Source organism: Alteromonas sp. W12 (genome assembly GCF_001924945.1).
GTDB lineage: Bacteria > Pseudomonadota > Gammaproteobacteria > Enterobacterales > Alteromonadaceae > Alteromonas > Alteromonas macleodii.
Map to the genome: position 1 here is coordinate 1 of NZ_LQXH01000012.1, position 57,671 is coordinate 57,671.

Sequence of the window (57,671 nt, forward strand, 5' to 3'; positions counted from 1 at the left end):
GTCTTTACTGGCCTATAAAGGTAGTAGAGACTTACTTCAGGAGGCTTGCTGTTTTGCTTTTCCCCCGAAGCGGATGCGCATTTTAGGGAAATGAGCGCTCACGTCAACACTTATTTTGAAAAAGTTGAAAAAACTGAACTAACCGTCTATTTTTCGCTCAAATGTGATAATTAGTAGACAATATGGACTAATTACTAATAGGATAGGAATTCAGATCCTATAAAGTAGTAGTTCTTAAAGTAGTATTTGATCCTGCCGTTATTATATTAATGCTTAATATTAGCGATAGATATTAAGGCTTGCGTAAAGGAATACGTATAAGAATGTATATAAGCGTAAATGACCTATGCTTTGTGTTCTTTATAAATGTATTAATACTGGTGGTGTCAGAAATTGACTACGCAATAATTATAAAGGTGGGTTTATGTTACGAACTCTTACACTGCTGTCTGCGGCAATACTAGCAACTCATGTTAGTCATACAGCAATGGCACAAGAAGTATCCTCAAATGATGCTGTTCAGCCACCCGCGTCAGCGAATGTAGAAAGCGCTGACCAGTCAAATCATTTTCAAACCGCCTTCTTAAGACGTCAAGTAAACCAAACTATGTCGGTTGGCCGAGCAATCAGTTCAATCGCTGGTCATTATCCGCAAGAGATTGTGTCTATTGTGGATATTGCTTTAGATACCTATCCAGACAAATACAGAGAGATCATTTTTGCTGCTATCTCTGCTCAACCTGCGTCTACTGAAGAGATTGTACAGCTGGCTATTGAGAAAGAAGTAAGTAGCTGCCCTAACATTGTTCAGTTAGCGATAAAAGCAGAGCCGACTTATGTCGACTTTGTTGTGCAGGCTGCTGCGGTTTCAACACCTGAAGAGCTAGATGAGATTGTACGCGTTGCCGTGCTTACTCAACCTGACGCAGCAGACAGTATTGTTCAGACATTGTCGCAAGAACATCCAAATAAGATTGTCGATATCATGACAAGCGCATTGAATGCTGTTCCTTTTGTTGGTGAGTATGTAGTGGATGCGCTTCTGGCCGTGTTTCCTAACGAAGCAGAAACGGTAGTTGAAACGGCGGTGAGAGAATCTGCCCAGCAGCGTGAACAAGTAATGCGTATTTTAAATACTGCGCAACACGCGGGTGTATCTCAGGATAAGTTAAAAGAATACGCTATGTCTGCCGGACTAAGCGAAGACGACTTTAATAGTGCACTGGGCAATTAACCGCCTACTAATTGATTTTTAAAAAAACGGCGTATTGATTTACTCAATACGCCGTTTTTGTTTATAGCTGTACTAGTTTCTTCAACCCTTACCTGCTTTTTAACAACAAGCAGCAAGCGATAGCAATCAAGCCTACTTCACAATTAAACTCGATGTTTTCAAAAAAGCTCAGTTGTTAAGAGAGTGCAACATAGCGGCTTCTTTATAAAGGGTTAGTTCTGCCTTTAGTAAGTCCACTTTCGCTTTTATCTCTTTTATTTGGGCCTTAATTTCATTTTGTGCGCGCGCATTTAACACGAACATATCACTGTCACCTGCATCGAAACGTGTTTTTTCTACTTGAGAAAGGGTTTTCGCTAGCGCCGCATTTTCACTTTGAAGAGCAACAATGTCTTTCGCCTGCCCCCAATAAACTAGCGCTTGTTCAAAACGCTGAGTTATCGCTTGCTCAGTAGAGGTTAGCTTGTGCTCTAGCTCTCTTTGCTTTGACTGTAATTGGGCTTGTTCAGCTTTCGCCTTCCTGTTTCCTAAAGGGTAGGAAAACGACAGACCTACTTTTGTTTCGGTACCGTCTAAATTTGACGGACCAGAACCTATATCTCTTGCAACCGATGCTTTTAAATCTAGCTTCGGCAATAACGCGTTACTAGCCAGCGCAGCCTTGTTATTTACCACCTGCTGTTCTAATTTCATCACATCAAGTTCAGGGTGATTACGAAGGGCATTGCGAAGAGTCATAAGCTGACCGTTACCAACCCAGAAAGGCCAGTTGATATCTTTCGGCGGGTTCGCTTCATCTACTATCAACATATCTCCCTTAGGTGAACGCCAATAAAAAGAGAGCATTTGAGCATGTGCGTCTCGCTTTTGCTTAAGCTCGGCAAGCAAAAGGCGCTGTTGCAAAATGTTGGCTTTAAATTCTGTCAGCACGACATTGGCTAAATCTCCTTTCTCTACGCGGGTCACCAACGCTCTTTCACGTTCTGTTGCGGTGTTTAGCAATTCTGTAACGGCATTAACCTGCAATGCGCTTTCGTACCACGCAACATATTCACTAATCCCCTTGTAAACAAAGTCATTAATTAAACTTGTCGCTAACGCTTGCCATTGTGAAGTCGCTAGCCCTGCATTGGCTAACTCCGTTCTACGCTTATCCAGTTCTCTATTTTTAAGTAGAGAGATGGCAATGCCCACACTAGCCTCGCCGCCAGACAAGGTTTCGTAATCGGCTTCGTACACCGGGAAATCACCGTCTGATATACGGTACTCGGTATAAACTGAGCCATTAAAGTCTTCGAACGGATTAGAAAAGCGCTGCGTTAAATTAGTACCATCGTAATATCCGCTAACGCGGCTACTGGTTTTCTGCTCTATAAACGGATCAAAACTGCTTCTTGCTATTTCTAACTCGGCTGCAGCTTGATAGTTTCCTTCATTTATCGCCCTAACGTAGGGATGATAGTTCACCATACTCTGGATAAGTGCATCGATTGATGGTGCTTGCCTAGTATTTTTGTTTTGCGCTACTGCATCAGAAACATGAGTGCTAATAACCGCAACAGTTGCAAGCACTGCTAATGTAAACCTTCGAATTACCATATTGATGCCCCAGCCCCCTTGGCTCCACCGGTAGTAGGCTCTTGCGTTGGCAATGGCGGGAAGTTGTTCAACTGTCGCCACATCTCGTAACCTAGACGCACCTCTTCTAATAGCACCCACGCTTTAACCCGGCTACCCAAACGCGCAGAACTTTCAGCTGGCCAAGGAATATCAGACTCGTCAGGTCTAATCCACACGTTAAAATCGCCAGTAGCATTAGCAACAGGCTCTACATACACAACTTCACCACCAAAGGTACCTATTGCACTACCCGGCCATCCGCTAAACTGAAAAACAGGCCAGCCATCAAACTGCAAACGCGCCTTTGCACCAGGCTTAACCAGCGGTGCGTCTAACCCTCTCACGGTAACGCGAACGCTGCGTTTTGCATCTGCTGGAATAAACTGCCCAAGAATATCGCCCGACTTTACGAACGTAGACACACCACCTGATAGCAACCGAACAACCGTACCGTCAACGGGTGCATATTTAGTTTGCGTCGACTGACGAGATAAAATCATGCTTACTTCATTAATTTCCGAAACAGAGGCGGCAGCTTTTGCTCGCAGTTCCTGCACTTTTATCTCGGCCTGCTCTACTTCTTTACGTGATACCAGCCCTTGCTCTTGCAGAGACTGTTGACGCGCCAGGTTGTTCTCAGCATTTCTTACTGCTGTTTCATTAGCTTGATTCTTTAAGTTCGCTGCTGAAAGCTGAGATCGCAGCTTCTCAAGTCGCTGCGCATCAATATCGATTAACGTAACGATTGGCTCGCCGGCTTTTATTTGTTGGCCTTCCCTTACGTGCCACTGCTTTACTTGTCCATCAACTAACGCATTTATTGGTTGGGTTCTGTCTTTAGGATCGAGCGAGTCGACCATACCGGTGCCGTAAGCCGTTTGGATCCATGGTGTGAAATACAAAATTAATCCAGCTGCCAACACCAAGAAGATGATAACTCCGGTAATTACACGATGAAGCTTTGGCACTTTCAATGAAGGCAATGAAGTGATGTTATCTAAAAAGCGACGTTCTGCGTGATTCACTTACTCACCCTCCTTATTGTTCTTTGAAGCCGTGCTGCTCTCACTTGCGTTAGCAGCACTAATCGGTGACTCACCATTTGAATACTCATTTAACATTGCCGTTGCGTTATCGTGCAGATGCAACACACCTTCGAAACAATCTGGCAGTGGCATATTGGTAAAATACATGACGGTAAAATCATATTTACTTAAGCGTCGCAGAAGTCGCGCCCTCAACTCTACCGGTATTGCGTCGAAGTGCTGATTCAAAATGAGCAGCTTAGGTTTACCAATAATTGCGGCGGCAAGTTTAAGCAACAAAAACTCCAATGGCTGCAGCGGTGCCCCTAATACGGATACTTTAGTCTGCAAACCCTCTGGTAAGCTATCTATCACTTTGGTCATTTCTACTTCCTCAAGCGCAGCGCGAATATCCGCGATGGTTGCCTGAGGATGTGCCAACTTTAAGTAGCGCTCTACAGAAACTTCGATAATTAAAGAACGATCTAAAATGGTGACGGCCTGCCGTAACTCATGGGTGTCGTAATCGTTTAGGCTAAGCTCTCCTAACAAGATGTCGCCCGATTTAACGCGGTCATATTGCTTCAGCAATCCTAGCAGTTGCTTCTGCACCCAACTTTTATCAGTAGTAACAAAATACTTAGTGCCAGGTTCGAAGATAACATTGAGGTGGCACGCATCATTACCATGTTTAAGTTCAACATCGTTAAACACCAATTTAGAAGAAGCTGGTATATGTTCCGAGGTATTGAGCTCTTCCTGCGGCATGTCAAGAGCGCCACCCAGCTTCTCGGCAGCGCCATATAACTCATAGTAAAGTTTTAAATATTGGGTAAAGCGAGACAACCCAAAGAAAACAGCAGACATCACAAGCTCAGCAGCCACTAGCTGACCGATAGAAAGCTCACCTTGTACAACCAGAACACCACCGATACCAAGTAGCGATGCACTCGCCACGGCATACATCAATAGAAACATAACCACTTGCGAAAAGGTGTAGTGAAAGTGGCTTTTGTGCTTTTTCACATAGTTACTGATATAACCTTCAGTGCTGCGCCCTGCGTATTCAACATGATCAGCTGACTTAAAGAATTCGTGAGCAATTGCAATATCGTGTAGCCACTTTGCAGAATCGTATTTCGCGTTAGACAATTCAATAGCCGTGCGCTTAGCACCACGCCCCCAAATTTTCCAAACCGCATACATGGTAAGTAAAAGCACCACATTAAACGCGAAAAGCGCTGGGTGGTAGAATGATACTAGAGTGAAACCTACCAGCATCTGTAGTACTAGCGCGAAACCATCAATCATTAAAGACGGCATATTCTTTTGAAAAGTCATTATGTCGAAGTAACGCTGTGTAATGCTAACGTTTTGTCGACCTTCAAAAAAACTGTGGGGCGCAAGAATAGTTTTTAGCCCTAAGTCTGCGGTGAGGCGGGCGTAAACTTTACGCTCGTAGAACTCCATCACTCGCATACGCAGCGCGCTAAATACGCCAGATATAAATAAAGTAAGAAATAGAATGACGGCCAATATGATAACTGCCCGAGTTGAACCGATATTGGCGATACTATTAATCAGCGTTTGAACCGCTATAGGTACCGCAAGGGTCATTAAACTAATTGCTACGCCGTATGCGATAGCAACCCAAAAAAAGCCAGCCTCTGGTTTCAATAGCGAAAATAAGGTCTTTCGCGTTTTACGTAAATCAATTGGTTTAGCCATAGTTATGTCTTCAATATACCGCTAGCTTAAAAATCAGTGACGCGCCGTTTTTAATCGTACAAAAACAACGCTAAATAGTGTATTGCAATAGTCAGTTAGAATAAATCTGTTATATTCTTAATAGTTCATCGAAAAAAATGGGGTCAGAGTACATTTCTTGCCCCTAATACCTTAATAATCGAGTAGCTTGTTGAAGTATGCATCACCTAAACTACCATCATTTATATTATTTCTATCTTGTTGCCCGTGAGGGTAGCATTGCGAAAGCCGCTAAATTACTCCACGTTACCCCGCAAACCGTAAGTGGGCAACTAAGCACCTTCGAAAATCAGCTAGGTTACTCTCTCTTTGATAGAATAAATAAGCGCCTATACCTAAACGCGAGAGGTAAAGTAAGTTATCAGTATGCCAGCGAAATATTTCATAAAGGTAATCAACTAGCTGAAATACTTAACAATAGCGATGAAGTGAATACGAAAGAATTTGTGATAGGTATTACTAATGGTATTCCGAAAGTGCTTTTTTACGACTTTGTTCATGCCACCATGCGTAGGTTTTCACAGGTTAAATACGTGATAAAAGAGGATAGCTTCGACGGTTTGTTGAAAGAGCTCGCCATTAACGCAATCGATTTCATTCTAGCAGACAGAGGCATAGCCCCTGGTACACAAATAAGCGCCAATAGTTTTTTCTTGGGCGAAAGTTCGTTGAGCTTCTTTGCTAAAGCACCGCTTACTGAAGAACAGACTTTTCCAGAGTGTTTAAATAAAATGCCGTTGCTAATTCAGGGGAATACTTCAGGAATACGGCAAGCACTTACAAGTTGGCTTGAGACAGAACAGCTGTACCCCAAAGTGGTAGCCGAATTTGACGATACTGCTTTGCTTAAACTTTTTGGCAGCGAAGACTTCGGTGTTTTCTGCGCACCATCGGCAATTTCAAAGCACGTAGAAGAGCAATATGACGTGCACTGTATTGGTAACGCAAGCACACTAAATGAGAGATACTATGCCATTACTGGCAAAAGCCGTGCTGACTACACTATTAGTGAGGCAATAGTAGAAGCCGCTCGCGGAATTCTAACGTAGTGCACTTAATGGTGGGGTCAGAGTACATTTTCTGCCCCCACTTAATTTAAGCAGCAACACCACCATCTATATCTTGAGCATAAAAACTCAGTGTTAGAATTTTTTCTAACACAAAACGTAGTGCGTCATTTATAGGCATAAGCCTTTCCCCCAATTCATAATCTAATTGAGCAAGTTTTTGTCTGCCTTCTGCGATCATTGGCGGCTTTGTCGATGTAACTCGAACCTCACTATTTGCGGCAATATCATCCACTAATCGCTTTTCTAAGATATCTAAATGCTGAGGCTGTATAGCAATCAGCGCGGCCGCATACTTCTCTGGTACAGCTTGCTTAATTGGTTTACACACCGAAAGTGTGGCTTCGCCAGATTTGGTTTTATAACCTGCTGCACCGAACATACGGCAAATGGCAGGTCGGTATTCGTAAATTCCGCAGTAGCCTTCTTTACCGTCCAAACTTAAGCGTTGATATTGTTTACAGGCGAAGCCGCTGTAGTTGTCTAGCTCGTCAAACTCCTGTTCAGCCCGTCCTGTATCAAACAGATGAAGTGCTAAAGGCAGCATCTCCAATGGCGACACTTCAATGTCGGGGTTATTGCAACATGCACCACATTTCTCAACGCAGTTTAGTGACTGGCTAGATTGATATGCACTGAATTCTTGGGAAAGAGATTGGTAAACATCCATCACTTGGCTGGACAGCTCACGCAGCCTATTCATAACGACTCCGCTAATAAAAGCAAACTAAAACAAATACATGTTCATGCTGGTGTAATGTAATAGGTAGCATGAACTCAACATTCTGATTATTGATTTTGGTAACCAAATTGACAGATCGTACTGGAGGAAGAAATGTACTCTGACCCCAATATTTTATCCCCACCGGGTGTGCGTAAGCTTGAGGCTTAATGGCAGGGGTTGAATTGATGCGGATTCTATTTTGAATTTTGGGATTTGGGAAGTTTTTTGTACTGTGATCTATGTAATGAGTCGAACCGCACCATAAAATCCTTTACTCATTTAAATCTCTTAATAACTCAGTATACTAACTCTCTTATAGTCACTCTAAAATTCAAGGAATGCTAATGAAGCCAGTCATTCTTGCAGGCGGAACAGGAAGCCGCTTGTGGCCAAAATCTCGCGCCGCTTTACCTAAACAGTTTTTGTCACTCACTTCTGACAAAACTATGATTCAAGACACTGTACTGAGACTCAATGGCATAGAGTCTTTGCCACCTTCTATTATCTGCAACGAAGAACATCGATTTCTTGTTGCCGAGCAAATGCGACAGATAGGTGTCGCTAACAGCGACATTCTTTTAGAGCCAGTTGGGCGCAATACTGCTCCAGCGATTGCATTGGCGGCTTTTCAAGCTATGGAAGGGGGCGAAGATCCCATTCTACTAGTTTTAGCTGCAGACCACTTGATCAAAGACAGCAAAACATTTCAGTCTAAGATTAGGGAAGCGCAAGTATTAGCTGAACAAGGTAAGTTAGTTACTTTCGGTATTGTCCCCACTCAGCCTCATACTGGTTACGGCTATATAAAAGCCGGAAACAAACTGAATATTGGCTTCGATGTAAGTGAATTTGTTGAAAAGCCAGATATGCCTACCGCAACACAATACGTAAGTTCAGGCGAGTATTTTTGGAATAGCGGCATGTTTATGTTTAAAGCCAGTGCATTTTTAAAGGCGCTGGAAGTGCACGCACCTGACATATATTCGGTATGTAAAAAGGCGATTGAAAAAACCGAAAAAGATCTCGACTTTGTTCGTATAGACAAAGACATATTTGCTTCATGCCCAAGTGATTCTATCGACTATGCAGTGATGGAAAAAACATCCGAAGCCGCGATGGTAACACTAGATGCAGGTTGGTCTGATGTAGGCAGTTGGTCGTCTCTCTGGGAGACGGGAGAGAAGGACGCGAATGGCAATGTAACTAGTGGCGACACCTTATTAGAAGGCACCACCAACAGCTATGTGAACGCCGAGCACAGCTTGGTTGCAGTTATTGGTCTGGAAGACGTGGTTGTAGTTGAAACCAAAGATGCTGTTATGGTGGCGAATAAGAAAAACGCAGAACACATCAAAACCGTTGTGAACCGTTTGAAAGCTGAAAAGCGCCCTGAATTTGAGTTTCACCGCGAAGTTTACAGACCTTGGGGAAGTTACGATTCAATAGACAATGGTGGACGCTTTAAAGTTAAGCGTATTACCGTGAAGCCAGGTGAAAAACTATCAGTTCAAATGCATCATCATAGAGCTGAACACTGGGTTGTAGTATCAGGTACAGCGAATGTGACAATAGGCGATGAAACGCAAATGCTAACGGAAAATGAGTCTATTTATATTCCTATTGGGGCGGTTCATGCATTAGAAAACCCAGGAAAGATTCCACTAGAATTAATTGAAGTACAATCTGGAGCTTACCTAGGGGAAGACGATATCGTTCGTTTCTCAGATAGATATGGGCGTTCTGATATATAAACGCAGTGTAAGGCAGTTTGTCTAACTAAGAAGAGCCAGGTTATGAACCTGGCTTTTTTGATTTACATGGAAAAATGTACTCTGACCCCAAACTTGGGTTAATCAGCGTTGAACAAGTCGCGGCTGTATACTTTATCTAGTACATCTTCGATATCGCCCGTAACACGGTTTGCTACGATTACGTCAGAAATTTTCTTAAACTCCTCTAAATCGTTTACCACACGAGAGCGGAAGAACTCTTCTTCCTTAAGTACTGGCTCATAGACTACGACTTCAATACCTTTCGCTTTTATACGCTTCATGATGCCTTGAATAGCACTTGCTCGGAAGTTATCAGAACCAGACTTCATGATAAGGCGATAGATACCCACAATTTTGGGGCCACGGCTTACAATTGAATCAGCGATAAAATCTTTACGCGTACGGTTAGCATCTACAATGGCCTGAATCATATTGTTAGGTACTTCACTGTAGTTAGCTAGTAACTGTTTGGTATCTTTTGGTAAGCAATAACCACCGTAACCAAAACTTGGGTTGTTGTAGTGATTACCAATACGAGGGTCTAAACCGACACCTTCGATGATTTGTTTAGTGTCTAAGCCATTACGCTCTGCATAGCTATCTAGTTCGTTAAAGTACGCTACACGCATTGCCAAGTAAGTGTTGGCGAAAAGTTTGATAGCTTCTGCCTCTGTACTGTCGGTGAATAAAACATCGATGTTCTCTTTTATTGCACCTTGCTGAAGCAGCTTTGCGAAAACTTCCGCGCGCTCACTACGCTCACCTACGATAATACGGCTTGGGTAAAGGTTGTCGTAAAGTGCTTTCCCTTCACGCAAAAATTCAGGCGAAAAGATAATATTGTCAGAACCAAAACGGGCTTTTGCGTCTTTGGTAAACCCTACCGGTACGGTCGATTTTACAACCATTACCGCATCAGGGTTAACTTCCATCACGGTTTTGATTACCGCTTCTACACTACCAGTATTGAAGTAATTCGTTTGCGGGTCGTAGTCTGTTGGTGTTGCAATTACCACATAGTCAGCATCTTTATATGCTTCTTGCGCATCAAGCGTTGCTACAAGGTTCAACTCTTTCGTTGTTAAATACTCGGCTATTTCTTTGTCATCAATTGGAGACTTTTTGTTGTTAAGCATCTCGACTTTTTCAGGTACTAAGTCGACCGCTTTCACTTCATTGTGTTGTGCTAACAACACCGCATTTGATAAGCCAACGTATCCAGTACCTGCTACCGCTATTTTATAATTGCTCATTGTTGATTCCATTTAATTGTTCAGTTCCAACTTTTAAATAAACTTAAAATTAGGTCTAATTGGAAAACTCTTCCTTCGCTTTAATGGAAAAATTTTCTCTTAAAAGTGTAAGGTTCGGGCTGTATGCAGGGTCATGTTCAATGTATTTACCCCACTGTGCTTTTAGATATTCTAACTCTCGATTAAATCGTGCTGCTTTTGCTGGGGCATGGTCTAACCCTCTACTCACTGATTCATGATGATATAGTTCAGCCTCTGCACAATAAATATTCCGCACTCCCAACTCTTTCACCCTTAGGCAGAAATCTACATCGTTGAAAGCCACTGTGAGATCTTTTTCATTTAAACCACCTACCTCCACAAATAGCGACTTCTTCACCAATAAACAAGCTGCTGTCACTGCAGAATAATTTTGCGTTGCAATTAAACGCTTCATATACCCTGGGTGGTATCTAGGGAAGTATTTATGTGCATGGCCTGCACCACCACCGTACCCTAAAACCACTCCAGCATGTTGAATTCTTCCATCGGAGTACAACAATTTAGCTCCCACACACCCCACATCGCTGCGCATGGCATGCCCCACCATGCTTGTTAGCCAATGAGGGTTTATCACTTCAATGTCATTATTGATAAGCCCTATTACCGTACTATCATTGCAAGCATGTTGTACGCCAAAATTGTTAATTGCTGAATAATTAAATTCACCAGGGTAACGAAGAACACGGATCTTGGTATGTTTGTCTAACTCTGAAAAATAGTCGAGACTTTCTTTTTCATCAGAACCATTATCAATGAGTAATATTTCATAATTTTGATATATGGTTTTTTCTAAAATGGACTCTATACACGCTTTAACAAGTGCTTTGCCATTTTTAGTAGGAATGATAAGAGAAACTAAAGGTTCAGATTCAACGGGCCATTGAATAGTATTTACAGCGAGCTCTTCATTGTAGGATGGAATTGCAGGCGTGCAGCTCTCTATCACTGTTCTGACATCAGCTAGGCTTTCAATTTTTTTCTTTTTACTAGAGAAACGATGAACCAGTGTATAGGGAATGTGCGCAACTGACAGTTTTGATTGCTTCAACCATAGCTCTGTAACGAGTCCGGCGATTGTCGAAGCGCTTACCAAGGTCTTTTTGAGCAAAGCCGCTCTACACATTACGCCCGTATACACATAACTTGTAGAGAGCTGTAAATCAGGATTCCAATCAGGCAAAAAATGCGGAGAGGCTCTTCGTTCTTTAGCGTCAATCTTATCGGTATCACAGTAAACAACATCGGCGCCACTGTCGCATGTAAGAAACACGTCAAACGATACTTTTGATATTGCATCTCCGCTATTTAAAAGCAGAAGCCTCGTCGATTCAGGTAAATCATTCACTGCTTCAGAAACTGTCGAGGTACACCGCACCGATTCGCCCATGCTATTTTCACCCACCACACAGATGCTTTCATGTTTTACACCTGCTTGGTTGAGCGAGTCTAATGTTAAAGATAGACTTTTTGCCCCAAAGATAACAACCTGTATTTTGAAGTCGCTTTTATCAACAGGAGCTAGGCTTTGAAAATATTGCGCCTGTTGTTTGAGATAAGCGCTATACAAAGCCATACGTTTTTTTTCAGATGGAAAGCCATAAAAAAGTCCTGAACGTTGTAAAGAGCGGCTGTAAAACTCGGTAAGTTTATGGTTGCTTTTCAGCTTGTTTCTTACTGCTTTTGGTACTAAACCAACAGCGCCTTTAACCGTTAACATGGCCAATTTCTTCATACAGCTAACTCAATCCCTAACAGCGATGTCTAACAACACTAAAAAACAAAAAAGCCGCAATTTTGCGGCTTTTCTATCATATCACGATTTATAGTGATAGGTATTAGCTTCCAGTACCTAAACGCTCACCTTGATAACTACCATCAAGAACCGCTTTCCACCAACCTTCGTTCGCTAAATACCACTCAACAGTTTTACGAATACCGCTTTCAAACGTTTCTTGCGGCTTCCATCCAAGCTCGCGCTCAATTTTGCTAGCATCAATTGCATAACGCATATCGTGCCCTGGGCGGTCTTGAACGTAAGTAATCTGCTCAGTGTATTTGCTATCTTTTGGCTTAACTTCATCCAAAATTGAACAGATAGTTTGCACTACTTCAATATTCTGCTTTTCGTTGTGGCCACCAATGTTGTAGGTTTCACCGATTTCACCATTAAGCGCAACCACTACCAATGCGCGGGCATGGTCTTCAACATACAACCAATCACGAATTTGATTACCTTTACCATATACAGGCAGCGGCTTTCCAGCTAGTGCGTTTAGAATAACTAGTGGAATAAGCTTTTCTGGAAAGTGGTACGGGCCGTAATTATTTGAGCAGTTAGTTACAAGCGTTGGTAGCTTGTATGTGCGAAGCCACGAACGCACTAGCTGATCAGAGCTTGCTTTACTTGCTGAATAAGGTGAACTTGGTGCATACGGGGTAGTTTCCGTAAAGAGCGGTAGCTCTGTGCCCGGCTCAACTTCATCTGGGTGAGGAAGGTCGCCGTATACTTCGTCAGTAGAAATATGATGGAACTTAAACCCTGCTTTTTTATCGCCTTCAAGTGCTGACCAATACGCTCTTGCTTGCTCAAGCAATGTGTATGTACCTACAACGTTGGTCTGGATAAACTCACCTGGCCCGTCAATTGAACGGTCTACGTGAGACTCTGCCGCAAGGTGCATAATAATATCTGGCTGGTGCGTGTTGAACACGCGCTTTACTTCTTCAGCATCACAAATATCAACTTGCTCGAAGCTGTAGCGGTCGCTGCTTGAAACCGAAGTTAATGACTCTAAATTACCCGCGTAAGTTAGCTTATCTAAATTAACCACTGCGTGGTCAGTGTCGTTTATAAGATGGCGAACTACTGCAGATCCAATGAAGCCTGCGCCACCTGTTACTAAAATCGTTTTACTCATTTTCTTTTTACCAAAAATAATTCTGTTCTTGCCATTTAGGCTTTCAATTCATCTAGCATGCTAGCTAACTGCTTACGCCAGTGTGCAGGCTTACACGACGCAAATGCTTCACGCGCAGTTTGTTTATCAAGCACACTGTAGTGAGGACGTTTTGCAGGCGTTGGATATTGGCTTGAAGGGATAGGCAAAACCGGAATAGCCTTATCCAGTAAACCTTTATCAATGCCAAGTTCTTGTATAGCTAACGCAAAATCGTACCAGCTTGCTACACCTTCATCGGTCCAGTGGTAAACACCGGCTGTTTTGTTTTCAGCGGCAGAAACACAAGCTTCAGCTAGACCCTTCGCCCACGTTGGTGTACCAATTTGATCATCTATTACAGCTAACTGAGGTTTATCAGCCATCAAGCGCAGCATGGTTTTCACAAAGTTATTGCCATGCGACGAGTAAACCCAAGCAGTACGAATTAGACAGCTAGCATCTGGCAGTATTTCAAGCAGCGCTTTTTCGCCTTCAGCTTTGGATGCGCCGTAAGCACCTTGCGGCTCGATAGGATCATCCGTTAAATAAGGCGAACCTTTGTGGCCGTTAAAGACATAGTCGGTAGACACATGCACCATGAAGGCATCGTTATCTTTACAGTAGTTTGCTAAGTTCTTCACAGCAAACGTATTGATAGCATTGCACGCGTCGGTATCTTCTTCTGCTTTATCTACCGCAGTATATGCCGATGCATTTATTAAAACATCGGCTTTTAAAGGCGATAGTTTCTCTTCAATATCAGTAGAGCTAGTAATATCAATATCATCGCGACCTAAAAACGTGACTTGATGCTCGCTATTTTCTAGTTCACGAGAAAGCTCAAATGCTAGCTGCCCAGACTTACCTATAATTACAATATTCATTTATCGCTAGTACCCAATGACAATTAAAATGTAGGTGCGTCTACAAATGCCACCCCAGCTTCGTCTTTCCCAGATAGCGAAGGTTTTTCTCCATTCACCAGAGGCCAGTCAATATTCAACGTTGGGTCGTCGTATTTTACCGATACTTCAGATTCCGGATGATAGTAGTCTGTGCACTTGTACACAAACTCAGCCGATTCACTTGTTACGTAAAAACCATGTGCAAAACCCGCTGGAACCCAAAGCTGACGCTTATTTTCTGCAGATAATGTAACGCCTACCCACTTGCCATAAGTAGGTGAGTCTTTACGCATATCAACTGCTACATCGAAAACCTCGCCGCTAACTACGCGTACTAATTTACCTTGGGTTTGCTCCATCTGATAATGAAGGCCACGAAGAATACCTTGGCTAGATTTCGAGTGGTTATCCTGAACAAAGTCTACATCCGCGCACTCTTTCTTAAACCAGTCAGTACGAAAGGTTTCTAAGAAAAAACCACGCTCGTCACCAAATACTTTTGGTTCAATGATTTTAACGTCAGGGATGGCTGTGCTAATTGCTTGCATAAAAAAATATATCCGTTTCTTTGTATTTATTTAACGCGGTCGTGAATTACTTTCAATAAGTAATCACCATAGCCGCTCTTTTTAAGTGGCGCAGCTAGCTTTTCTAATTGTTCAGCATCGATATATCCCATACGGAATGCAACTTCTTCTGGGCAACATACTTTTAAGCCTTGGCGTTTTTCAATAGCAGCAACGAAGTTTGCAGCATCAAGTAATGAATCAAGCGTTCCTGTATCTAGCCAAGCAGAACCACGTCCCATAAGCTCCACTTTAAGCGAACCATCTTGAAGATATAAATTATTCAAGTCAGTGATTTCAAGCTCGCCACGTGGAGAAGGCTTTACTTCTTTTGCAAAATCTACTACACGGTTGTCGTAGTAATAAAGGCCAGTCACGGCATAATTCGATTTAGGTTTAGCTGGCTTTTCTTCAATTGAAAGCGCGTTCCAATTTTCATCGAAGTCTACAACACCGTAACGCTCTGGGTCGTGTACATGGTAGCCAAATACTGTAGCACCATGTTCTTGCTTGAATGCATTTTGCAGAGACACTTTCAGGTCGTGACCGTAGTAAATATTATCGCCCAGTACCAATGAGCAGCTATCGTTGCCTATGAAGTCTTCGCCAATCAAAAATGCTTGAGCTAGACCATCAGGTGATGGCTGAACCGCATATTGAATGTTCATGCCTAAAGACGAACCATCTCCAATAAGGTCAATAAAGCGCTGCTGTTCTTCTGGGGTGGTGATAATAAGAACATCCCGAATACCCGACATCATAAGTGTTGTTAGTGGGTAATAAATCATGGGTTTGTCGTAAACTGGCATTAACTGTTTACTAACCACTTTTGTTAGTGGGTGTAGGCGAGTGCCTGACCCACCCGCTAGAATTATCCCTTTTCTCATACAAAGCCTTTGTTTTACAAATTTGTGCTATACAATAATATCATTAAGTTATAGTAACGGAATTTCATACTCAATCCCAGCTTGATAGCTTCTTTGAGTATGCGGTATCACACTCGCATTGAATACGCCTACTAATCAAACAACTATACATTAAAATTTATGAATAAAAGAACCTTGTAATTTCATATCAGATACAAACTGAGTTAAAAAGCATACTTCTGCTATCGAGAAAAATCACATTAAACGCCTAGATTGTCGATACCAAAGATGTTATTGAAACGTTGAAATAGTTACGCTTTTCGAATTAATTAGATAAAAAGCAGTGTTTTAAATTAAAGTCTCTTACTCAATAGTGATCTTTACAAAAGTATCAATTAGGATACATCCGCTTACAAACGCGGCTACGCACACACAACTTAAAATTAAAAGAACAAGAAGCAAAGGAAGATATAAAGTGGAAACAACCTTTAATGCAAAATTACCCAAGGTTTACGTTGATGGGTTAATAGACGGATTTATTGCTGGTTGGGCTCAAAATGCAGATAGCGTAAATATCTACATCTCTGAAACTTTCATCGCTGAATTGCCGTGTAATGAATTTAGAGAAGACTTATCTAAAGTTTTAGAGAACCCTCATGCTAGCTTTGCCTACAAGTTGTCTACTAGCGATATTAAAGACGAATGGAAACCTTTGTCTTCAGTTCCATTAAAAGTTGAATTTGTAAAGGATGGGCATATTGAGGATATTGTCGACACATCAGTTAATATGGCAGACATTTCTAAAGACTTAGGCTTTCTTTTACCAGAGTCGGGAATATCATACTACTTTGAAGGTTTGAGCAGCGGGTACATTACCGGGTGGTGTAGTAAAGCTAAAAATGTAGAGATTTTTGTCGATGGCGAGAAACTTACTGTTGTTGCATGCAAGGTTGACCGTGCTGATTTAGTTGATCTTGTAGACGACACCGTGTGTGGCTTTGCTTACGCTCTTGACGCGTGTAATTACAGGCCTTACTGGTTTAAGAAAACTAAATTGCAGTTAAAGGTAATATTTAAGGACGAGGACAACAAGACGCTAGAGCAAACATCGATGTCTGTAAACAGTGTCGAGTTACTTCACGCTACAAACCTGGCTAACGGCGAAAATATTGACCACATCGCACAAACTATAAAGGACGCGTTATTGTGGGATGAAGACTATTATTCTAAACAATTAGAAGAAGGTGAAAGAACTCATCACGACTTGGTAAAAGACTTCATAATTAAAGGGTCATCAACAGGCAAAAACCCAACTCCCCACTTTAATACATATTACTATTTGGCAAACAACCCTGATATAGCGCAACATGGCATCAATCCCTTTTATCACTACATTGTAAGTGGCGAAAAAGAAGGTAGACGCCCAGTACCCTATTTTAACCCAAAGCTTTACTTGGAACTAAACCCAGACCTAAAAAACTGGGAAGCGTCCTTGCTTTATCATCTAGTAAAAGCGGGCTTTGAAGAAGGTAGGGTTTATAATGAATATCCTCAAACTACTAGTAACGAACCCTCTGTAAACCCTTATGAGGCATGGAGATTGCGCAATGAGCACTATAATTTTCTAGAAACTCAATCGACGATAAACGGGTTTGCATTAACACCGCTAATTTCCATAGTTGTGCCCGTATACAACCCTGAAAAGGCACTTTTAGAGGAATGCATTAAATCTGTCATGCAACAGTCGTATACTAATTGGCAGTTATGTCTTGCAGATGACTGTTCGCCATCTCCCCATGTTAGAGAGGTGCTAGAGCATTACCAAAGTTTAGACAACCGTATTACCGTAGTGTTTAGAGAGCAAAACGGCCATATTTCAAAAGCAAGTAATAGCGCTTTAGAGGTAGCTAATGGTGAATGGATAGCATTGCTAGACCACGATGACGAACTAAGTCAGCATGCTTTATATGAAGTGGTTAAAGTTATAAATGAAAAACCATCTACCTGCTTAATATACAGCGATGAAGACAAAATAGATGAGACAGGCGAACGTTGCGACCCTCATTTCAAATCAGGCTGGAACTTAGACCTTCTTTACAGCCAGAATTATGTTTCTCACCTAGGCGTTTACCGAGCAGATATAGTTAAAAAAATTGGCGGTTTTAGAGCAGGCTATGAAGGTAGTCAAGATTACGACTTACTATTGCGCTATTCGAGGGAAATCAAGCATAGCGAAATTGTACACATCCCTAAAGTACTATACCACTGGAGAGCGGTTGAAGGTTCAACTGCACTTGGACATGGCGAGAAATCCTATACTACAGATGCTGGTATCAAAGCACTCGAGGACCACTTTAACTGCTTGGGTGAAAACGTAAGCGTTGAACAGGGTATGCATCAAAATATTTATAAAGTGAATTGGCCCATAACAACGAAGGACGGCACTTCACCACTGGTATCACTAATAATTCCAACTTACAATGGGCATGAAATTACTAAACAGGCAATTGACTCGATATTAGAGAAGACTACCTATCCCAACTACGAAATACTGTTAGTTGATAACAATTCAGATGATCCGTTATCACTAGAATACTTTGAGGAACTACAAAGCCATGAAAAGGTAACAGTATTACGTTTCCCTTACCCCTTTAACTATTCGGCAATAAACAATTTTGCCGCTACCCATGCTAATGGTGAACTCATTGGATTAATCAATAACGATGTTGAAGTTATTAGTCCCGATTGGCTAACCGAAATGGTATCGAATGCGATACGCGCGGATATTGGCTGCGTGGGTGCAATGTTGTATTTCCACAACGATACTATTCAACATGCCGGTGTTATTATTGGTATAGGCGGTGTTGCAGGTCACTCTCACAAACACTTTAAACGCGGTGACTATGGTTATTTTAGCAGGTTGAAAGTTGTTCAAAATCTATCGGCAGTTACAGCAGCCTGTTTGTTGGTACGTAAAACTGTATTTAACGAAGTGAATGGCTTGAATGAAAAAGAGTTAACGGTAGCATTTAACGACGTTGACTTTTGTTTAAAAGTTCAATCGGCAGGTTACCGAAACTTATGGACACCTTACGCTGAACTCTATCATTACGAGTCAATTAGTCGAGGTGCTGAGGATAATCCAGAGAAAGTAGCTCGATTTAACTTAGAAGTAGATTATATGAAAAAAACTTGGAATACGGGAAGTGAAGACGATATTTATTACAATATAAATTTGACTAATAAACATGAAAACTTTGCTATAGCAAATTACAATGTGAAAGAGCGGTAATTTTGGTGGGATATTCGATGCACAAAGATAATTCAGAAGAAAACAGACAACTTTATTGGAACGGGGAAACTCCTTCCTTTGTAGATAACGAGTTTGATTCTGAAGTTTTACACTTTCTACAAGTGCTTAGCTCTAAGCCCGCTATAACGTTGTTAGCTATTGCCTTGGCTGACAAAAATAAGATGATTAGCGAAGGTATTAGCGACACGCTTAAGCTGCTTGGCTCTCAGATGTTAAACTCATCGACTAACCTCTTAGTCGGTGAGATAAATAACGAAATTTTCGTTGTTTCTCAGCACGTGTCTTCATGCGACTTTATATTTTTTCCAAGATTAAATAAAGTAAAAATAATCTGTCACGCTAACATGGAAATGGTTGTAGACATTGCTTCAAAGCTTGAAGATTTAGCAGGGAAATTGGAATTTAACATCCCCCCAAGCTTTGACGGCTTGATCGCATCACATGGTCGACCATCTCATTACTTTTATGACGCAATTTTAGGCCTTTCAGAAGTAAACGATTATTTGAATTCTATACCTCAAGGAAAGAAGCTCTCCCTTTATCAAATTTCTCATTGTAATTTTGCAGACTTAAAGTTTTTTGTTGGGGATAAATTTCATTTTCCGCAAAGTTCTGTGCATTTTGATCAACTGAACAGTCTGAGCAACTCAGCGAACAAATTGTTTCTAAAAGTTGGTAGCTTCTATGATCGTGGAAATGAAGTAAAAAGGCTTAAACTCTTAAAGTATGACGAATTATTTTTGTCAGAAAGCCTTCGGAATAAAGGCAATGATTACAGGGAAGTACAAGAGCTGAAAAAAGCTGGCTATTTCATTTTATGGCACGGAATTACAACTCAAAAACGAAAATGGCTAGAACAATGTGATGCTATAGTTGCTCTTGCAACTATGCTCTACAACAGTGGCGAAAAACTTTGCGTTATCATAGACGGCTGGACATCTCCTATTACCCCTTCAAAATTAGATGAAAGTCAAATAGAAAGTGATAATGTAGTTTTTTCTGAAATAAAAAATAACATACCACCTGATATTCGCGTCATCAATGCCATAGGTAAAACTCCAGCAGAAAAATTAACAATTGCTAGTTTATGCAATTTTCATGTTTCCAATGGTGGTACTGGTTCCATATATACTTCACGCATGGCAAAAATCCCTGGCATTCTGCATATTTCTAATAAAGCCATTGGTATGACCGAACAATCTATACATTATAACAGCGCATTCGTACCAGATTCCTTCGTTCATGATATTGAAGTGGAGGGACTACGCGATGACTTTGTATCTTATTCCATAGCCAAAAAGCCCTTCGTTAGCTTTGCATTAGAAAAAATTGCTGAGTTATTTGATATAAAGGTCGTACCTATTGATATAGGTTACTCTATAAACTGCAAACACTTAACTAACAGTGAAGAGTATGAAAGTACCTCTGACGATCCAATTTTAGTTTTCAATAAATCTTCTGTTTTTTCTAATTATGAAGGAAATGTTGAAGTAAAAGTAAGAGTGAATACTTTGCTTAATTATAAGTCATTGACTCCTAAGCTGTACTTAGATTTAGGAAATGGTTATTCAGAAGAACTATCACTTTTAAGCAAGTATAACTCTAATGGTGAAGTAACATTTAGTTTAAATGTTACTAAAGAACTGAAAAGCCTAAGATTTGACCCTTTCTCATGCAAAGGGAAATTTAATATCGAATATGCTCTACTAAAGTTATTTTGACTTATCAAACTGACCAGACCTTTATTGATTTAGGTCTGCGAAATTAATGTTGTATGAAATTGGTTCTTAGTATTATTGTCGAGCGCTAAACCTTAATTTACGTCCATCGAAAATTTTTAAGAGCTAGTTATTTTTAAAAGACCTTAGCTACTGCCGATTTCTACATAACTCGGGTTTTATATAAAAATTAAATATAAAAGAAGGAAATATATGAATTTACTAGACTGCACGTTACGCGATGGTGGTTATTACAACAATTGGGACTTCCCACAACCAGTTGTCGATGCTTACTTAAAGGCTGTAGCTAATGCAGGTATAGACTATGTGGAACTTGGCTTACGAAATTTTCCTAAGAACGGTTTCTTAGGAGCTTATGCTTATACAACAGAACATCATCTCAACTCACTAAATTTACCCAACGGGCCAACTTATGGCGTGATGGTAGACGCAAAAACCATATTGAGCGCAGATATGGACCCAGTTGCTGCAGTTGATACTCTTTTTGTTCCACGAGTAGAAAGTAAAATTGGTTTAGTTAGAATTGCAGCGCACTTTCATGAAGTAGAGCATTGTTCACCGATTGTCACTCGCCTTAAAGAATTAGGCTACATAGTAGGTTTCAACCTAATGCAGGCTGGTGGAAAAGAATCTAACGTTATAGCCGAAAAAGCTCGCATTGCTTCCTCCTGGGGCGATAATTTGGACGTATTATATTTTGCTGACTCACTTGGTAATATGGATAAAGACGAAGTTGACCGTATTATTAAAGCTATACGAGAGGAATGGACAGGGGTCATGGGTATTCATACCCACGACAATATGAGCAAAGGTCTAGATAATTCTATCGCTGCCAAAAATAATGGCGTCGAGTGGCTTGATGCGACTATTACAGGAATGGGTCGAGGCGCAGGTAACACACAAACCGAGCGTCTTTTGGCAGTAGTTGGAGAACAATATAAATATAATGCCCAACCTATTTACGACCTCGTTATTCGTCATTTTGAAAAAATGCAAAAAGAATTTGGTTGGGGTACGAATTTACTATATTTTTTGGGTGCACAAAACGATGTACACCCTACTTATATTCAAAATCTTTTGTCAAATCAGCAATACGGTACAGAGGAAATTATTGCTGCTATAAGCTATCTCAGCCAACTAGAGGGTACTTCAGCTTTTAATGGCTCAATACTAGAAACAGCGATTAACTTTGACAGAAGTACAAAACAAGTATCCGGCTCGAATGATTTGACCGATTTATTTAGCGGTCGTGAGGTACTAGTTTTAACTAATGCACCAACCACACGAACATACCTTTTAGCAATTCAGACGTATATAAAACTTAAACAACCCATTGTGGTTTCAGTTAATATAAACGAATTTATAGATCCATCGCTTATTGATTACTACGTTATCTCGCATAATGTAAAGTTCCTAACGGATGCTCGAAAATACCGTTCTTTAGACAAACCAATCATATTGCCAAAACATCGGTTTGACGAACAAGAAGTTACTGCACTTAAAGGTGTTAAGTATATTGATTTTGGCTTTAACAACGAATCAGCCAACTTTGAAATTCACAACCAATATGTTGATACAAAGTTTGATTATACCAGCGCCTACCTTTTAGGTGTATTAGCCATCGGTCGACCGGATAAAGTGACACTAGTGGGTTTTGATGGCTATGAGAGTACTGATTCACGACAACAAGATATGCTTAACCTCTTCAACCAATATAACAATCTACCTGATGTTCCTGAACTCTTAGCTTTAACTCCATCGACATACCCTATTGCTAAAGGGTCCATCTATGCGGTTTGAGTTAGACCACGATATCTACATTTTTGATTGTGATGGTGTAATTCTTAATTCCAATCAATTGAAAATAAATGCGATGGAGAGTGCACTTTGCGCACTCTCCATTGATGATAATCAAATAAAGCGATGCTGTGAGTATTTCCGAAAAAATTTTGGAAAATCTAGATACCATCATGTAGAGCACTTTGTCAGCAACATTTTACAAATTGAACATGAAACAACACGAAAAGAGCTTGAACTTAAAATTATCACGCTGTTTTCAAATCAATGCCAAAAGCTATACCTAAAAGCAGAATTAACACCAGGCTTCCTAGAGTTTTTACAAACTCTTCGAGGCAAAAAATATATCGCCAGTGGTTCGGCTGAGGATGAATTAAGAAGTGTTTTCAGGGAAAGAGAGCTAGACCACCATTTTAGTGGAATTTATGGTTCGCCCACTGCGAAGTCGGATAATATCAGCCATATCTTAGGGTTAGAAGAAACAGAAAAAGCGGTTATGTTCGGTGATGCAATTTCTGACTTAGAAGCGTCAATAGCCAATAAAATCGACTTTATTGCATACCGTACTTATTCTAATGTTCCTGATCTATTAACGATACAAAGCAAGTGTCACGGTTTTAAAGTTATCGACTCATGGAGTGAATTATTGTGATTACCGCGTTTTTGCCTTGCCGTAAAGGCAGCCAACGTATTCCTGATAAAAATATTAAACCCTTCGCTGGCATAGAAGGTGGTTTGTTAAAAATCAAACTAGACCAAATATTACAATCCAGAAAAATTGATCGGGTTGTTCTTTCATCCAATGATGAGCGAATATTGAAGTATGCTGAACAGCTAAACGAAGAGAGAATTGTCATAGATCAAAGACCAGAGCATCTTGGGTCTAGTTCAACAACAACTGATTCATTAATTAGATATGTCCCTTCATTAATTGAAGAAGGACATATTTTATGGACTCACGTTACCTCGCCTTTTATGGGAAGCTTAGATTATGACACTTTAATCGATGCATATTTTAATGGCCTTGAGAAAGGCTATGACTCATTAATGACCGTGCTAAAGTTACAGGGATTCATTTGGGATAAAAATAGTCCGGTGAGTTATAAAAGAGAAACGTTAAAATGGCCAATGACGCAAAATATTGAACCTTTATATGAAGTTGATAGTGGTGCATTCATTTCTAGTGCGGAAAACTATAGCCGTTACCAAGATCGTATTGGTAATAAACCATTTTTGTTTGAACAAAACAAAATGAAATCAATCGATATTGATTGGCCTGATGATTTCACCTTTGCTGAGGAATTGTGGAAAAAGAGTATTTCAAAGCAATAGTATTACTATGTTAGAAGGAATTGTAAAAACAGCGTTTTTAGACTGACGCAAATTTAACTTCGAAGTTTACTACTTACTTATTCAGGCAACCCTGCTTAAATCATTGATTACCGTGACAGGTTGCCTGAAGCCTAGACATTTACTTGGTCTGAAATCTAAGTCTCCACTTCTCCATTAATTTGACACTATTACAAAATCGAAACAAATTCTGTCGTTTTCCCTATGCTTTTTGCCATCAGAGTAACAGGGTTTGCTAAAACTGGGATTCTAAAGCTGAACACGCGAGATTGCCTAAATTTTTGATTAGTTCTATTGAGAAAGTCCACAACATCTGGCCTGTTTTCTTTCAATTCAACGGGCAACTCGGTATGAGCAGATGTCACAAACAAATCACATATTTCATCATTAAAGGCTATCCAACCATTTATGTACGGATTCTTATTATCTACGTATCCTGTTGTAGGCACTTCTAAGTGAACTAAAGCAGGAAAACTGTCCGCATTATGCATTTTTATTTCTAGTTTTCGTCCATTACCTTGCAATCTATTTTTTAGAAGTTTTGCAGGCACTCCACCTATTATCGAAAATTCAGGGAAAGACTTTGTTACCACAGCGCCCGCAGCAACTACACTATTCGCGCCTATCGTCACCCCATCAACGATACTGGCGCCAGCACCTATCCAAGTGCCGTTTCCGATAATAATACCCTCTGATGTAATGGGCTGGTCTTTTATATAGCGGTCAACTCTATCGTAGCCATGATTAAAACCAAATATTTGAACGCCACTAGCAATTCTAACAGCATCACCAATATTTACATTCCCTATAATGTTAGCCATTGGATTAACAGTAACATCGCTTCCGAAAACTAAATTTCCCCTTAATGTTACTTGTGAACCAATTCGAACATTATTTGCTAACGTTGCTTTGTGAGTAAAAAAATTGCAGTCTGGGGCGATGTAACAGTTTCGCCCAAAAGAAGCATTCGCGTTACGGCTAAGTACTCCTTTAATCGCCTCTTGCTCGCTTGAATCAGAAACATTGGCTTCCCATATTTCTATTGCGTCCTTTCTATATTTCCAACTTGCATCATCGAGGTTATGCATTCCTAAATTCCTACTTTCGAAGCTATAGCTTTAAGCTTTCTTACCACTTGGCTCCACAGGCCTTTTTGTAGCTTAGCGCTTTCAGCACCTTTTAAATAACATTGCTTTATAACGTGCAGCTTCTTTTTATCGAATTCGTCTTTTGCCTGTTTCTCTATCGATTTAATCAAAGACTGAACTAAAGAGGCGTCGCGTTCCAATATAAATTGAATAACATGCACAATGTGGGAATCATAAAGGTCTTGGTGATAGTAATCACCGCGCTTACTGCTATCTATGTAATCAAAAAGAGCTTCAACGTTAGCAATTGGGGCCAGGCTATTAAGCACATCAATCTTTTTCTTACTCTGCTCTTGATATCTGGTATAAGCTTTAAACGGGATAACCGTATAGTGTTTGATGCCTTTGTCGTAAGCCTGAAGTTGTGAGTCTAGCTCACGATCTAAACCGTTTAACTGAAACCTGTTCGTCCAACGTTTAAATTCCAAACATTCAAAACTGTAAGAGCGATTAATATACTGATTATTACTAGACGTAGCATACCCTTCATCGATATCAAGAACGCTTAGAAAGTCGGCGACTATACCATTTTGAAAAAAATTACCTACGCCGTACCCTCTTAAATGAAACTCTTCACTTCCATACGTCTTTATATAGTCCATGAGTCGATTTAAGTAGCTCGCCGGTAAAGACTCTTTTAAAGCAATAGGTTTTGTTTGCTTATTTCTTTTTACTGACTGATTATAAATTGACTCAAGAAATTCGTATTCAGGCCTAATATAAGCGACAATTTCTACCTTAACGCCTTTAGAAGCCTCAAGAATATGTGGTAAAGCTGAAAAGAAAAACTCAGAGCTTAGTAATAACCGACTAAAACTTCCTTTTTTGAAATCATCTAGAAGCAACTGATATTTTGTATTGTTAAATTTAGTAACGCCAGATTCATTGCACTTATCTAAAAAAAGGTCTTTATTGCCAGAGCTCACACCATTTTTATCTACTCTATGTTCAGGATATAAAACGCCATGCTTTGCCAATAGCTCTTTATTAGCATTGAACCAGTTTTGTAGTACAGACGTTCCAGTCTTTGGAGGACCAATGTGCAAAATTACGTGTTTTTTCATATACAGCTTGTTTAACTAATAACTTGGCAAGAAACAAAATCAAACTTTTTCAAGCTTTCCCTCATATCGAACCTATAAAAAGTACGATCAAAGTCAATGTAAGATTTTAATTCACCAAAGGCAGGAGTTGTAGAAAGGCTTGAGAAATGTTTTGCTGGAATGTAGGCGTCAAAGCCCAGCTCTACACCAGCTACATTAAGAAGCTTGTTCACGTCATCTCGATTATAGCGTTTTATTATTTTTGCTATGTAAATTTGGCCGTTCACTTCAACAAGAAGGTTTTGAACGGGTCGACTATGCCTTAAGATGCCCCAACCCCGAAAAAGAATATCTTCTCCCTGGCGTGTAATTGTATCTATCGACCCCCTAAACTCTGGTAGCACGTTATTGAATAGAGAAAGATCATCTTGCACTCCAAGCTTCTCTCTTGATCTATTCACTTCTTCTTCGTAAGGCCAGCTTACGTTTAACTCTTCAAACTTGCCCGATAGAGATGAAGAATACACGTGATTTAGCTTAACTTGGCGTGATACGAATTCTTCCTCATCTTCAAAAAAGAACCGCGTCAAATGGAATCCCTTCCCTTTGTAATTCCTTAAATATTCAAGATCAAAGCTTTCCACGCGCCCAGTTAATTTCTCTTTTGCATGATTTTTAGCAATTTCGAAAGGTTTATTGTGAAAGTGAATATGGATTAAATTTGTACGCAATTCTTTCTGCGACGTCGTCACTTTTCCCCAATGAAACCCTTGGTCTAAACTTTCGATATTACCTTTTCGAAAGTAACATTTTCTGTATGGTTGTTTGTTGAACCACGATTTTGATATAGAAGAGTTGTAGTATTGACCATCAATCATAAGTACATCGTCGCACATACTTAATGGTTTTAAGCTGTGTTCTAGCGCTAAGCGATCACAACTAATAACCCCTTCCTTATCTACACATGCTAAAAATTCATCGCAGTCAATAAGCATATAGAAGTCGAATTCGCCTTTTTTATCAAGCTCTTTGATATGATCTGAAAATATTCTTCCCCTATTTTCATAGTCTGCTTTAGATGAAAACTGAGACAGTACATTAATTCCATTACTTTGCGCGTTTTGTAACTTTTGTAGCGTCCGTTCGCTTGTACTTCCGTTATCATAGATGAAAAGATTTCTATGACCGACAAGATAAGAGTGATAAGCAATCCACTTATCCAACAGCTCATCTTCGTTCTTTTGCATCATTAAGATTGCGACATTCATTTTATCTGATACATCCATTTAGTTATTCACCAAAGTAAGGGTAGCGGCCAAAGTTTCCAATGATACTCCCCCACTTTTGTATGTGATCTTCTCTATCAAAATCCGGTGCCTTAAAGCCTGCGATAGCCCATTTATCTAATGGGTTTAAAATATGAACGTTTTGAAGGCCGAAGTCCCCGCAAATTTGAGCGTCAGAGCGCACATTATCCCCTACATGAACGAAGCTTTTTCCTAGTTCTGCGACTTGGTCTTTAACGTAGGTCCACATTGTTCCGGCATCTTTACGCTTACGCAACTCGGCGCTCACCAGAAGTGTATAGGGTACTGAAATACCAATTTTTCTTAACATTTTAGAAATTTGATCTTTGGTGTAATAGATATCAGTTACAAACCAAATATCTTTTCCCATTGCATTTAATTCATGCACGATTTTTACCATTTCGTCTTTGGGTAGTGACATCTCGAGATCAAAATAAAACTCTTTTTCAGCCCATTCTTTTGTTACTTCTGTATCGATATTTAACGTTTTTGCCAATTGCTCATATGCCTCGAAGATAGTTACATCACCTTCGAAATTTCTGGCTTTCCTGCACGCTAATTCTGCATCGTTTCTTTTTTCAATAAAATCTTCTGGGGAATCAAAGAACTTTTCACCAGCTAGCTCTTTTCCTAACTTGAACTTTGCATAATCTGGGGCAGTAAATTCGCGTCGCAGTACCGTATCGAACACATCAAAAGAAACTATTTCGAAGTTTTGAATATCGGCAAGAAGTGACTCTGGCGTTTTAAAGTAACTTGAAGATATATAAGACTTATCGAGCGTAAACTTACCTTGCGGTGGATAGTAGAAAAACTGTTTATATCCCTGCTTCTCGGTTAACAGACCTAAAGTTCGCTCTAGGGCATGTAACCAACTTCCATCGTTTGGCAACGGTTCTTCAGGAAAGTCTTCGTAAACGTATTGTTTGTCTAATAATGGGGCAATTGCTTTTGGCCTTGCCCAGAACATTCCACCAACGGGATAATTAACAAAGTTCTCGGAAATATCTAATTGCCATTCGTTTACAAAAGAGTTTGCATAAGGTTTATTACAAGTCCAGTGGTTAACCCATGCAGGCATCATCCAAAATGAGGAAGGATAGTACATTCCCAATTCTTGATTACCATCGAATAACCTGAGAACTGACTTCACTACATGTTTGTCTTTAAGTAAAAAGTTATTCAGATAGTCAAACCATTGCGTTTGCTCTCTACCGCTATACAGAGATTTTTTCGAGTGCAAGTGACACATTAAGTCGTAGTCTAATAACTCTTTGCTGAAGTTAACTAAAAATGGGCCAAAGTTTCGGCCTCTATTTTCGCAAATAGCCGTTTTAACTTGATTAACGTTCCCAAGCTTGGTGAACTTATCCTGAGATTCTATTTCTATTTCACGTGAAGCTGCTGTTACAAATATATCCACATTCGTGGGGAAGCTTTTGATGGTATTAGCAAACTTTTCTACAAAATCGGGATAGAAGATATGAAGCACAATGGCAATTTTCTGCTTACGCCACGTCGCCGACTCTTTGGCTAATAATTCCGTTGAGGGTAACCAACGATTTATTACTCCAGACGAAGCACGGCCTTCGTAACGCCCGTGATACAAGTAATGAATTAAAGGACTAACACCGTTTAAGTAAATATCTACGTTACTTCGAAGGTAGAATTCAGTATCGAATCTCGCAGAAGGATTTACATTTGAAGATTTAGACTTTTCTAAATAATCAGAAAATGCTGCTAGCTCATGTGGGAATTGCCCGTAGTGCTCTTGATACCACTGGTAATCAAAATAGCCTTCTGACTTTGCTGTTTTAAATGCCTTTGCAATCTTAGGGTTAGATGTCATTTCTAACGATTGCTGCGCACGTCTTACAATTTTTCTAACGTTATCTTTCATATTTACAGCCCAAAGAAAGTAAGTGGGTTCAGGTTGCCTTGTCCCGATATCGCATCATCAAGAACAAATAATGGCCAACTCGCACGAGGCAACAAGTTTCTCTGAGTAACGTATGCGGAAAATATCTCTTCTACTTCATCCGTCGAATAAACTGTACCTGATTTGATGCAATTCTTCAGACAAGCGAGTGCGCCTTTCTGAACAATTTCAAGATCTGAAAAGTTCTCCTGAGTATATGTGCGCTTTCCATAACAGAAATGAAAGTCTTCGGTATTTAAGTCTTTTAAAATATCGATAAATTGTCCATTCGGAGCGGTGAGTAATGCCTCTAAGAACATTGATCTATCGAGCATCAAATACCCTCCGCCCATTTTGACACTAGTTTTAAAAACATGGTCAATATTTGCGATGTTGTCACCAACTTTCTCGTCACCTGAGGTAGTCGTTATCATGTAAATACCAAAAGTGTCTTTACTAACAAGTAGGGTAAGCAGCTTTTGAATAGTGCCAGAATAACCGACATCAAGTAGAACAGGAGTCACCTCAGAATTAACAAAGCCAATTGAGTTCAGATACTCGAGGTAAACTGCCCTTACTGGTGCTACCAACTCACTAATTTCAGATTGCTTTGTTTTTAAAAATTGACAAACTCGTTCATAGTCATCCGGCAAAACAATAGTTTCTTTCGCTTGTTCTTCGTCTAAAAGGTTTGAAATCTGCTCTTTTGAAAAAGCGAATCGAGCATGTAGAAAGTCAGCCAGCGAGCCTTCAAAACTATGCTTAACACTGTATTGCCACGATGATTCAATATCTGACAATATTCTGAATAAAAACGTGCGCGATACGTTTAAGTATGACGATGGGTATGCATCGCTATTAACTAAATCGAAAGCTTTTTCAAAAGCATATCCCTCTCTAGCTAGGTGAAAAACTTTTATGCTCTTATCGTTAGACAATAAAGATAATTTACTTGACACTTCAATGATATAAGAGGCTAAGACAGGGCCTAAAAAGTTATACCCGAACTCTTCCAAAGACTTATTTTTTAACATGTTAATTCAACTATTCCACGTTGATACCGTTGTACGACCTTTAAAATCGTTACACTGCTTTAAACGGCGATGGTATATCCACTATCAAAACTCACTTCTTTACCCATTATGTAATTAACATCAAAATTTTGTAATTTACATATTTTATCTTCGAGCAATGGGATACTAGTCATCCTCTTATAAGGATTTAAAAGCACCGTCATTTTCTTAATACTATTTGTAAAAAGACTTTAGTGCTACGCGATCCCTCTTTCTCAAACCACTTCGCTAGCATTTTGGAAAAGTGCTATTTTTTTGCGAAAAGTAAGCAGTTCGGGATGTGTTATCTCAAAACTTAAAGACTCGCAGTGCGCTTCTACTTCCGCGGCATTGACTAAGACACGGTGAGAAAAGTAACTGGATTCTTTTTCTAAGCTCAGTCAATAGACAACCTTTGCCAAACAAATAATTGTTGTTAGGTTTGATTAAACCTACTGGGGGCAAACTTTCTCGGAAATCTTCAGGCAGAGCACTAGGGTGCTTTTCGTTAGATTTAGGCTTTTGGGAATACACGCCTTCTGCGGGTAAAAAAGATAACTCAGAAATCTCTCTGTTTTTTTCTATGTCAATTGTAAATGCCAACTTATATCCCTTTCGCCATTGACCGAGTCACAAAGTTGGCAATAATACATCAAATTTCGGCCCTATGCACAGTTCTCCAGAGCGCGATGCCTATACAGATATAATGTTTAACTTCAACGGGTGAAATTAGGTGGTATCAAGAACTCGTACTTAATTGATTGCAGGATATCTATATTTTAAGTGAAAGCTTTATAGCTAATCTAAATAATAATACTGGGTTTTAGCTTACAACCTCATTCAACAACCCCAACACCTGCTCATCGCTAGACTTAGCCTGAGCCCGAACAGAAATACTCGCTTGTTCGACTATTTGCGCTTGGGTAAGCAGTGCGGTTTCTGACGCGAAGTCTGCGTCCGTTATCTGTGAGTGGGCACGGCTTATATTTTCGAAGCCTATCGCATTGTTTCGTATGGCTGATGCCATTTGATTAATTTTAGCGCCGTAAAATGCTCGGCTTTCGCTCACCAATTGCAAAGCGCTATCTATTCGCTCGAGTGCGCTTTCTGCATCGCTTTCATTCTGTACGGACGTGCCATCTAACCCAAGGTCAGTTAACGTTGCAGGTGTTTTAGTGAGTTTAATGAAATCCGTTCCAACACCGAGTTGGTTTGTCGCTGTAATGTCTACTGGGCCTAATGTGAAGGTTGGGCCGCCTTCATTTCCAAGCGACGTCCACGATGCGGTTACATTAAACGCACCTGAACCAATAACAGAGATTATCAATGGCTGCGCATTGCTCGCAATGGTCAAAGTTTCGTTGAAATTACCACTTGCGTTTTGGTCACCAGTAAATGAAATACTGTTTCCATCTATCGTTGCTGAACCTATGGTTAGCAAATTGCTGTCATCATAGCTCGCTGTTGGCTCATACCCATTGGTTGGCAAAAAGAACGTACTTTCAATGGATGTGCTATTTGAAATGCCGTTACTATTCCATGTACCAGCAGACAAAGGGGTGCCCGCTAAGTGCTTACCGTCTACAGTAAACACTTGAATATCGTCATTAGCACCATTGTCGTTTAAGTTAATCTGTATGTTCGTAGAGCCTGCGGGAATATAAGCGATAGAGCGCAATCCGCTGGTCATACTTTGATTTACGCCGTTTGTAAATGTATCGCTTATAGATGGAACGTTAGCTGAAAGCAGATCGCTATCATCCACTAGCGGTAAACGATTAAATGCTTCGGTATTGTACGCAATGCCGTTTAGTGCGCTTTTTAGTTGCTGGAATTCCTTATCTAAAGCGGCACGGTCGTTGACATTATTGATTCCGTTCTGCGATTGTATTGCCAGCTGCCGCATTCGTTGCAGTATAGCGGCAGATTCTTGCAGTCCACCCTCTGCAATTTGTGCATAGCTTATACCGTCATTCAAGTTACGGTTAAGTTGCGTATAGGCTCTTTTCTCTGAGGCAAGTCTATTGGATATCTGAAGGCCAGCACTGTCGTCGGAAGCGCTGTTTACTCTTAGCCCCGAGCTCAAACGCTCTAGACGCGTTGATAGCGCTGTATTTTGTAAAGTTGAAAGACCTAAAGACTGGTAGTTTCCTGTAACCGATAGCACGTTTTTTCCTTAACGCTCTTCGCCTTGTTTAATACAGATGTAAACTTAGCTTTGAATAAGTTCTTGCCCTAAAAAAATGTTTACAATAAGCATGCCAAATGAAAGATGGTTACGGTACCAATAGGTAGTATTGAGACCAAAATAACAGGTACAAAAAAAGGGGCCTGAGTTTTCACTCAGGCCCCTTTTTCTAATCGAGTATTAATTACTCTTCAGTTGCTTCTACTGCTTCTTCTTCAGCTTCTACAACTGGACGGTCAACTAGCTCAACATATGCCATTGGGGCATTGTCGCCAGCACGGAAACCGCATTTAAGAATGCGAGTGTAGCCGCCTGGACGAGCTTCGTAACGAGGACCAAGCTCGTTGAATAGTTTACCTACAACCTCTTTGTCACCAGTGCGGGCGAAAGCTAGACGGCGGTTTGCAACGCTGTCTTCTTTAGCCATAGTGATTAGAGGCTCGATTACGCGACGTAATTCTTTCGCTTTTGGTAACGTAGTTTTGATCACTTCGTGCTTGACCAAAGAACCGGCCATGTTTTTGAACATAGCTTGACGATGGCTGCTGTTGCGATTCAACTGACGACCACTCTTACGATGGCGCATAGTTTTATCCTTCTCTACAAATCAGTTTGATAAAAACCTGATTAATCTTTTTCAGCGATGCTCTCTGGCGGCCAGTTTTCTAGGCGCATACCTAGAGAAAGACCACGAGATGCTAGAACATCTTTGATTTCAGTTAGCGATTTCTTACCAAGGTTTGGCGTTTTAAGTAGCTCAACCTCAGTGCGCTGTACCAGGTCACCAATGTACTGGATAGCTTCTGCTTTCAAACAGTTTGCAGAACGTACTGTCAGCTCTAGGTCATCTACTGGACGAAGCAGAATCGGATCGAATTCTGGCTTCTCTTCTTTCGCTTCTGGCTCAGACACATCACGTAAGTCTACGAATGCATCTAGCTGTTCAGCTAGGATAGTAGCAGAACGGCGGATCGCTTCTTCAGGATCCAAAGTACCGTTCGTCTCCATGTCGATGATTAGTTTGTCTAGGTCTGTGCGTTGTTCAACACGAGCAGACTCTACACTGTAAGCAATACGTTCAACTGGGCTGTATGAAGCGTCTACTAACAAACGACCAATTGGACGATCATCTTCTTCAGAGGAGCGACGGGTAGAAGCTGGTACATAACCGCGACCCATTTCTACTTTTATGCGCATGCTGATTTCAGCTTCGCCAGTTAAAGTACAAATAACGTGGTCAGGGTTTGTAATTTCTACGTCGCCATCATGCTGAATATCACCAGCAACAACAGGGCCAGCGCCAGATTTCACTAGAGTTAGGGTTGCCTCAGTTTTACCTTCAAGGCGAACCGCTAAACCTTTAAGATTTAGCAAGATTTCAATTACGTCTTCCTGAACACCTTCTTTGGTGCTGTACTCGTGAAGAACGCCGTCAATTTCTACCTCGGTAACTGCACATCCTGGCATAGATGACAGTAAAATACGACGTAGGGCGTTACCTAGAGTATGGCCGAAGCCGCGCTCTAGTGGTTCCAAAGTTACTTTGGCACGAGTAGGAGAAACGTTTTCGATCTCAACTAATCTCGGTTTTAGGAATTCAGTCACAGAACCCACAATGCTTCCTCTTTAGTTAGCTTTACTTAGAGTAAAGTTCGACGATCAACTGTTCGTTAATTTCCGCAGACAGGTCAGTTCTTTCAGGAACGCGCTTGAAAGTGCCTTCCATTTTGCTGCTGTCTACTTCAATCCAGGTTGGCTTCTCACGTTGGTCAGCCAGTTCCAAAGCAGCAACGATACGCGCTTGCTTCTTAGCCTTTTCACGAACAGAAACCACGTCTTCGGCAGAAACGTTAAACGATGGGATGTTCACAACTTGACCATTTACCATGATCGCCTTGTGGCTAACTAGCTGACGTGCTTCTGCACGAGTGCTAGCGAAACCCATACGGTAAACTACGTTATCAAGACGCTGTTCTAAAAGCTGTAGCAAGTTTTCACCTGTGTTGCCTTTTAGACGTGCAGCTTCTTTATAGTAGTTGCGGAATTGCTTTTCCAGAACGCCGTACATACGACGAACTTTTTGTTTTTCACGCAGCTGAACACCGTAGTCAGACAGACGGCCACGACGGGCACCGTGCTGACCAGGCGCTGTATCGATTTTACATTTAGAATCGATTGCGCGAACGCCGCTTTTTAGGAACAGGTCTGTTCCTTCGCGACGGCTAAGTTTGAGTTTTGGACCCAAATATCTTGCCATGATCTTTCTCCAACTGTCCGTCGATTAAACGCGACGTTTTTTCGGTGGACGACAACCGTTGTGAGGAATAGGGGTCACATCGGTAATGTTTGTGATCTTATAACCTGTAGCGTTAAGAGCACGGATCGCAGACTCACGGCCTGGACCTGGACCTTTAACGAAAACTTCAAGGTTCTTAAGACCGTATTCTTGTGCAGCAACACCTGCACGCTCAGCAGCTACCTGTGCAGCAAATGGGGTAGATTTACGTGAACCACGGAAACCTGAACCACCAGATGTCGCCCATGCTAGTGCATTGCCTGAACGGTCTGTAATAGTCACAATTGTGTTGTTGAAAGACGCATGGATATGAGCCATACCGTCTGCAACCTGACGTTTAGCGCGCTTACGCGTGCTACGAGCTGGTGCTTTAGCCATAACTTACTCCCCGTTTACTTCTTAATTGGCTTACGAGGACCTTTACGGGTACGCGCATTAGTTTTAGTGCGCTGACCACGTAGAGGCAAGCTACGACGGTGGCGAATACCACGGAAGCAACCCAGGTCCATCAAACGTTTGATGCTCATAGAGACTTCACGGCGTAGGTCACCTTCAACGGTGAATTTAGCCACTTCGTCACGAAGCTTATCAATAGTAGCTTCGTCTAGCTCTTTGATTTTTGTATTTTCTGCAACACCAGCACCCGCACAAATGCTTTTCGCACGTGTGGGACCAACGCCATAGATCGCTTGGATAGCGATTACAGCATGCTTGTGCTCAGGAATGTTAATGCCAGCGATACGGGCCATTAACAGCACTCCTCTTGTTTATTTGTCGACGACCTAAAAAGCCCGATAGGATACTTACCCGTCGACTAAATTGCAAATTAAGGTTCAAAATACTTTAAAACAAAACTAGCAGAACCAGACAAGTACTATCTAGGTTCTGCTTACTTAGCTTTGCGAATATCTTGTTCCGCTTAGATTAGCCCTGACGCTGCTTATGCTTTGGGTCAGAACTGCAAATTACACGCACAACACCGTTGCGCTTGATAACTTTACAGTTACGGCAAATCTTTTTTACTGATGCACGAACTTTCATTACATCTTTCCCCTTTCTATCAATATTAAGGGGCTAACTTATCGGCCGTAGCCTTTAAGGTTAGCTTTCTTCAGCACAGACTCATATTGACTAGACATCAAATGTGTCTGTACTTGTGCCATAAAGTCCATGATAACTACTACGATAATGAGAAGCGACGTACCACCGAAGTAGAACGGCACATTCCAAGCAATTAGCATGAATTCAGGCACTAAACAAATAAAGGTTATGTACAGTGCGCCAGCCAGTGTAAGGCGAGTCATTACCTTGTCAATGTATCGTGACGTTTGCTCACCCGGGCGGATGCCTGGGATGAACGCGCCAGACTTCTTCAAGTTATCTGCTGTATCACGCGGGTTGAAAACCAACGCCGTGTAGAAGAAGCAGAAGAAGATAATCGCAGCTGCGTATAACATCACGTACAGCGGTTGACCAGGAGATAGCATAAGCGCTACATCTTGCAACCACGCTGTTGATTCATTCTGTCCGAACCATCCTGCGATGGTACCCGGGAACAGAATAATGCTAGAAGCAAAGATTGGTGGAATTACACCAGCAATGTTGACTTTTAGCGGTAAATGGGTGCTTTGCGCAGCAAAAACCTGACGGCCTTGCTGACGTTTTGCGTAGTTTACCACAATTCTGCGCTGTCCGCGCTCTACAAATACAACTAGGTATGTAAGAGCGATAACAATCACGCCAATCAACAGTAGGAACAACAAGTTAATGTCGCCCTGCCTTGCTTGTTCCGCAGTCTGACCTATCGCTGTTGGCAGACCGGCAACAATACCAGCAAAAATCAATATAGAGATACCGTTACCAATACCTCGTTCGGTAATTTGCTCACCCAACCACATAAGGAACATAGTTCCTGTGACTAGGCTCACTACTGCCGTAAAGTAGAATCCGAAGCCAGGGTTTATCACCAATCCATTAATCAGGTTAGGCAAACCAGTCGAAATTCCAATTGATTGGAAGATAGCCAATACAAGCGTTAGATAACGCGTGTACTGACTAATTTTACGACGGCCTGCTTCGCCTTCTTTTTTAAGCTCCACCATCGGTGGGTGAACCACCGAGAGCAACTGCATGATAATGGATGCAGTAATGTATGGCATAATGCCCAAAGCCAGAACGGATGCACGCTCAAGCGCACCACCAGAGAACATGTTAAACATTTCTACAATGGTGCCTTTTTGTTGCTCGAACAAGTCAGCAAGTACAGCTGGATCGATGCCAGGGATAGGAACGTAAGAACCTAGTCTGAATACAACAATCGCACCAAGTACGAACAACAATCTTGCCTTAAGCTCACTCAAGCCGCTTTTAGCGCCTGAATCCAATCCTGGTTTAGCCATCTAGCTTATTCCTCTACTTTACCGCCAGCAGCTTCAATCGCTTCTTTAGCGCCTTTAGTAACCTTTAACCCGCTTACTGTAACAGCGCGTGAAACTTCACCGCTCTTAACAACTTTAACGAACTGGATTTCTTTCTTAACGATACCAGCTGCTTTTAAAGTCTCAAGAGACGCAGTATCACCATCAACCTTCGCGATTTCAGCAAGAGTTACTTGATCAGTAACAAAGCTCTTGCGTGAAGTGAAACCGAACTTAGGAAGACGACGCTGGATAGGCATCTGACCACCTTCGAATCCTGGCTTAACGCGGCCACCTGAACGGCTTTTTTGACCTTTGTGACCGTGGCCACTCGTTTTACCAAGACCTGAGCCGATACCACGACCAGAACGCTTACCAGTAGGCTTTGAACCTTCGGCTGGAGAAATTGTATTTAAACGCATGTCTTACTCCTCCACTATCTCAACCATGTAATATACACGGTTGATCATGCCACGAACGGCTGGGGTATCTTCCAGTTCACGAACATGGTTGATTTTACGAAGGCCTAAACCTTTAAGCGTAGCTTTGTGCTTTGGCAGACGGCCAATTGCACTTTTAGTTTGCTTTACTTTAATCGTTGCCATGTCTGATTACCCCAAAATTTCTTCTACAGACAATCCACGCTTCGCAGCAACTTTCGCCGGGCTGTTCATTTCTGTCAGCGCGTTGATTGTTGCACGTACAACGTTGATTGGGTTTGTAGAGCCGTAACATTTTGAAAGTACGTTTTGTACACCAGCTACTTCAAGTACTGCACGCATCGCACCACCGGCAATAATACCGGTACCTTCAGATGCTGGCTGCATGTAAACTTTAGAGCCAGAGTGACGACCTTTAATCGGGTGCTGTAACGTGTGACCGTTAAGGTCTACGTCAACCATGTTGCGACGTGCCTTTTCCATTGCTTTTTGGATTGCAGCAGGTACTTCACGTGCCTTACCGTAACCAAAACCAACGCGACCGTTACCGTCACCCACTACTGTCAATGCAGTGAAACTAAAGATACGACCACCTTTAACCACTTTAGATACGCGGTTTACGGCGATCAATTTCTCTAGAAATTCACCATTTTGAACGTCTTGTTTAGCCATTATAAACTCCTAGAACTGAAGACCAGCTTCGCGAGCTGCATCAGCTAATGCTTTAACGCGACCGTGGTATTGGAAACCACTGCGATCGAAAGCCACTGTTTTAATGCCTTTCTCAAGCGCGCGCTCTGCGATTGCTTTACCGACTACCGTCGCTGCTTCAGCGTTACCTGTAGACTTAAGATCTTTTGCAAGATCTTTCTCAACAGTTGAAGCCGCTGCCAACACTTCAGAACCGCATGGAGCGATTAGCTGAGCGTAGATGTGGCGAGGTGTACGGTTAACTACCAAGCGATGCGCGGCCAGTTCACGAATTTTTGCTCGTGCGCGAGTAGCGCGACGAATGCGAGCTGTTTTCTTATCCATCGTATCACCCACCTACTTTTTCTTAGCTTCTTTACGACGTACGTGTTCGTCAGCGTAACGTACACCTTTACCTTTGTAAGGCTCTGGTGGACGGTAACCACGAATGTTCGCCGCAACCTGACCAACCACCTGCTTATCGGCGCCTTTAACGACGATTTCAGTTTGGCTAGGAGTTTCAACCGTAATGCCTTCAGGCATTTCGTATGCTACAGGGTGAGAGAAACCTAGTGTAAGGTTTAGTTTGTTACCTTGTGCTTGTGCACGGTAACCAACACCTAACAGCTGAAGTTTTTTCTCAAAACCTTCTGAAACACCTTGAACCATTGCGTTAAGGATAGAGCGCGCAGTACCAGCCTGTGCCCAACCGTCAACAAAGCCTTCACGTGGAAGTGCTTTAAGTTGGTTTTCTTCCTGTGCAACTTCTACAGCGTCGTTGAAAACGCGGGTCAAAGTGCCTTTACTACCTTTAACAGTAACTTCTTGACCAGAGATAGAAACTTCTACACCTGATACAACGTCTACTGGGGCTTTTGCTATACGTGACATTTCAACTCCTCCGTTATGCTACATAACCGATGATCTCACCGCCCATGCCAGCGTTACGCGCTGCACGGTCAGTCATCACACCTTTAGAAGTCGACACGATAGCTACGCCTAAACCACCCATAACCTTTGGAAGCTCATCTTTTTTCTTATAGATGCGCAGACCAGGACGGCTTACACGTTCGATAGTGTCAATTACTTGCTTGCCTTCGAAGTACTTAAGCGTAACTTCTAAAACAGGCTTAACGTCACCAGAAGCAGCGAAGTCAGTAATATAACCTTCAGCTTTCAATACTTCACAGATTGCAACGCGAAGTTTTGAAGAAGGCATAGTTACAGAAACTTTCTGTGCCATCTGGCCGTTACGGATGCGGGTAAACATATCCGCGATAGGATCTTGCATGCTCATTATCAGCTACTCCTTACCAGCTGGCTTTCTTAAGGCCAGGGACTTCACCGCGCATCGCTGCTTCGCGAAGCTTAATACGGCTAAGACCGAATTTGCGTAGGTAACCATGTGGACGACCAGTAACACGACAACGGTTACGTTGACGAGACTTACTAGAGTCACGTGGCAGTTGTTGTAGCTTCAGAACAGCGTCCCAACGCTCATCTTCAGAAGCGTTAACATCGCTGATAATCGCTTTAAGTGCGGCGCGCTTTTCAGCATACTTAGCTACTAGCTTAGTACGCTTAGCTTCACGTGCCTTCATTGATTCTTTTGCCATAACCCTACACCCCTACTTTTTGAATGGGAAGTTAAACGCGTCCAGCAGAGCACGTGCTTCTTCATTTGTATTCGCACTGGTAGTGATAGTGATATCCATACCGCGAACCTTATCCACTTTATCGAAATCGATTTCAGGGAAAATGATTTGCTCACGCACGCCCATGCTGTAGTTACCACGTCCGTCGAATGATTTAGGATTCAAACCACGGAAGTCGCGAACACGTGGGATAGCGATTGAAATCAAACGCTCTAGGAATTCCCACATACGCTCGCCGCGTAGGGTTACTTTACAGCCAATCGGATAACCTTCACGGATTTTAAAACCCGCTACTGATTTTCTAGCAACTGTAACAACAGGCTTCTGACCGGCGATAGCCGTCATGTCAGCTTGAGCATTCTCAAGTACCTTTTTGTCAGCAACTGCTTCACCTAAACCCATGTTTAGAGTGATTTTTTCAATCCGAGGGACTTGCATGACGCTTTTGTATCCGAACTGCTTAGCAAGTTCAGCTACTACTGTTTCTTTATAGAAATCATGCAGTTTCGCCATCGTACTCTCCAATATAATTAAACAAGTTCGCCGTTAGACTTGAAGAAACGTACTTTCTTCTCATCTTCGAAACGGAAACCAACGCGATCTGCTTTGCCCGTTGCCGGGTTAACAATCGCAACATTAGAAACGTGAATAGAAGCTTCTTTCTCAACGATGCCACCAGCTACGCCCAGTTGTGGGTTTGGCTTAGTGTGCTTCTTAACGAGATTAACGCCTTCTACAATTACACGGTTATCAGCAATAAGCACTTTAAGGACTTTGCCTTGTTTGCCTTTGTCTTTACCCGCTAATACGACTACTTCATCATCACGACGAATTTTATTAGCCATTATCGTGACTCCTTATAGTACCTCTGGGGCCAATGAGATGATTTTCATGAAGTTTTCACTTCTCAACTCACGGGTAACCGGGCCAAAGATACGCGTACCAATTGGTTGCTTGTTAGCATTAAGCATAACAGCCGCGTTACCGTCAAAACGAATGGTAGAACCATCTGCACGACGAACGCCTTTTCTAGTACGCACCACCACTGCATTCAGTACGTCACCTTTTTTAACTTTACCGCGAGGAATTGCTTCCTTAACAGTAACTTTGATGATGTCACCGATACCTGCATAACGGCGATGCGAGCCACCAAGAACCTTAATACACTGAACCCTGCGAGCGCCGCTGTTGTCTGCAACGTCCAGGTTAGTTTGCATTTGGATCATGTTAGTGCTCCGCTCTTAAAATTAAGACTCTCCCGAGTCGTTAGTGCTGCTAAAAACAACTGGATGTCGTTGCTTTTATGTACATACCCCCATAAAAAGGGCGCGAAATAATAACAGAAAACATTTGGAAGTGATAGCGGTAAATTGAATTATTTTTAAACTATGTGAGCAATAAAAAAGCCCCGACTAAAAGTCGGGGCTGATAACCACGTCATAGGTTATCAAGCAGGATCTTTTAGGCGATTTTCATTACTTACAAGCTGCTTACTCAAGTGCCTGTAAAGGCACTCTTTCAACCGGCTTACACCAACAGGTTTTGATATGAAGTCATCCATGCCGGATTTCAAGCATTTTTCTTTGTCGCCGGTTAATGCATTTGCGGTTAATGCAATTATTGGGATGTCCCGTGCCTTGTCTCCCATTGACCTAATTAGCTTCGTCGCCTCTAATCCATCCATTACAGGCATATGGCAGTCCATCAAAATGATTGTGTAGGGTGACTTTCCTTTTAATGCGTCTTTAACTTTTTCTACTGCCTCTTCACCGTTTTCTGCTAAATCGGCGGTAATGCCTATCTCTTTTAGTTGCTCTTTAATGACAAGCTGATTTATTTCATTGTCTTCAACTATTAGTGCTTTAAACGCGCTCAGTTCCTGTTTAGAAGGGATATAAACAGCATTATGGCCACATGCTTTTTCGGCTACGGTGCCTGCGTTAGCATCGTCTAGCATGAGGGTTACGATAAATCGCGCCCCCACGCCTAAATCGCTGCACACCTCAATTTTACCACCGTAATGCTTCACGATTTGACTGACTATAGACAACCCTAAGCCTGTGCCACCATATCTTCGCTGCGTCGAGTTTTCTGCTTGAACGAACGGCGAGAAAATGAGCTTTTGCTGTTGCTCGCTAATTCCGATCCCTGAATCAGTCACGATTAGTTTTACTCTGAACCGCCCTTTTCCGTATCGGGTGCTTTTAGTTTCAACCGTTACCTTCCCCTCTTTTGTGAATTTAATGGCGTTATTCAATAGGTTAATCAGAATTTGCCCAATTCTTAGTTTGTCAGCTATGAAGGTTTTTCCCTCAACCCCCTTTGTGCTTACTGAAAGTTCAATACCTTTCTCGTGAGCTAGCCGCGTGAACATCGGCACTTGCTCTTCTATAGTGTCGGCAAGGTTGGTGGGCGATTCTTCAAACGACATGTTGCCAGAATCGATTTTAGAAAAATCCAATATATCATTCACAATGTTGAGTAATGAATCTGCACTTTTCATAGCAATAGTGGCATGTTCTAGCTGGGTAGAATTTAGCGAGGAACTAATAAGTGCCTCAAGCATGCCCTGTACCCCATGAATTGGTGTTCTTATTTCATGGCTCATATTCGCAAGGAACTCACTTCGTGCTTTCAAGGCGCTTTCTGCCATATCCGTTTTTTGCTGCAGCATTGCCTTGTCCATGTGAAGCTGCGTAATATCAACTGTAGCACCAATTACCTTAACGCAACGGTCATTCTCCATGACCGGATGAGCGCGACTTTGTAACCAACGGGTTTCTCCCGCATCGGTGCGAACTTCAAGTTCATAGGAAAAGTCTTCGCCGGTTTTTATCATCTGATTGAACTGAGCGACGTATTTATTCCGCTGGTCTTCATCAACCACGAATTTGATCACGTCTTCTGGCTTTACTACTTTTTCACCGTGCACATGCAGCATTCGCTTCAGTGCACCAGACCAAATCAATGCTCCGGTATCAATATTTAATTCCCATGTACCTACACCGGCAAGGTTAGTCACTTGGTGTAATAACGAGTTTCTCTCTTCTAATATCGCTTTTTGCGCATTGAGATTACTTATCGCTTGTTGACGCTCTAATTCGTTGCCTATCCACGAAGCAAGCAAAAGTAAATAATCCATCTCTAAGGGCGTAAAGGGTGTGTCCCGTGGACCGAGAGATGAGAAGTTTACTGTACCGAAAAATTCACCATGTACTCGCACTGGTGAAGCGAGATAACTCTTTAATGTGTATTTTTCAAAACACGGATGCGAGGCACCTGGCGCAGTATCTATATTGTGATAAGCCACAACAGCATCGCTGTTCACCACATCTGCACAGTAAGTGTCTGGTAATGCGAAGGTCGTATTTAATGGTATGTCGTTGTCGGGCGTAATAACGCTAAGCACACGGTAATTATCGCCTTGAATGTTACTTACAATCCCTGTTTCCAACCCGAGTATTTCCGTACCTATGCTTAGCAAGCTCTCGAGCTTTTTATCAAATGAAAGTGCTTTGTCATTTGATATGGTTTGTAGATCTTTAATGATACTCATGAGGATTTTCGCCCTCCCGGACAGCAAGTAAAAAGGCCAACGTTTTTAGCGTTGACCTTTTAAACTTACGTGAAATATACGCAGATGAAAGTTTTCACCCTTATCAATTAGTATAATAAATGTACTAACCGATTAATAAAGCACGTTAATTTCATATCCCGTTGGCGTATCCGCTGGCTCAACAGTAACTATATAGTTTTCTTCCTCTGTAAAGCCAAACAGCGCGGTTCTATCAAGCAGCACCTGCTCCTCGTTGTCATCTTCGTATACGGCAATCACTTCATAATAGTCTGATGGCAGCACTTCACTGGTACTTTCAGCAAATTCAAGATTCTGTATATCGTACTCAGCAGTATCAATGGTTTCGTCATTTCTTACCAAGTAGAAGTCTACGTCATCAAAGTCGCTAACTAAGTTGATGAAGTTTACTGTCTTATCGTAGGCCTGAGGCAAACCACTTTCTACAAAGGTTGCTGCGCCTAATTTATTGTTGGTGTTGTAGATAAGAATAGCCTTACTCTCACCCTGATTAAGCGTAATTAGCTTGTTGCTCAGTGACGTTACTGTACCTGATGGGTCGGTTACGGTAACGCGATAATCGCCATAGCGGATAGTACTAAACTCAGACAACTCGCCTGCCGCGAGTGTAAAACTGACGTCCTCTTCATCAGTGTTTCCACCAAAGGTAACCTGAAGCTCTGCATCCAGATTCGTAGAATTGTAAATACGATACTGTGAATCTGCTTCTACATCTGTAAGCGCCGTAACTGATGAAGAGTTAAGAATAGTGTCTACAACTAGCCCTTCTTGAATGGCGCCACTGACATCGCGCAGTGTCATTAGATACTCAGTTTCGTATACAAAATCGATGGTTTGTGATTCAAAGACAACATCGTCACTTCCTGGTTCGGTCAAATAAATCGTGTACTCGCCCTCATCAAAGTATTCACTGTCATCATCTGCATCCCAGAAGTCAAATTCAATCATGTCGCCCGTTGTGACCGAGCCAAGGAAGTTAGCTGCTTCAAACGGGTCGCCAGACTCACTCATGTAGAAATCATAAGAAGATTCATCTACTGCTACCGATAAAGCGAATAGGCGGAAGTGATCTTCCAATGTTTCGCGCTGATAAGAATAGGTGTTAAAAACGGGGTTACTAAAGTCACCACTCATCACAACAATGGTCTTATAACCGGTTTTTAAGTTAACGGTAATTTCGTCAATAAAAACTTCTTGGTCGTCTGAATCAGTTCGAATGAACTCGAGTTCTAATTCCCCATCTTCCATAGAGTACATTGACGTAGTGTCACCAAATTGAGCAGAGCCAAAGCTATCGCCATCAACTTCACGCATTTCTACATTGGCACCGTTAGGCGAAGCATTGTAAAACTGAATGTAAGCATACGAATAATCTGAGCTACTGCTGCCTGAGCCACCACAAGCGGTAAGCCCAAGCAGTGCAATAAGCCCAATTGCCACTGCTTGGAACCATGTTCCACGAAGCAAAGATTGAGAGGTCAATTGCATAAATTGAATGTCCTTTGAAGTTGTTCTTGGTTGGATAAAGCCTGCGTTAAAGCAAATAGGCACATGTAGAGAGTGCTGATCTTGGCACGCACAATACAGCGATATGGCTATGTGAATAGGGCTTAGTTCGCAGCTTTACGTCAACTTTGCAAAGCTGACCTTTCTTTATGGAAACTTGACATTCACGCTTCGAAAAATGCTGGTAGAGAGCATTGGTGTTCGAACAAACGAAAGCAAACCGCGTACAAAACTGAAACAAAAAAAAGCCTGCATAAGCAGGCTTTCACTGTACTTTAGAACAACGGGTTATTTACTCATACGAGTATGATAGCGTTACACCACTGTATGAAGAGTAAGCGCGAATACCAATGTGCCATGTGCCTGACGCAGGCGCATCGAATGTACATACTTCGCTGTTGCCATTTTGATAAGGACGACAATCATAGCTATTCGTTTCTGGCTGTGAGCCAAACTTCACGTATAGATCGGCATCGCCTGAACCACCAGAGGTACGAATAGTCATCTGCGTTACACCTTCAGGAATCGTCCAAGTGTAGCGGTCCCAGTTTCTGCGCGTACCTGAAAGGCCGGTTAGCTGACCTGATACAGGTTCTACGCCAGGCTCAGAGCCGCCACCGCCCCCAGTACCGCCACCGGCACAACCGTTGGTATTAAGGTAGTTGTAGGCGTCAGCAAGCTGCATTAAACCATAACCGTAGAAGTTATCACGACCCGCACTGCCTTTATCTTCTGCCGTTGCATTAAGTGCACTACGAATTTGGTTGTTTGAACACTGCGGGAAATAACTCCATACTAATGCTGCACCACCAGCTACGTGTGGCGTCGCCATGGATGTACCGCTGAGTGAAGCGTAGGTATTTGTTGGATAGGTAGACTGTACTGCACTGCCTGGCGCGGCAATTTCAACCTGATCGTTATATTGGCTGTAGCTTGCACGATTTTCGTTTGAGTCTACTGCCGCAACTGACATTACTGCATCATATGACGCTGGGTAAGATTTCGCACTGTTACCATCGTTACCTGCCGCCGCAACTAACAGCATGCCTGCATCTGTGAAGCTCTGCATTGCATTTCGCTCGGTAGTTGACGAACTGCCGCCACCTAAGCTCATGTTAACAACGTTCGAGCCGGCATCCTGACATTGAGTGATAGCATCGATAAGGTCAGATGCGTAAGTCCATTGGCCGTTGTCGTTAAAGATTTTAACGATATGCATATCCACGCCAGGATACACACCAACTACACCTTCGTTATTATCGTATGCTGCAATGGTGCCCGCTACGTGGGTACCGTGACCGTTACCATCGTTATACCAGTTACCTACAGCACTATTGTTTGCCTGACCTGTAACGCCATCGTTTGTTCCAGGCAAATCTGGGTGACCCAGGTTGTAACCTGTATCGATGATACATACTTTGCGAGCCGTAGTATCTGACTGTGCAAATTGATTAGCCTGAACCATGGTGTAGCCGTAAGGCGTGGTCTGCGCCATAGGCTTACGACGAACGTCCACTTCAATGCTTTCTACGTTTGGATTTTTACGAAGCTTGTTCAGCGCTGACTTACTCATTGTAGCCGCTACCATTTTATGCTTCTTAAGCTCTTTCTTAATTGCACCACCTGCTTTTCTTACTTCTGATTTAGCAGACGCGATATCGAAAGGCTTTTTCCCTTTTACTTTGGCACTAGAGATTTGACCTTTACCTTTTAGTGCACTCACTTCAACCGTTTCACTGGTCATCTCATCTTTGAACTTGATGATGTAACGCTCTTGGTCAGCGGTAATAACGCGATCGACAGTCAATCGCTTACCTAGTGCTTGTTTTAGGGTTTGAGGCTTTTCTTTAACTTTTACCAGACCTTCGCCTGCTGCCATTGCAGAATTACCCATTAAGCCAAGTGATACAGCTAGAGCAGCTGCTGTTAGACATGTGTGTTTCTTATTTAATTTTGAGTTCAAAATTTATTTCCTGTTTTATCTGTCTTATTAACTTCAACACTGTTTTATTCCGTGCTTTGGAAGCTATTTGTTATTAAATGACATACAGGTATAACCATTACCTCATACGAAAAGCTCATCCATGACAACCGACGCAACTGCGTTGCAACGACCTACCCGTTTGTCAGGTATGCAAATAAACGGTATTACCAATTATTTACAGAGCTCATATTAGGCGGCGAATCAGGCTGTTGAGTATGTTGCCTTAACCCTGGTGAGCATTTTTAATACCTTTAAAAATGCACAAAAAAACAACACAACTTATGAAGAGCGCGCCAAATGTGTATTACGAGCAGATTCATGGTAGGAATAAAAAACTATAATTAACATTAATTTTACAAATTCAAATGTAACAAAATATTAAACTCTTTATAAGTTTTACTTAAATATAAAAAAAGCGTGTACCCAAAGGTACACGCTTTTTTAAAAACCAATTGAAAACTCATTAGAGGCTCAATTCTAGCAACTTAGTTTCATAAACTGCGCTGTCTTACGATCTCGTATAAGCACACACCGGTTGCTACCGACACGTTTAAACTTGTCACACTGCCAGCCATAGGAAGCTTCACTAACTCATCGCACGTTTCTTTGGTAAGCCTACGCATGCCCTTACCTTCAGCCCCCATTACTAATGCAGTTGGGCCTTTCAGGTCTACATCATAAAGGGTCTTATCGGTTTCACCGGCTGTGCCAACAATCCAAAGGCCTTTATCTTGAAGGTGCTTCAAGGTTCTGGCCAGGTTCGTGATTTGAATAAGTGGAACCACTTCAGCTGCACCACAGGCCACCTTTCTTACTGTGCCGTTTAAGCTTGCTGATTTATCTTTCGGTACTACTACCGCGTGCACCCCTGCTCCATCTGCAGTACGCAGGCACGCACCTAGATTATGCGGGTCGGTAACACCGTCTAGTACCAAAATTAAAGGCTGCGCTTCGCTTTCTAAAATTTTGTCTAAATCAGCTTCATCTAGCACGCGGGCTGGTTTTGCTCTTGCTACCACGCCTTGGTGTTGCTCTCCGCTTACTTTGTCATCTAGCGCTTTGCGCTGACAAAACTGAACTGAAATACCGAAACGACGGGCTTGGTTAACAATGTTGGTGAGACGCTCGTCATTGCGACCTTTTAACACTAACACTTCCATTACACGCTCGGGCTCTTTTTCAAGTACCGACTGCATGGCATGTAAACCGTATAACCATTCTTGCTGCGCCATTTAACGCTTACCTCTTTTATTCAATGACAGTGTTTTGCCGCTACTACCGCCTTTGGCGCTGCCGCGACTTGACGATTTTCCACCGCTACGACTAGACGAGCTTGAGCCGCCTTTGCCTTTGTTCCCTTTTTTATCAGAACGCGAGCCTTTATCAGAGCGTGATTTGTTATCAAAACGAGTAGGTTTATCTGAAGCCTTTTTCGCAGACCTCACTTTTACCTTCTTACCCTTAGTGCCGCGCAGCATAGACTTATCGAGTAATAAATCAATCTTTCTTTCATCAAGGTTGACCGCTGCTACGGTTACTTCAACTGTATCACCCAATCTGAATTGGCGATGGCCCGACTCACCAACCAGCGCTTGTTTTACATCGTCATAGTGATAATAGTCATCATCTAGCGATGTAATGTGTACTAGGCCGTCGATGTGATATTCGGTAAGGCGTATAAATAAACCAAAGTTAGTGACCGAGCTGACCACACCTTCAAAGGTGTCGCCGACGTGGTCGAGCATAAACTCGCACTTAAGCCAGTCAGCCACGTCACGGGTGGCATCATCGGCGCGGCGCTCTGTCATTGAACACTGCTCGCCTAACTGTTCAATTTCTTCAACAGTATAATTTTTCGCACCACTGACTGCTTTTTTGCCCTGCTGTTTAGCAATAATGCCTTTTAGCGCACGGTGAACGACCAAGTCTGGATAGCGACGGATAGGTGACGTGAAGTGCGCGTAAGCTTCTAGCGCCAACCCAAAGTGACCTACGTTGTCACCGTCGTAAACCGCTTGCTTCATTGAGCGCAGCAGCATGGTTTGAATTAGTTCTTCGTCCACTCGACCGCGGGTTTTCAGTACCACGTCCGTAAATGCAGCGGGCTCTGCATCTTCTACAATGGCATGAGGGATACCGATTTCACTTAAGTAACTGGTAAATGCGGTAAGCCTGTCGGCGTCTGGTTCGTCGTGCACACGGTATAGCGCTGGCGCCTCATGCTTTTCAAGCATAAGAGCCGCACTCACGTTTGCCATGATCATGCACTCTTCAATAAGCTTATGCGCATCGTTACGCACCAGCGGCACAATATTTTCAATCTTGCGCTGGGCGTTGAATACAAACTTCACTTCTTGGGTTTCAAATTCAATCGCCCCGCGCTTGGCACGGGCTTTTTTGAGCGCACGGTACAAGTCGTGAAGATTACGTAAATGAGGTACATGAGGCTCGTAACGCTGATGAAGTTCTTTGTCGCCCTGAAGAATATTCCACACTTTGGTGTAGGTTAAACGGGCGTGTGAGTTCATGACTGCTTCGTAAAACTGGAATTCTTCTAGTTTACCATTTGCACTGATGGTCATTTCACACACCATACATAGGCGATCGACTTCAGGGTTTAGTGAACACAAGCCGTTAGACAGTACTTCTGGAAGCATAGGAATAACTTGGTCAGGGAAATACACCGAGTTACCGCGCTGCTGCGCTTCATCATCAAGAGCTGAGCCCGTTCTTACATAGTGACTTACATCGGCTATGGCTACCCAAAGTTGCCAGCCGCCGTCATCTAACGGCTCGCAGTATACTGCATCGTCAAAGTCGCGAGCATCTTCGCCGTCAATGGTAACAAGGGGAAGCTGGCGTAGGTCAATACGACCTTCTTTGGCTTCATCGGGCACCTGATCGGTAAGTTTTTCCACCTGCTTGGTTACGCCATTTGGCCACTGATGCGGAATATCAAACGTGCGAAGTGCCATTTCTATTTCCATACCTGGCGCCATATGTTCACCAAGTACTTCAACAATTTTGCCCACCGGACTCATTTTACGGCGTGGACGCTGGGTAAGCTCTACCACAACCACCTGCCCCATTCGAGCACCGTGTGTGCTCTCTGGTGGAATAACAATTTCGTGCTGCAACCGGCTGTCATCTGGCACAACCATGCCAAAACCTTGTTCAACAAAGTAGCGGCCAACAATTGGCTCGCTGCGTGGCTCAACGACTTGCGTAACAAATGCTTCTTTTCTTCCACGGCGATCGGTTCCGCTAATGCGCGCTTCTACCACATCGTCGTGAAGGAACAGGTTCATCTGCCCAGCACTGATAAATAAATCACCGCTTTTATCTTCAGGACGCAAAAAGCCGTAGCCATCACGGTGACCAATAATTCTGCCTTTAATGAGTTCATCACGGTTTTGGAGAATGTATTTTTTCTGCTTGGTAAATTGCACCTGACCTTCGCGCTCCATGGCACGTAGTCGGCGCTGAATTCCAATTCGCGCATCTTCGTCGAAGGCGTTCACCAAGTTACAGATATCAAGAAACGACAACGGCTTGTCGTGCTCTTTTAATAAACTCATTAAATATTCGCGGCTGGCTACCGGATTTTCGTACTTTTCTTTCTCGCGCTGATAATGCGGATCATCACTCATGTATTTTAAATTTACCTTTCGTATTTTGTTCAACGTGTTTTCGTTTGTGGCTTAGTTCTTCAAAGCCCTGTAGAAAACATAAATATGATTGTTTAGAACATAAACCATTTTTGGTTCATGTGGTTATTTGCTGCACAGTATAACAGTATTTGCAGTAAAACATTGACTGTTATTATGGATTCTCAGCCTGACATCTCTATGTCACAAACACTCAGTATAAAAATGGGTTTTCGTTTTTGTTGCATGAGCGTTCAACAAAACAATGACATCACCGGATACCTTACAAACCTTATAAAGAGCAGGCATATGGATAGAAGATCGTTTATAAAGCTGTCGTCACTCGCAGGCGCGAGCGTAGCAGTGTCTACAGGGCTAGCAGGCTGTACCGTTAGCACTTCAGCAAACAGCCAACCACAAACCAACGCAACCTTTACCCATGGTGTGGCGAGTGGAGACCCATTAAAAGACGCCGTGATTATTTGGACGCGCGCCGTGCCAGACTCTGGTGCAGGCCCAGGCTCGGACTCAAACTCAGGTTTAGCTAAGGCCGATATTTTATGGGAAATGGCAAGCGATGCCGACTTTACTGACATAGTAAGCAGCGGGATAGCTGAAGCGAAAGCAACCCATGATTTTACCGTAAAGGTAGACGTAACAGGCCTTAGTCCGGCTAACCGTTATTTTTACCGTTTTAAAAGTGCCAATAATATAAGCCCTGTGGGCGAAACCCGCACGCTGCCCGAAGCCGATGTGTCTGACGTTACGTTCGGCATATTTTCCTGCTCTAACTACCCTGCTGGCTTTTTCACGCCATACATGGAGGCAGCGCAAAACAACAATATCGACTATGTATTACACCTTGGTGACTACATTTATGAATACGATGGCAAAGGCTACGCCACTGAGCACGCAAAAGAGATTGGCCGAACCTATGCACCTGATAACGACACCGAGCTTTATACACTCACCGACTATCGCAATCGCTATGCACTGTATCGCACGGATGAAGGCCTGTTGGCATTACACCAAAACAAGCCGTTTATTGTTGTGTGGGATGACCATGAAATTACTAACGACACCTATAAAGACGGTGCTGAAAATCACCAAGCGGATGAAGGAGATTTTTATGCCCGTCGTGCAGCGGCAGTTCAAGCTTATTATGAATGGCTACCCATTCGCCCACCTTTTGGCACCGAGCGCTTAGAAATTTATCGTCAGTTTACTTTTGGTAAACTTCTTGACTTATACATGCTCGACACCCGCGTTCTTGCTCGCGACAAACAGCTTGAGTACGGCGACTATCGCGATGCTGAAACAAAAGCGTTTGACCAAGCTGGCTTTATGAAAGATATCAGTAATCCTAGTCGTGGGCTTTTAGGTGAAACCCAACGCAACTGGCTACATTCGTCTATGCAGCAAAGCCAGGCTAAATGGCAGGTGTTAGGGCAACAACTATTAATAGGCCGCATGCTTTTCCCTGTATCTATTTTTAATGGCGTTGAACGCAAAGCAATACCGGCCCATGCACACAAACTTGCGAATATTAAACGCAAACAAATGCAAGGTGGCGCACTCAGTGAACAAGAGCAGGCGCTTATTAATACCGTAATGCCATATAACCTAGACGCGTGGGATGGTTACCCTGTTGAGCGGGAACAGGTGCTGATGCAGCTTAAGTCCATCGGCAAGCCAGTTATTGCCCTTGCAGGTGATACACATAATGCTTGGCACAACAAATTAACCCTTAAAGATGGTACAGAGGTAGGGGTTGAACTTGCCACACCAGGCGTGACGTCACCCGGTATGGAACATTACCTAAGCATGGGGGATGAGAAAGCTAAAACCCTTGCAGACGACCTACCGCTTCTTATAGAAGATTTGCAGTACTGTAACCTCCACCAGCGCGGGTTCATGACTTTAACCGTTAGCCAAGATAGCGCAAAAGCAACGTGGCACTATGTTGATGCGATTTTGACCAAAGCAGGCAAAGTGGTTAATACGCATAGCTATGAGATAAACGCTTGATAAAGGCTATATATTAAGACGGAATAAGCCGCATGCTTGCGGCTTTACTTTATGAAGTCATTTTTTAATTAAATAAGTAAACGCGCTTAATTGAATGCAGCGCGTTTACTCCTTGCCAACCTTAAAACTCGTAATAAACACGCACACCAGCAATGCGTGGCATTCCGAGTACGAAGGTAGGTATACCCAATCCACCGCCCGTATTACCAGCATCAATCAAGAATTCTTTATCAAACAGGTTGTTCACGTAAAGCTCATAGGCAAACTTGCTGTTGTCTTGAAGCAGCTTCACCGATACATCAGTCAGTGAGTAAGTATCTTGAGAAAGACCAGGGTAATTGCTGCTTTCAAAAAACACTTCTGACTGGAAGCTGGTAAGCCAGTTAACATCAATGTCAAAACTGTCTATATTGAATACTTTGTTGATGTTTATCGCGCCGCTAACTTCTGGCGCTAAGCGGAACTTATTGCCACCGTATTGGAACTCAGATCCATCAGCAGTATTGTTTGCAAATTCAGCGTCAAGGAAACCAAGGCTTGCTGTTAGCGTCAGCGTCTCGCTGTAGTTATAGGTCGCCATGCCTTCAATACCCGACATGGTCGAGTCGCCTACCGTTACAGTAATAGACTGTAAGGTTTCTGCGTCGGTAAAGCTTTGCTGATAATCGCTGTATTCGTAGGTGAAAATAGCACCTGAGAACAGGAAGTTCGCGCTTTGGTATTTAATACCTAAATCGTAACTGTCTACTATTTCAGGTTTAGTCACATTAACGCCACCTGCATTAGCATCCACAACTGGTGAACGTCGTCCCCTAGCGTAGTTTGCGTATACGTTCCAGTTGTTATTAACATCATAGCTTACGGCAAAGCGCGGCAGGGTATCGTCAAAGTCGCGCTCGGCATCGAACGTAAATGCACCGTCTGCAGTAGTATAAGTATTACGGGTATAACGTGTTTCGTCGATATAGCGCACGCCAGCAGTAATGTTGATGTCGTCGGTAACAAAATACGACACCTCAGCAACATAAGACGCTATATCAAGTTCAGCTTCAAATATAAACGGCCCTTGTATCATAATAGGCGGCAGTGCAGGGTTAGAAATAGGAGAGCCATCTTCATTAAACAGTTGCGACACTAACATCGCACGCAGTGCTTCTATTTCTTCTAACGATGCGTCAGTAGCGATATTCTGATTTAGCGGAATGTTTGAGGTGGCCTCAAGCTGTGCTTTAACCGCATCGAAGGTACCACGTACAAATGGGTCGACCATCACATAGTAGGGCAAAATAGAATCGTCTTGGGTGATCGACGCACCAACAAATGCGGCCAATTTATCACCCGAGTCATACACTAAACGCATTGACGCACCTTTAAGCGTAGCGTCGTTATCGAAGTAGGCATCTTGAATACGCAAAGCAGAACCGTCGGCGTCAAATCCCTCGCTTACCTCTACATCTTTATAGTATGCGTCGGCGTGTAGGCTAAGCATTTGGTTGAAATCGTAGTTTACGGTTAAATCATAAGCTTGAAGCGTTCGTTCAATGCCTAGTTCACTGCCTAAACTAAATTCGGCATCAGTAAAAGGGCTAGTATCTCCGCCATTGGGGGCGATAGAGCCTGATTTGAAGGCAATGCCCGGCTGGTCGTTATACTCCATGGCTGCGCGCGCAATGATTTCAAGCTGATCGTAATTCGCTCGCCATGTTGCACGTAGTGCTTGTACTGAAACACCCTGAAGATCTTCGCTGTTGCACGGCACTTCTTCACCAAGATGGTTGTACATATTTGCATTACCGTAATAGGAGTCAGCGCTACAGGCATTGTTTTCTACAATGCCGTCCATTTCGCGATAAAGACCTGCTACACGAAAACTGTGGTTGTCGTTAATAGGCTGGTTATACATGAATTCAAGTTCTTGCCCTTGCTCTGAGTTATAGCCAACCTGTACCTTGCCTTCTTGTTCGAAGGTGGGAAGATTGGAATGAATACTTACCGCACCATTGGCTGCCGCTACACCAAACAAGGTTGGCTGGGGGCCTTTTAAAACCTCTACGCGCGCAATATCAAAAAGCGCGACGCTGGCTACCGTCTTTTTACTGATATCAAAGCCATCTTGATATACAGAGATGCGAGGCGTTGCCGACACCGAAGATACGTCGTCAGTCACGCCTCGAATATTAAAGGACGGTAAGCTTACAGCCTGCTCTTGAATTTGAACGTTAGGTAAAATACGAGAAAGCTCATCAAGTTCCATGATATTGGTGCGCTCTAAGAACTCGCTACCTATTACATCCATAGTAACAGGCACATCCATAACGGACTGCTCACGCATTTGTGCGGTTACCGTAATCTCTTCTATATAGTTATGTTCGTTTTCTGTGTCGAGCGCTACTTCTTGTGCAATTGCGGCGCTTGATAGTGCAAATGCAATTGTTGTGGCAAGCAGAGAGCGTGGGTAAACCGTTCGTGGGTACAGAGGACGCATCAAATCATTCCTTTTGTGTGCTTATTGGGTGTTTTATGTATTTTTTTAAACATTTCGCCGATAGATTGGCGACATTGCCTAGTGTTTAGAAATATCAAAGCCCAAAAATGTAGAATGCTTTTGAGACGGTTCGATGAACTATCCGTGACATGTCGGAGGCAATTTTGTGACAAGCATTCTGTGCCCCGTTATAAAACCAAACAGAACTCAATTCTGTACAACAAAGTTGTGCAACCTCTATGCACAAAAGAACAATGTCAGTACAATATTTAAGTAGGATAGAAAGAACTTTTAAATAAAAAGCGAAACGGAGACTGCAATGAAAAAACTAATGATGGCTGCTGCTATTGGCGCCGCGACCTTATTAAGCGCATGTAGTGCAGAGCACGGCACCACTCAGTGTACTACTGCGCCGGAAGCTGAATGGCAAAACCAAGATGCGTTTCAGGCTCAGCTGTTAGCGCAAGGCTACAAAATCAACGAATTTAAAGTGACAGGCGGTAACTGCTACGAAATCTACGGCTTCGATAAAGAAGAGAACAAAGTAGAGATTTACTTTAACCCTGTTGATGGCAGCATTGTTAAAAAAGAAATGCACTAAATTCTGTTTAGCAAACGGTTCATCGAACGCTTGCTTTAAAACTTGATAAAAACGCTGCAAACTATTGCAGCGTTTTTGTTTTACCCTGAGAAAGTCACGTAATGCACAAAGCTAAAGACACGGGTTCAGATATTTATGTTTGGGATTGGGTAGTGCGCGTATGCCACTGGGGCATTGTTGCAAGTTTTATCACCAACTACTTTATTGTAGAGCCGGGCCGGCTTTTTCATGAAATCGCGGGCTATGTGGGCGTAGCGCTTATATCTATACGCGTTGCTTGGGGCTTATATTCAGCTAATCCCAACAAAAAGGGCTCCACAGCTTACGCTAGCTTCTCCGCTATTTCGCTAAGCAAGCAGGCCTTTAGAGAACACCTCCAGCACTTAAAGCATAAACAAATCCCACGTACTCATGGCCACAATCCTTTTGGCTGGCTTATGGTGATGGCAGTTATTGCCCTTTTGCTTGGGTTAGGTATTACCGGTTTTATGATGGAAGAAATAGACGCACTGTTTGGGAATAGCACGCTGGAATGGATACACAGTATTATGGCTGATGTATTGTACGGCTGTGTGTTGGTGCATATTGCTTCCGTGTTTGCTGTACAACGTATGGGTAATATTCAGTTAGTTCGCCCTATGCTTACTGGCTGGCGTAAGCGTTAAGCCTACGTAAAGACATAGATGTGCTACGGATATAAATACACTTTTGCCGAAGCTGGCTTGTTGTGTTTTCCAGCCTTTCTGCCCTAAAGATTTTAGTTGCCTGCAGGTGTTCGTTATCACCTCGCCGCTTGTGGCTTTTAACTATCCAAAGGCCGCTTTGCCTCTCGCACGGCTTTCGGGTGCATTAATTTTTCTAAGCGAGCGAGGTAAGACGCAATTTGCTGATGCTGCTTTTTATCGTTGGTCACTGAGTTATAAAGCCAGTGGTACGCGTCTTCATAATCGTAAGGACTGCCATAACCGTCCAAAAACAACTCAACCAAGTGAATTTGCGCTTTTAGGTTTTTAAGCGCAGCGGCTTCACGTAAATACACTACGGCGCGAGATTTATCCTGCTGCACAAGCGTGCCCTTTGCATAGTAACGCCCCAATTGCTCTAGTGCTGCTGGCAAACCTTGATTCGCGGCATCTTCCATATAACCAATACCACGGGCAGGTTCAGCGTCTACGCACACGCCCCACGCCAGCATATCTCCCCATAAAAACTGGTAGGCCGGTACTTTCAACACGTTTGCACGCGCTTCAATGTCTTGTACTAATTGGCATCGATCAGTCACTACTTTGTCTAAATGCGTATTAGCATTAATCATATCGATTAAGGCATCTTGGCTGTAAAGCTGAACTGCGCGAAGCTCTTCAATCGTTTCCCCTTCAAGAGCATGAGCGCAAAAACCCGTGACAGTCGCGCAGATAAATAAGGCTGTGTGTAGAATACGTTTCATAGCAAAAGAGTATGTGTTGATTACAATGTCTTAGTTAAGGTATCGACTAATTATAGATTATCTTAACCAAGACATGCTTTTCTTTACGAATGGACACATGAGCGTCTGCGGCCAGCTAATATCTGCTTTCAACCTTATGCTGACCACCTGCATTTAACCGTACGCCAGCATCTTGCTTTTAGTGGCTACTTTTTCGTGGGCACATGGCCGATTGGATATGGCGGGCGTGATCGGCTAGGTCAATA

Annotated in this window: 52 protein-coding genes (1 of these 52 running past the window's edge); 11 read left to right on the forward strand and 41 right to left on the reverse strand. The window is 42.4% G+C overall.

What is annotated here, in order from left to right:
* Nucleotides 1-424: 424 nt before the first annotated feature.
* Nucleotides 425-1,234, forward strand: coding sequence for a hypothetical protein (locus AWH61_RS17690; protein WP_075177793.1), 810 nt, complete (start codon nucleotides 425-427; stop codon nucleotides 1,232-1,234).
* A gap of 168 nt (nucleotides 1,235-1,402) precedes the next feature.
* Here the strand turns inward: AWH61_RS17690 and AWH61_RS17695 are convergent, their stop codons facing one another.
* The 3 genes from AWH61_RS17695 to AWH61_RS17705 are packed head-to-tail and all read right to left on the reverse strand — an operon-like array spanning nucleotide 1,403 to nucleotide 5,607.
* On the reverse strand, nucleotides 1,403-2,914 hold the full coding sequence (locus AWH61_RS17695; protein WP_249922679.1) for a TolC family protein: 1,512 nt from the start codon (nucleotides 2,912-2,914) through the stop codon (nucleotides 1,403-1,405).
* Entirely contained in the window at nucleotides 2,827-3,879 is a 1,053-nt protein-coding gene (locus AWH61_RS17700) for an HlyD family secretion protein (RefSeq protein WP_014977505.1), read from the reverse strand. Before AWH61_RS17700 ends, AWH61_RS17695 begins: the two co-directional genes overlap by 88 nt.
* Nucleotides 3,880-5,607 carry an ABC transporter transmembrane domain-containing protein gene (locus AWH61_RS17705; RefSeq protein ID WP_014950852.1) on the reverse strand — a complete coding sequence of 576 codons (1,728 nt, stop codon included), beginning with the start codon at nucleotides 5,605-5,607 and terminating at the stop codon, nucleotides 3,880-3,882.
* 197 nt (nucleotides 5,608-5,804) lie between these two features.
* On the opposite strand from AWH61_RS17705, the gene AWH61_RS17710 reads away from it, so the two are divergent.
* Nucleotides 5,805-6,695, forward strand: a complete 891-nt coding sequence (locus tag AWH61_RS17710; RefSeq protein WP_075177795.1) for a LysR family transcriptional regulator — start codon at nucleotides 5,805-5,807, stop codon at nucleotides 6,693-6,695.
* A gap of 46 nt (nucleotides 6,696-6,741) precedes the next feature.
* On the opposite strand, the gene AWH61_RS17715 is transcribed toward AWH61_RS17710, so the two are convergent.
* Complete coding sequence (locus tag AWH61_RS17715; RefSeq protein WP_049588902.1) at nucleotides 6,742-7,416, reverse strand: YkgJ family cysteine cluster protein; 675 nt, start codon at nucleotides 7,414-7,416, stop codon at nucleotides 6,742-6,744.
* Nucleotides 7,417-7,781: 365 nt separating this feature from the next.
* On the opposite strand from AWH61_RS17715, the gene AWH61_RS17720 reads away from it, so the two are divergent.
* Nucleotides 7,782-9,188, forward strand: coding sequence for a mannose-1-phosphate guanylyltransferase/mannose-6-phosphate isomerase (locus AWH61_RS17720; RefSeq protein ID WP_075177796.1), 1,407 nt, complete (start codon nucleotides 7,782-7,784; stop codon nucleotides 9,186-9,188).
* A gap of 98 nt (nucleotides 9,189-9,286) precedes the next feature.
* Here AWH61_RS17720 and AWH61_RS17725 read toward each other — a convergent pair whose 3' ends face one another.
* The 6 genes from AWH61_RS17725 to rfbA all read right to left on the reverse strand — a co-directional run bounded on the left by AWH61_RS17725 (nucleotide 9,287) and on the right by rfbA (nucleotide 15,801).
* Nucleotides 9,287-10,474, reverse strand: a complete 1,188-nt coding sequence (locus AWH61_RS17725; RefSeq protein ID WP_075177797.1) for a nucleotide sugar dehydrogenase — start codon at nucleotides 10,472-10,474, stop codon at nucleotides 9,287-9,289.
* 43 nt (nucleotides 10,475-10,517) lie between these two features.
* The gene (locus AWH61_RS17730) at nucleotides 10,518-12,236 is read right to left on the reverse strand and encodes a glycosyltransferase family 2 protein (RefSeq protein WP_075177798.1); all 1,719 of its coding nucleotides are present in this window, start codon (nucleotides 12,234-12,236) and stop codon (nucleotides 10,518-10,520) included.
* A 103-nt stretch (nucleotides 12,237-12,339) separates the two neighbouring features.
* The gene (gene rfbB / locus AWH61_RS17735; RefSeq protein WP_075177799.1) at nucleotides 12,340-13,422 is read right to left on the reverse strand and encodes a dTDP-glucose 4,6-dehydratase; all 1,083 of its coding nucleotides are present in this window, start codon (nucleotides 13,420-13,422) and stop codon (nucleotides 12,340-12,342) included.
* A gap of 35 nt (nucleotides 13,423-13,457) precedes the next feature.
* The gene (rfbD, locus tag AWH61_RS17740; RefSeq protein ID WP_075177800.1) at nucleotides 13,458-14,327 is read right to left on the reverse strand and encodes a dTDP-4-dehydrorhamnose reductase; all 870 of its coding nucleotides are present in this window, start codon (nucleotides 14,325-14,327) and stop codon (nucleotides 13,458-13,460) included.
* 23 nt (nucleotides 14,328-14,350) lie between these two features.
* Nucleotides 14,351-14,896: a dTDP-4-dehydrorhamnose 3,5-epimerase gene (gene rfbC, locus AWH61_RS17745; protein ID WP_075177801.1), complete on the reverse strand. Its 546-nt coding sequence runs from the start codon at nucleotides 14,894-14,896 to the stop codon at nucleotides 14,351-14,353.
* Nucleotides 14,897-14,922: 26 nt separating this feature from the next.
* Nucleotides 14,923-15,801, reverse strand: coding sequence for a glucose-1-phosphate thymidylyltransferase RfbA (gene rfbA, locus AWH61_RS17750; RefSeq protein ID WP_075177802.1), 879 nt, complete (start codon nucleotides 15,799-15,801; stop codon nucleotides 14,923-14,925).
* A gap of 454 nt (nucleotides 15,802-16,255) precedes the next feature.
* Between rfbA and AWH61_RS17755 the strand changes: the two genes are divergently transcribed.
* The 5 genes from AWH61_RS17755 to AWH61_RS17775 all read left to right on the forward strand — a co-directional run bounded on the left by AWH61_RS17755 (nucleotide 16,256) and on the right by AWH61_RS17775 (nucleotide 23,961).
* Entirely contained in the window at nucleotides 16,256-19,072 is a 2,817-nt protein-coding gene (locus tag AWH61_RS17755; RefSeq protein ID WP_075177803.1) for a glycosyltransferase family 2 protein, read from the forward strand.
* A gap of 17 nt (nucleotides 19,073-19,089) precedes the next feature.
* Nucleotides 19,090-20,814, forward strand: a complete 1,725-nt coding sequence (locus AWH61_RS17760) for a hypothetical protein (RefSeq protein WP_075177804.1) — start codon at nucleotides 19,090-19,092, stop codon at nucleotides 20,812-20,814.
* 210 nt (nucleotides 20,815-21,024) lie between these two features.
* Nucleotides 21,025-22,632, forward strand: a complete 1,608-nt coding sequence (locus AWH61_RS17765; RefSeq protein WP_075177805.1) for an aldolase catalytic domain-containing protein — start codon at nucleotides 21,025-21,027, stop codon at nucleotides 22,630-22,632.
* On the forward strand, nucleotides 22,622-23,281 hold the full coding sequence (locus AWH61_RS17770; protein ID WP_075177806.1) for an HAD family hydrolase: 660 nt from the start codon (nucleotides 22,622-22,624) through the stop codon (nucleotides 23,279-23,281). The genes AWH61_RS17765 and AWH61_RS17770 overlap by 11 nt, the downstream gene beginning before the upstream one ends.
* Entirely contained in the window at nucleotides 23,278-23,961 is a 684-nt protein-coding gene (locus AWH61_RS17775) for an acylneuraminate cytidylyltransferase family protein (RefSeq protein ID WP_249922680.1), read from the forward strand. The genes AWH61_RS17770 and AWH61_RS17775 overlap by 4 nt, the downstream gene beginning before the upstream one ends.
* A gap of 188 nt (nucleotides 23,962-24,149) precedes the next feature.
* Here AWH61_RS17775 and AWH61_RS17780 read toward each other — a convergent pair whose 3' ends face one another.
* The 28 genes from AWH61_RS17780 to rnr all read right to left on the reverse strand — a co-directional run bounded on the left by AWH61_RS17780 (nucleotide 24,150) and on the right by rnr (nucleotide 50,868).
* Nucleotides 24,150-25,067: an acyltransferase gene (locus tag AWH61_RS17780; protein ID WP_075177808.1), complete on the reverse strand. Its 918-nt coding sequence runs from the start codon at nucleotides 25,065-25,067 to the stop codon at nucleotides 24,150-24,152.
* A gap of 2 nt (nucleotides 25,068-25,069) precedes the next feature.
* The gene (locus AWH61_RS17785; protein WP_075177809.1) at nucleotides 25,070-26,191 is read right to left on the reverse strand and encodes a hypothetical protein; all 1,122 of its coding nucleotides are present in this window, start codon (nucleotides 26,189-26,191) and stop codon (nucleotides 25,070-25,072) included.
* A gap of 11 nt (nucleotides 26,192-26,202) precedes the next feature.
* Nucleotides 26,203-27,456, reverse strand: a complete 1,254-nt coding sequence (locus tag AWH61_RS17790) for a glycosyltransferase family protein (protein WP_075177810.1) — start codon at nucleotides 27,454-27,456, stop codon at nucleotides 26,203-26,205.
* 4 nt (nucleotides 27,457-27,460) lie between these two features.
* Nucleotides 27,461-29,377: a rhamnan synthesis F family protein gene (locus tag AWH61_RS17795; RefSeq protein WP_075177811.1), complete on the reverse strand. Its 1,917-nt coding sequence runs from the start codon at nucleotides 29,375-29,377 to the stop codon at nucleotides 27,461-27,463.
* 2 nt (nucleotides 29,378-29,379) lie between these two features.
* Nucleotides 29,380-30,429, reverse strand: a complete 1,050-nt coding sequence (locus AWH61_RS17800; protein WP_075177812.1) for an HAD family hydrolase — start codon at nucleotides 30,427-30,429, stop codon at nucleotides 29,380-29,382.
* Nucleotides 30,430-31,270: 841 nt separating this feature from the next.
* A complete protein-coding gene (locus tag AWH61_RS17815; protein WP_075177814.1) occupies nucleotides 31,271-32,614 on the reverse strand; it encodes a flagellin N-terminal helical domain-containing protein in 1,344 nt (447 codons plus the stop codon).
* 205 nt (nucleotides 32,615-32,819) lie between these two features.
* Entirely contained in the window at nucleotides 32,820-33,221 is a 402-nt protein-coding gene (rplQ, locus tag AWH61_RS17820; protein WP_012519212.1) for a 50S ribosomal protein L17, read from the reverse strand.
* 41 nt (nucleotides 33,222-33,262) lie between these two features.
* Nucleotides 33,263-34,252, reverse strand: a complete 990-nt coding sequence (locus AWH61_RS17825) for a DNA-directed RNA polymerase subunit alpha (protein ID WP_039226687.1) — start codon at nucleotides 34,250-34,252, stop codon at nucleotides 33,263-33,265.
* 19 nt (nucleotides 34,253-34,271) lie between these two features.
* On the reverse strand, nucleotides 34,272-34,892 hold the full coding sequence (rpsD, locus tag AWH61_RS17830; protein ID WP_012519214.1) for a 30S ribosomal protein S4: 621 nt from the start codon (nucleotides 34,890-34,892) through the stop codon (nucleotides 34,272-34,274).
* A 24-nt stretch (nucleotides 34,893-34,916) separates the two neighbouring features.
* Entirely contained in the window at nucleotides 34,917-35,309 is a 393-nt protein-coding gene (rpsK, locus tag AWH61_RS17835) for a 30S ribosomal protein S11 (protein ID WP_012519215.1), read from the reverse strand.
* Nucleotides 35,310-35,323: 14 nt separating this feature from the next.
* Nucleotides 35,324-35,680: a 30S ribosomal protein S13 gene (gene rpsM / locus AWH61_RS17840; protein ID WP_012519216.1), complete on the reverse strand. Its 357-nt coding sequence runs from the start codon at nucleotides 35,678-35,680 to the stop codon at nucleotides 35,324-35,326.
* Nucleotides 35,681-35,855: 175 nt separating this feature from the next.
* Nucleotides 35,856-35,972, reverse strand: coding sequence for a 50S ribosomal protein L36 (gene rpmJ, locus AWH61_RS17845; RefSeq protein WP_012519217.1), 117 nt, complete (start codon nucleotides 35,970-35,972; stop codon nucleotides 35,856-35,858).
* 38 nt (nucleotides 35,973-36,010) lie between these two features.
* Nucleotides 36,011-37,330, reverse strand: a complete 1,320-nt coding sequence (secY, locus tag AWH61_RS17850; RefSeq protein ID WP_014977524.1) for a preprotein translocase subunit SecY — start codon at nucleotides 37,328-37,330, stop codon at nucleotides 36,011-36,013.
* A gap of 5 nt (nucleotides 37,331-37,335) precedes the next feature.
* Nucleotides 37,336-37,770 carry a 50S ribosomal protein L15 gene (rplO, locus tag AWH61_RS17855; RefSeq protein ID WP_014950906.1) on the reverse strand — a complete coding sequence of 145 codons (435 nt, stop codon included), beginning with the start codon at nucleotides 37,768-37,770 and terminating at the stop codon, nucleotides 37,336-37,338.
* A gap of 3 nt (nucleotides 37,771-37,773) precedes the next feature.
* Nucleotides 37,774-37,953, reverse strand: coding sequence for a 50S ribosomal protein L30 (gene rpmD / locus AWH61_RS17860; RefSeq protein ID WP_014950907.1), 180 nt, complete (start codon nucleotides 37,951-37,953; stop codon nucleotides 37,774-37,776).
* A 6-nt stretch (nucleotides 37,954-37,959) separates the two neighbouring features.
* Complete coding sequence (rpsE, locus tag AWH61_RS17865) at nucleotides 37,960-38,460, reverse strand: 30S ribosomal protein S5 (RefSeq protein WP_012519221.1); 501 nt, start codon at nucleotides 38,458-38,460, stop codon at nucleotides 37,960-37,962.
* A gap of 9 nt (nucleotides 38,461-38,469) precedes the next feature.
* Nucleotides 38,470-38,823, reverse strand: coding sequence for a 50S ribosomal protein L18 (gene rplR / locus AWH61_RS17870; protein ID WP_014950908.1), 354 nt, complete (start codon nucleotides 38,821-38,823; stop codon nucleotides 38,470-38,472).
* A 12-nt stretch (nucleotides 38,824-38,835) separates the two neighbouring features.
* On the reverse strand, nucleotides 38,836-39,369 hold the full coding sequence (gene rplF / locus AWH61_RS17875) for a 50S ribosomal protein L6 (protein WP_014950909.1): 534 nt from the start codon (nucleotides 39,367-39,369) through the stop codon (nucleotides 38,836-38,838).
* Nucleotides 39,370-39,382: 13 nt separating this feature from the next.
* Nucleotides 39,383-39,775 carry a 30S ribosomal protein S8 gene (gene rpsH / locus AWH61_RS17880; protein WP_012519224.1) on the reverse strand — a complete coding sequence of 131 codons (393 nt, stop codon included), beginning with the start codon at nucleotides 39,773-39,775 and terminating at the stop codon, nucleotides 39,383-39,385.
* A gap of 13 nt (nucleotides 39,776-39,788) precedes the next feature.
* Nucleotides 39,789-40,094, reverse strand: a complete 306-nt coding sequence (rpsN, locus tag AWH61_RS17885; RefSeq protein ID WP_014950910.1) for a 30S ribosomal protein S14 — start codon at nucleotides 40,092-40,094, stop codon at nucleotides 39,789-39,791.
* A gap of 12 nt (nucleotides 40,095-40,106) precedes the next feature.
* Entirely contained in the window at nucleotides 40,107-40,646 is a 540-nt protein-coding gene (gene rplE, locus AWH61_RS17890) for a 50S ribosomal protein L5 (protein ID WP_014950911.1), read from the reverse strand.
* Nucleotides 40,647-40,663: 17 nt separating this feature from the next.
* Nucleotides 40,664-40,978, reverse strand: a complete 315-nt coding sequence (rplX, locus tag AWH61_RS17895) for a 50S ribosomal protein L24 (RefSeq protein ID WP_014950912.1) — start codon at nucleotides 40,976-40,978, stop codon at nucleotides 40,664-40,666.
* Nucleotides 40,979-40,990: 12 nt separating this feature from the next.
* Complete coding sequence (gene rplN, locus AWH61_RS17900; RefSeq protein WP_012519228.1) at nucleotides 40,991-41,359, reverse strand: 50S ribosomal protein L14; 369 nt, start codon at nucleotides 41,357-41,359, stop codon at nucleotides 40,991-40,993.
* A 221-nt stretch (nucleotides 41,360-41,580) separates the two neighbouring features.
* Nucleotides 41,581-43,689 (reverse strand): GAF domain-containing hybrid sensor histidine kinase/response regulator, encoded by a 2,109-nt coding sequence (locus AWH61_RS17905; protein ID WP_075177815.1) that lies wholly within the window; start codon nucleotides 43,687-43,689, stop codon nucleotides 41,581-41,583.
* Nucleotides 43,690-43,821: 132 nt separating this feature from the next.
* Entirely contained in the window at nucleotides 43,822-45,216 is a 1,395-nt protein-coding gene (locus AWH61_RS17910) for a DUF4397 domain-containing protein (RefSeq protein ID WP_075177816.1), read from the reverse strand.
* Between the two features lie 310 nt (nucleotides 45,217-45,526).
* Nucleotides 45,527-47,197 (reverse strand): S8 family serine peptidase, encoded by a 1,671-nt coding sequence (locus tag AWH61_RS17915; RefSeq protein ID WP_014977527.1) that lies wholly within the window; start codon nucleotides 47,195-47,197, stop codon nucleotides 45,527-45,529.
* A gap of 512 nt (nucleotides 47,198-47,709) precedes the next feature.
* Complete coding sequence (gene rlmB / locus AWH61_RS17920) at nucleotides 47,710-48,450, reverse strand: 23S rRNA (guanosine(2251)-2'-O)-methyltransferase RlmB (protein WP_014950916.1); 741 nt, start codon at nucleotides 48,448-48,450, stop codon at nucleotides 47,710-47,712.
* Nucleotides 48,451-50,868, reverse strand: a complete 2,418-nt coding sequence (rnr, locus tag AWH61_RS17925) for a ribonuclease R (protein WP_075177817.1) — start codon at nucleotides 50,866-50,868, stop codon at nucleotides 48,451-48,453.
* Between the two features lie 306 nt (nucleotides 50,869-51,174).
* Between rnr and AWH61_RS17930 the strand changes: the two genes are divergently transcribed.
* Nucleotides 51,175-52,893: an alkaline phosphatase D family protein gene (locus AWH61_RS17930; protein WP_075177818.1), complete on the forward strand. Its 1,719-nt coding sequence runs from the start codon at nucleotides 51,175-51,177 to the stop codon at nucleotides 52,891-52,893.
* Between the two features lie 121 nt (nucleotides 52,894-53,014).
* On the opposite strand, the gene AWH61_RS17935 is transcribed toward AWH61_RS17930, so the two are convergent.
* On the reverse strand, nucleotides 53,015-55,378 hold the full coding sequence (locus AWH61_RS17935) for a TonB-dependent receptor (protein WP_075177819.1): 2,364 nt from the start codon (nucleotides 55,376-55,378) through the stop codon (nucleotides 53,015-53,017).
* Between the two features lie 319 nt (nucleotides 55,379-55,697).
* Here AWH61_RS17935 and AWH61_RS17940 point away from each other — a divergent pair, with 319 nt between their 5' ends.
* Both AWH61_RS17940 and AWH61_RS17945 read left to right on the forward strand, forming a co-directional pair.
* The gene (locus tag AWH61_RS17940; RefSeq protein ID WP_075177820.1) at nucleotides 55,698-55,979 is read left to right on the forward strand and encodes a PepSY domain-containing protein; all 282 of its coding nucleotides are present in this window, start codon (nucleotides 55,698-55,700) and stop codon (nucleotides 55,977-55,979) included.
* Nucleotides 55,980-56,080: 101 nt separating this feature from the next.
* Nucleotides 56,081-56,644 carry a cytochrome b/b6 domain-containing protein gene (locus tag AWH61_RS17945; protein WP_075177821.1) on the forward strand — a complete coding sequence of 188 codons (564 nt, stop codon included), beginning with the start codon at nucleotides 56,081-56,083 and terminating at the stop codon, nucleotides 56,642-56,644.
* Nucleotides 56,645-56,781: 137 nt separating this feature from the next.
* Here AWH61_RS17945 and AWH61_RS17950 read toward each other — a convergent pair whose 3' ends face one another.
* On the reverse strand, nucleotides 56,782-57,426 hold the full coding sequence (locus tag AWH61_RS17950; RefSeq protein ID WP_075177822.1) for a tetratricopeptide repeat protein: 645 nt from the start codon (nucleotides 57,424-57,426) through the stop codon (nucleotides 56,782-56,784).
* Nucleotides 57,427-57,604: 178 nt separating this feature from the next.
* Nucleotides 57,605-57,671, reverse strand: the 3' portion of a protein-coding gene (locus tag AWH61_RS17955; RefSeq protein ID WP_014950925.1) for a TIGR02647 family protein. The gene runs 185 nt beyond the window's last position; the window shows 67 of its 252 coding nt (coding positions 186-252); the start codon falls outside the window, past its right edge; the stop codon is at nucleotides 57,605-57,607.

Bases quoted from the DNA above. Each gene is read 5' to 3' on its own strand.
- AWH61_RS17690 (WP_075177793.1), top strand. From the start codon at position 425: ATGTTACGAACTCTTACACTGCTGTCTGCGGCAATACTAGCAACTCAT.
- AWH61_RS17705 (WP_014950852.1), bottom strand. From the start codon at position 5,607: ATGGCTAAACCAATTGATTTACGTAAAACGCGAAAGACCTTATTTTCG.
- AWH61_RS17710 (WP_075177795.1), top strand. From the start codon at position 5,805: ATGCATCACCTAAACTACCATCATTTATATTATTTCTATCTTGTTGCC.
- AWH61_RS17715 (WP_049588902.1), bottom strand. From the start codon at position 7,416: ATGAATAGGCTGCGTGAGCTGTCCAGCCAAGTGATGGATGTTTACCAA.
- AWH61_RS17720 (WP_075177796.1), top strand. From the start codon at position 7,782: ATGAAGCCAGTCATTCTTGCAGGCGGAACAGGAAGCCGCTTGTGGCCA.
- AWH61_RS17725 (WP_075177797.1), bottom strand. From the start codon at position 10,474: ATGGAATCAACAATGAGCAATTATAAAATAGCGGTAGCAGGTACTGGA.
- AWH61_RS17730 (WP_075177798.1), bottom strand. From the start codon at position 12,236: ATGAAGAAATTGGCCATGTTAACGGTTAAAGGCGCTGTTGGTTTAGTA.
- rfbB (WP_075177799.1), bottom strand. From the start codon at position 13,422: ATGAGTAAAACGATTTTAGTAACAGGTGGCGCAGGCTTCATTGGATCT.
- rfbD (WP_075177800.1), bottom strand. From the start codon at position 14,327: ATGAATATTGTAATTATAGGTAAGTCTGGGCAGCTAGCATTTGAGCTT.
- rfbC (WP_075177801.1), bottom strand. From the start codon at position 14,896: ATGCAAGCAATTAGCACAGCCATCCCTGACGTTAAAATCATTGAACCA.
- rfbA (WP_075177802.1), bottom strand. From the start codon at position 15,801: ATGAGAAAAGGGATAATTCTAGCGGGTGGGTCAGGCACTCGCCTACAC.
- AWH61_RS17760 (WP_075177804.1), top strand. From the start codon at position 19,090: ATGCACAAAGATAATTCAGAAGAAAACAGACAACTTTATTGGAACGGG.
- AWH61_RS17765 (WP_075177805.1), top strand. From the start codon at position 21,025: ATGAATTTACTAGACTGCACGTTACGCGATGGTGGTTATTACAACAAT.
- AWH61_RS17770 (WP_075177806.1), top strand. From the start codon at position 22,622: ATGCGGTTTGAGTTAGACCACGATATCTACATTTTTGATTGTGATGGT.
- AWH61_RS17780 (WP_075177808.1), bottom strand. From the start codon at position 25,067: ATGCATAACCTCGATGATGCAAGTTGGAAATATAGAAAGGACGCAATA.
- AWH61_RS17785 (WP_075177809.1), bottom strand. From the start codon at position 26,191: ATGAAAAAACACGTAATTTTGCACATTGGTCCTCCAAAGACTGGAACG.
- AWH61_RS17790 (WP_075177810.1), bottom strand. From the start codon at position 27,456: ATGGATGTATCAGATAAAATGAATGTCGCAATCTTAATGATGCAAAAG.
- AWH61_RS17795 (WP_075177811.1), bottom strand. From the start codon at position 29,377: ATGAAAGATAACGTTAGAAAAATTGTAAGACGTGCGCAGCAATCGTTA.
- AWH61_RS17800 (WP_075177812.1), bottom strand. From the start codon at position 30,429: ATGTTAAAAAATAAGTCTTTGGAAGAGTTCGGGTATAACTTTTTAGGC.
- rplQ (WP_012519212.1), bottom strand. From the start codon at position 33,221: ATGCGCCATCGTAAGAGTGGTCGTCAGTTGAATCGCAACAGCAGCCAT.
- rpsD (WP_012519214.1), bottom strand. From the start codon at position 34,892: ATGGCAAGATATTTGGGTCCAAAACTCAAACTTAGCCGTCGCGAAGGA.
- rpsK (WP_012519215.1), bottom strand. From the start codon at position 35,309: ATGGCTAAAGCACCAGCTCGTAGCACGCGTAAGCGCGCTAAACGTCAG.
- rpsM (WP_012519216.1), bottom strand. From the start codon at position 35,680: ATGGCCCGTATCGCTGGCATTAACATTCCTGAGCACAAGCATGCTGTA.
- rpmJ (WP_012519217.1), bottom strand. From the start codon at position 35,972: ATGAAAGTTCGTGCATCAGTAAAAAAGATTTGCCGTAACTGTAAAGTT.
- secY (WP_014977524.1), bottom strand. From the start codon at position 37,330: ATGGCTAAACCAGGATTGGATTCAGGCGCTAAAAGCGGCTTGAGTGAG.
- rplO (WP_014950906.1), bottom strand. From the start codon at position 37,770: ATGCGTTTAAATACAATTTCTCCAGCCGAAGGTTCAAAGCCTACTGGT.
- rpmD (WP_014950907.1), bottom strand. From the start codon at position 37,953: ATGGCAACGATTAAAGTAAAGCAAACTAAAAGTGCAATTGGCCGTCTG.
- rpsE (WP_012519221.1), bottom strand. From the start codon at position 38,460: ATGGCTAAACAAGACGTTCAAAATGGTGAATTTCTAGAGAAATTGATC.
- rplR (WP_014950908.1), bottom strand. From the start codon at position 38,823: ATGGATAAGAAAACAGCTCGCATTCGTCGCGCTACTCGCGCACGAGCA.
- rplF (WP_014950909.1), bottom strand. From the start codon at position 39,369: ATGTCACGTATAGCAAAAGCCCCAGTAGACGTTGTATCAGGTGTAGAA.
- rpsH (WP_012519224.1), bottom strand. From the start codon at position 39,775: ATGAGCATGCAAGATCCTATCGCGGATATGTTTACCCGCATCCGTAAC.
- rpsN (WP_014950910.1), bottom strand. From the start codon at position 40,094: ATGGCAAAAGAATCAATGAAGGCACGTGAAGCTAAGCGTACTAAGCTA.
- rplE (WP_014950911.1), bottom strand. From the start codon at position 40,646: ATGGCGAAACTGCATGATTTCTATAAAGAAACAGTAGTAGCTGAACTT.
- rplX (WP_014950912.1), bottom strand. From the start codon at position 40,978: ATGGCTAATAAAATTCGTCGTGATGATGAAGTAGTCGTATTAGCGGGT.
- rplN (WP_012519228.1), bottom strand. From the start codon at position 41,359: ATGATCCAAATGCAAACTAACCTGGACGTTGCAGACAACAGCGGCGCT.
- AWH61_RS17905 (WP_075177815.1), bottom strand. From the start codon at position 43,689: ATGAGTATCATTAAAGATCTACAAACCATATCAAATGACAAAGCACTT.
- AWH61_RS17910 (WP_075177816.1), bottom strand. From the start codon at position 45,216: ATGCAATTGACCTCTCAATCTTTGCTTCGTGGAACATGGTTCCAAGCA.
- rlmB (WP_014950916.1), bottom strand. From the start codon at position 48,450: ATGGCGCAGCAAGAATGGTTATACGGTTTACATGCCATGCAGTCGGTA.
- rnr (WP_075177817.1), bottom strand. From the start codon at position 50,868: ATGAGTGATGATCCGCATTATCAGCGCGAGAAAGAAAAGTACGAAAAT.
- AWH61_RS17930 (WP_075177818.1), top strand. From the start codon at position 51,175: ATGGATAGAAGATCGTTTATAAAGCTGTCGTCACTCGCAGGCGCGAGC.
- AWH61_RS17935 (WP_075177819.1), bottom strand. From the start codon at position 55,378: ATGCGTCCTCTGTACCCACGAACGGTTTACCCACGCTCTCTGCTTGCC.
- AWH61_RS17940 (WP_075177820.1), top strand. From the start codon at position 55,698: ATGAAAAAACTAATGATGGCTGCTGCTATTGGCGCCGCGACCTTATTA.
- AWH61_RS17945 (WP_075177821.1), top strand. From the start codon at position 56,081: ATGCACAAAGCTAAAGACACGGGTTCAGATATTTATGTTTGGGATTGG.
- AWH61_RS17950 (WP_075177822.1), bottom strand. From the start codon at position 57,426: ATGAAACGTATTCTACACACAGCCTTATTTATCTGCGCGACTGTCACG.